Annotated in this window: 61 protein-coding genes, 2 pseudogenes and 1 other annotated feature (2 of these 64 running past the window's edge); of the genes and pseudogenes, 17 read left to right on the top strand and 46 right to left on the bottom strand. The window is 42.9% G+C overall.

Features of this window, described 5'->3' with window-relative positions; translation table 11 throughout:
* On the bottom strand, positions 1-542 hold the 5' portion of the coding sequence (locus NXZ84_RS00930; protein WP_258838430.1) for an NYN domain-containing protein. It extends 274 nt beyond the left edge of the window; the window shows 542 of its 816 coding nt (coding positions 1-542); its start codon is at positions 540-542; its stop codon lies beyond the left edge, outside the window.
* Positions 543-734: 192 nt separating this feature from the next.
* Between NXZ84_RS00930 and cax the strand changes: the two genes are divergently transcribed.
* A complete protein-coding gene (gene cax / locus NXZ84_RS00925; RefSeq protein ID WP_258838429.1) occupies positions 735-1793 on the top strand; it encodes a calcium/proton exchanger in 1059 nt (352 codons plus the stop codon).
* Positions 1794-1802: 9 nt separating this feature from the next.
* Here the strand turns inward: cax and NXZ84_RS00920 are convergent, their stop codons facing one another.
* The 3 genes from NXZ84_RS00920 to glsA all read right to left on the bottom strand — a co-directional run bounded on the left by NXZ84_RS00920 (position 1803) and on the right by glsA (position 4225).
* Entirely contained in the window at positions 1803-2582 is a 780-nt protein-coding gene (locus NXZ84_RS00920) for a sulfotransferase domain-containing protein (RefSeq protein ID WP_258838428.1), read from the bottom strand.
* Between the two features lie 275 nt (positions 2583-2857).
* A complete protein-coding gene (locus tag NXZ84_RS00915) occupies positions 2858-3163 on the bottom strand; it encodes an Fpa/YlaN family protein (RefSeq protein WP_258838427.1) in 306 nt (101 codons plus the stop codon).
* Positions 3164-3295: 132 nt separating this feature from the next.
* Positions 3296-4225: a glutaminase A gene (gene glsA, locus NXZ84_RS00910; protein WP_258838426.1), complete on the bottom strand. Its 930-nt coding sequence runs from the start codon at positions 4223-4225 to the stop codon at positions 3296-3298.
* Positions 4226-4363: 138 nt separating this feature from the next.
* On the opposite strand from glsA, the gene NXZ84_RS00905 reads away from it, so the two are divergent.
* Positions 4364-4729, top strand: coding sequence for a hypothetical protein (locus tag NXZ84_RS00905; protein ID WP_258838425.1), 366 nt, complete (start codon positions 4364-4366; stop codon positions 4727-4729).
* A gap of 142 nt (positions 4730-4871) precedes the next feature.
* Positions 4872-6242, top strand: a complete 1371-nt coding sequence (locus NXZ84_RS00900; protein ID WP_258838424.1) for a sialidase family protein — start codon at positions 4872-4874, stop codon at positions 6240-6242.
* A 74-nt stretch (positions 6243-6316) separates the two neighbouring features.
* Here NXZ84_RS00900 and NXZ84_RS00895 read toward each other — a convergent pair whose 3' ends face one another.
* The 5 genes from NXZ84_RS00895 to NXZ84_RS00875 form a co-directional block, all read right to left on the bottom strand.
* Positions 6317-7864, bottom strand: a complete 1548-nt coding sequence (locus NXZ84_RS00895) for a rhomboid family intramembrane serine protease (RefSeq protein ID WP_258838423.1) — start codon at positions 7862-7864, stop codon at positions 6317-6319.
* A gap of 14 nt (positions 7865-7878) precedes the next feature.
* The gene (locus tag NXZ84_RS00890) at positions 7879-8352 is read right to left on the bottom strand and encodes a PaaI family thioesterase (RefSeq protein ID WP_258838422.1); all 474 of its coding nucleotides are present in this window, start codon (positions 8350-8352) and stop codon (positions 7879-7881) included.
* Between the two features lie 11 nt (positions 8353-8363).
* Positions 8364-9416 (bottom strand): M42 family metallopeptidase, encoded by a 1053-nt coding sequence (locus tag NXZ84_RS00885; RefSeq protein WP_258838421.1) that lies wholly within the window; start codon positions 9414-9416, stop codon positions 8364-8366.
* Positions 9417-9568: 152 nt separating this feature from the next.
* A complete protein-coding gene (locus NXZ84_RS00880) occupies positions 9569-9832 on the bottom strand; it encodes an AbrB/MazE/SpoVT family DNA-binding domain-containing protein (RefSeq protein WP_258838420.1) in 264 nt (87 codons plus the stop codon).
* Between the two features lie 129 nt (positions 9833-9961).
* Positions 9962-11080, bottom strand: a complete 1119-nt coding sequence (locus NXZ84_RS00875; RefSeq protein WP_258838419.1) for an aminopeptidase — start codon at positions 11078-11080, stop codon at positions 9962-9964.
* 132 nt (positions 11081-11212) lie between these two features.
* Here NXZ84_RS00875 and NXZ84_RS00870 point away from each other — a divergent pair, with 132 nt between their 5' ends.
* Positions 11213-11701 (top strand): GAF domain-containing protein, encoded by a 489-nt coding sequence (locus NXZ84_RS00870; RefSeq protein ID WP_258838418.1) that lies wholly within the window; start codon positions 11213-11215, stop codon positions 11699-11701.
* Positions 11702-11770: 69 nt separating this feature from the next.
* On the opposite strand, the gene NXZ84_RS00865 is transcribed toward NXZ84_RS00870, so the two are convergent.
* The 9 genes and pseudogenes from NXZ84_RS00865 to NXZ84_RS15160 form a co-directional block, all read right to left on the bottom strand.
* Complete coding sequence (locus NXZ84_RS00865; RefSeq protein WP_258838417.1) at positions 11771-12196, bottom strand: NUDIX domain-containing protein; 426 nt, start codon at positions 12194-12196, stop codon at positions 11771-11773.
* 7 nt (positions 12197-12203) lie between these two features.
* Complete coding sequence (locus NXZ84_RS00860; protein ID WP_258838416.1) at positions 12204-12794, bottom strand: PaaI family thioesterase; 591 nt, start codon at positions 12792-12794, stop codon at positions 12204-12206.
* 44 nt (positions 12795-12838) lie between these two features.
* On the bottom strand, positions 12839-13492 hold the full coding sequence (locus tag NXZ84_RS00855) for a class I SAM-dependent methyltransferase (RefSeq protein WP_258838415.1): 654 nt from the start codon (positions 13490-13492) through the stop codon (positions 12839-12841).
* A gap of 35 nt (positions 13493-13527) precedes the next feature.
* Entirely contained in the window at positions 13528-13908 is a 381-nt protein-coding gene (locus NXZ84_RS00850) for a hypothetical protein (RefSeq protein ID WP_258838414.1), read from the bottom strand.
* 140 nt (positions 13909-14048) lie between these two features.
* Positions 14049-14594 (bottom strand): hypothetical protein, encoded by a 546-nt coding sequence (locus NXZ84_RS00845; RefSeq protein ID WP_258838413.1) that lies wholly within the window; start codon positions 14592-14594, stop codon positions 14049-14051.
* Between the two features lie 87 nt (positions 14595-14681).
* Positions 14682-15533 carry a hypothetical protein gene (locus tag NXZ84_RS00840; RefSeq protein ID WP_258838412.1) on the bottom strand — a complete coding sequence of 284 codons (852 nt, stop codon included), beginning with the start codon at positions 15531-15533 and terminating at the stop codon, positions 14682-14684.
* A 16-nt stretch (positions 15534-15549) separates the two neighbouring features.
* Positions 15550-17298, bottom strand: a complete 1749-nt coding sequence (locus NXZ84_RS00835; RefSeq protein ID WP_258838411.1) for a DNRLRE domain-containing protein — start codon at positions 17296-17298, stop codon at positions 15550-15552.
* A gap of 468 nt (positions 17299-17766) precedes the next feature.
* Positions 17767-17922, bottom strand: a pseudogene (locus NXZ84_RS15165) (IS3 family transposase); the annotation flags it as partial.
* Positions 17923-18262: 340 nt separating this feature from the next.
* Positions 18263-18391: pseudogene (locus NXZ84_RS15160) on the bottom strand (IS3 family transposase); the annotation flags it as partial.
* A gap of 1255 nt (positions 18392-19646) precedes the next feature.
* On the opposite strand from NXZ84_RS15160, the gene NXZ84_RS00830 reads away from it, so the two are divergent.
* Entirely contained in the window at positions 19647-21158 is a 1512-nt protein-coding gene (locus tag NXZ84_RS00830; RefSeq protein ID WP_258838410.1) for an MDR family MFS transporter, read from the top strand.
* 17 nt (positions 21159-21175) lie between these two features.
* Here the strand turns inward: NXZ84_RS00830 and NXZ84_RS00825 are convergent, their stop codons facing one another.
* The 4 genes from NXZ84_RS00825 to NXZ84_RS00810 all read right to left on the bottom strand — a co-directional run bounded on the left by NXZ84_RS00825 (position 21176) and on the right by NXZ84_RS00810 (position 27510).
* On the bottom strand, positions 21176-23536 hold the full coding sequence (locus NXZ84_RS00825; RefSeq protein WP_258838409.1) for a sugar phosphate nucleotidyltransferase: 2361 nt from the start codon (positions 23534-23536) through the stop codon (positions 21176-21178).
* Positions 23537-23807: 271 nt separating this feature from the next.
* Complete coding sequence (locus NXZ84_RS00820) at positions 23808-25085, bottom strand: glycosyltransferase family 4 protein (RefSeq protein ID WP_258838408.1); 1278 nt, start codon at positions 25083-25085, stop codon at positions 23808-23810.
* An 85-nt stretch (positions 25086-25170) separates the two neighbouring features.
* Positions 25171-25875, bottom strand: a complete 705-nt coding sequence (locus NXZ84_RS00815; protein ID WP_258838407.1) for a hypothetical protein — start codon at positions 25873-25875, stop codon at positions 25171-25173.
* Positions 25876-26295: 420 nt separating this feature from the next.
* Entirely contained in the window at positions 26296-27510 is a 1215-nt protein-coding gene (locus NXZ84_RS00810; RefSeq protein ID WP_258838406.1) for a hypothetical protein, read from the bottom strand.
* A gap of 185 nt (positions 27511-27695) precedes the next feature.
* Here NXZ84_RS00810 and NXZ84_RS00805 point away from each other — a divergent pair, with 185 nt between their 5' ends.
* The 4 genes from NXZ84_RS00805 to NXZ84_RS00790 all read left to right on the top strand — a co-directional run bounded on the left by NXZ84_RS00805 (position 27696) and on the right by NXZ84_RS00790 (position 31529).
* Positions 27696-28274 carry a GNAT family N-acetyltransferase gene (locus NXZ84_RS00805; RefSeq protein WP_258838405.1) on the top strand — a complete coding sequence of 193 codons (579 nt, stop codon included), beginning with the start codon at positions 27696-27698 and terminating at the stop codon, positions 28272-28274.
* A 63-nt stretch (positions 28275-28337) separates the two neighbouring features.
* Positions 28338-29012: a tRNA (guanosine(46)-N7)-methyltransferase TrmB gene (trmB, locus tag NXZ84_RS00800; RefSeq protein WP_258838404.1), complete on the top strand. Its 675-nt coding sequence runs from the start codon at positions 28338-28340 to the stop codon at positions 29010-29012.
* 229 nt (positions 29013-29241) lie between these two features.
* Entirely contained in the window at positions 29242-29841 is a 600-nt protein-coding gene (gene rpsD, locus NXZ84_RS00795; RefSeq protein ID WP_258838403.1) for a 30S ribosomal protein S4, read from the top strand.
* 155 nt (positions 29842-29996) lie between these two features.
* Complete coding sequence (locus NXZ84_RS00790) at positions 29997-31529, top strand: aldehyde dehydrogenase family protein (protein ID WP_258838402.1); 1533 nt, start codon at positions 29997-29999, stop codon at positions 31527-31529.
* A 90-nt stretch (positions 31530-31619) separates the two neighbouring features.
* Here NXZ84_RS00790 and tyrS read toward each other — a convergent pair whose 3' ends face one another.
* A complete protein-coding gene (gene tyrS / locus NXZ84_RS00785; RefSeq protein ID WP_258838401.1) occupies positions 31620-32873 on the bottom strand; it encodes a tyrosine--tRNA ligase in 1254 nt (417 codons plus the stop codon).
* A 42-nt stretch (positions 32874-32915) separates the two neighbouring features.
* Positions 32916-33142: a binding site (T-box leader), on the bottom strand.
* Positions 33143-33544: 402 nt separating this feature from the next.
* On the opposite strand from tyrS, the gene NXZ84_RS00780 reads away from it, so the two are divergent.
* Positions 33545-35974 carry a transglycosylase domain-containing protein gene (locus tag NXZ84_RS00780; protein ID WP_258838400.1) on the top strand — a complete coding sequence of 810 codons (2430 nt, stop codon included), beginning with the start codon at positions 33545-33547 and terminating at the stop codon, positions 35972-35974.
* 79 nt (positions 35975-36053) lie between these two features.
* On the opposite strand, the gene acsA is transcribed toward NXZ84_RS00780, so the two are convergent.
* From acsA to NXZ84_RS00730, 10 genes are all read right to left on the bottom strand, one after another.
* On the bottom strand, positions 36054-37775 hold the full coding sequence (gene acsA, locus NXZ84_RS00775; protein ID WP_258838399.1) for an acetate--CoA ligase: 1722 nt from the start codon (positions 37773-37775) through the stop codon (positions 36054-36056).
* 111 nt (positions 37776-37886) lie between these two features.
* The gene (locus NXZ84_RS00770) at positions 37887-38582 is read right to left on the bottom strand and encodes a 5'-methylthioadenosine/adenosylhomocysteine nucleosidase (protein ID WP_258838398.1); all 696 of its coding nucleotides are present in this window, start codon (positions 38580-38582) and stop codon (positions 37887-37889) included.
* A 21-nt stretch (positions 38583-38603) separates the two neighbouring features.
* Positions 38604-39626, bottom strand: coding sequence for a catabolite control protein A (gene ccpA / locus NXZ84_RS00765; RefSeq protein ID WP_258838397.1), 1023 nt, complete (start codon positions 39624-39626; stop codon positions 38604-38606).
* 36 nt (positions 39627-39662) lie between these two features.
* Positions 39663-40709 (bottom strand): hypothetical protein, encoded by a 1047-nt coding sequence (locus NXZ84_RS00760; RefSeq protein ID WP_258838396.1) that lies wholly within the window; start codon positions 40707-40709, stop codon positions 39663-39665.
* Between the two features lie 149 nt (positions 40710-40858).
* On the bottom strand, positions 40859-41914 hold the full coding sequence (locus NXZ84_RS00755; protein WP_258838395.1) for a bifunctional 3-deoxy-7-phosphoheptulonate synthase/chorismate mutase: 1056 nt from the start codon (positions 41912-41914) through the stop codon (positions 40859-40861).
* Positions 41915-41958: 44 nt separating this feature from the next.
* The gene (locus NXZ84_RS00750) at positions 41959-42750 is read right to left on the bottom strand and encodes an anti-sigma factor family protein (protein ID WP_258838394.1); all 792 of its coding nucleotides are present in this window, start codon (positions 42748-42750) and stop codon (positions 41959-41961) included.
* A gap of 12 nt (positions 42751-42762) precedes the next feature.
* A complete protein-coding gene (locus NXZ84_RS00745; RefSeq protein WP_258838393.1) occupies positions 42763-43311 on the bottom strand; it encodes an RNA polymerase sigma factor in 549 nt (182 codons plus the stop codon).
* A gap of 36 nt (positions 43312-43347) precedes the next feature.
* Positions 43348-43710, bottom strand: a complete 363-nt coding sequence (gene ytxJ / locus NXZ84_RS00740) for a bacillithiol system redox-active protein YtxJ (protein ID WP_258838392.1) — start codon at positions 43708-43710, stop codon at positions 43348-43350.
* Positions 43711-43789: 79 nt separating this feature from the next.
* A complete protein-coding gene (locus tag NXZ84_RS00735; protein ID WP_258838391.1) occupies positions 43790-44194 on the bottom strand; it encodes a YtxH domain-containing protein in 405 nt (134 codons plus the stop codon).
* Positions 44184-44726, bottom strand: a complete 543-nt coding sequence (locus NXZ84_RS00730; protein WP_258838390.1) for a DUF948 domain-containing protein — start codon at positions 44724-44726, stop codon at positions 44184-44186. Before NXZ84_RS00730 ends, NXZ84_RS00735 begins: the two co-directional genes overlap by 11 nt.
* 330 nt (positions 44727-45056) lie before the next feature.
* Between NXZ84_RS00730 and NXZ84_RS00725 the strand changes: the two genes are divergently transcribed.
* Positions 45057-46115, top strand: coding sequence for an isocitrate/isopropylmalate family dehydrogenase (locus NXZ84_RS00725; RefSeq protein WP_258840296.1), 1059 nt, complete (start codon positions 45057-45059; stop codon positions 46113-46115).
* A gap of 56 nt (positions 46116-46171) precedes the next feature.
* On the opposite strand, the gene NXZ84_RS00720 is transcribed toward NXZ84_RS00725, so the two are convergent.
* Positions 46172-46675 carry a GNAT family N-acetyltransferase gene (locus NXZ84_RS00720; protein ID WP_258838389.1) on the bottom strand — a complete coding sequence of 168 codons (504 nt, stop codon included), beginning with the start codon at positions 46673-46675 and terminating at the stop codon, positions 46172-46174.
* A 125-nt stretch (positions 46676-46800) separates the two neighbouring features.
* Between NXZ84_RS00720 and NXZ84_RS00715 the strand changes: the two genes are divergently transcribed.
* Positions 46801-47124: a cytochrome C oxidase subunit IV family protein gene (locus NXZ84_RS00715; protein WP_258838388.1), complete on the top strand. Its 324-nt coding sequence runs from the start codon at positions 46801-46803 to the stop codon at positions 47122-47124.
* A gap of 49 nt (positions 47125-47173) precedes the next feature.
* Here NXZ84_RS00715 and NXZ84_RS00710 read toward each other — a convergent pair whose 3' ends face one another.
* Complete coding sequence (locus NXZ84_RS00710; protein ID WP_258838387.1) at positions 47174-47443, bottom strand: hypothetical protein; 270 nt, start codon at positions 47441-47443, stop codon at positions 47174-47176.
* 183 nt (positions 47444-47626) lie between these two features.
* Between NXZ84_RS00710 and NXZ84_RS15070 the strand changes: the two genes are divergently transcribed.
* Positions 47627-47797 (top strand): hypothetical protein, encoded by a 171-nt coding sequence (locus tag NXZ84_RS15070; RefSeq protein ID WP_309495431.1) that lies wholly within the window; start codon positions 47627-47629, stop codon positions 47795-47797.
* A gap of 33 nt (positions 47798-47830) precedes the next feature.
* Here the strand turns inward: NXZ84_RS15070 and NXZ84_RS00705 are convergent, their stop codons facing one another.
* From NXZ84_RS00705 to mtnN, 4 genes are all read right to left on the bottom strand, one after another.
* Positions 47831-49252 (bottom strand): dihydrolipoyl dehydrogenase family protein, encoded by a 1422-nt coding sequence (locus tag NXZ84_RS00705; protein ID WP_258838386.1) that lies wholly within the window; start codon positions 49250-49252, stop codon positions 47831-47833.
* Between the two features lie 100 nt (positions 49253-49352).
* Positions 49353-49754: an SANT/Myb-like DNA-binding domain-containing protein gene (locus tag NXZ84_RS00700; protein ID WP_258838385.1), complete on the bottom strand. Its 402-nt coding sequence runs from the start codon at positions 49752-49754 to the stop codon at positions 49353-49355.
* Positions 49755-49799: 45 nt separating this feature from the next.
* Positions 49800-50387 carry a hypothetical protein gene (locus tag NXZ84_RS00695; RefSeq protein WP_258838384.1) on the bottom strand — a complete coding sequence of 196 codons (588 nt, stop codon included), beginning with the start codon at positions 50385-50387 and terminating at the stop codon, positions 49800-49802.
* Positions 50388-50492: 105 nt separating this feature from the next.
* Positions 50493-51203, bottom strand: a complete 711-nt coding sequence (mtnN, locus tag NXZ84_RS00690) for a 5'-methylthioadenosine/S-adenosylhomocysteine nucleosidase (protein ID WP_258838383.1) — start codon at positions 51201-51203, stop codon at positions 50493-50495.
* A gap of 236 nt (positions 51204-51439) precedes the next feature.
* Here mtnN and NXZ84_RS00685 point away from each other — a divergent pair, with 236 nt between their 5' ends.
* Positions 51440-51841, top strand: a complete 402-nt coding sequence (locus tag NXZ84_RS00685; protein WP_258838382.1) for a hypothetical protein — start codon at positions 51440-51442, stop codon at positions 51839-51841.
* 80 nt (positions 51842-51921) lie between these two features.
* On the opposite strand, the gene moaA is transcribed toward NXZ84_RS00685, so the two are convergent.
* From moaA to NXZ84_RS00650, 7 genes are all read right to left on the bottom strand, one after another.
* Complete coding sequence (gene moaA / locus NXZ84_RS00680; protein ID WP_258838381.1) at positions 51922-52914, bottom strand: GTP 3',8-cyclase MoaA; 993 nt, start codon at positions 52912-52914, stop codon at positions 51922-51924.
* A gap of 35 nt (positions 52915-52949) precedes the next feature.
* Positions 52950-53201 carry a MoaD/ThiS family protein gene (locus NXZ84_RS00675; RefSeq protein WP_258838380.1) on the bottom strand — a complete coding sequence of 84 codons (252 nt, stop codon included), beginning with the start codon at positions 53199-53201 and terminating at the stop codon, positions 52950-52952.
* Positions 53202-53633, bottom strand: coding sequence for a molybdenum cofactor biosynthesis protein MoaE (locus NXZ84_RS00670; RefSeq protein WP_258838379.1), 432 nt, complete (start codon positions 53631-53633; stop codon positions 53202-53204).
* On the bottom strand, positions 53624-54157 hold the full coding sequence (gene moaC, locus NXZ84_RS00665) for a cyclic pyranopterin monophosphate synthase MoaC (protein ID WP_258838378.1): 534 nt from the start codon (positions 54155-54157) through the stop codon (positions 53624-53626). Before moaC ends, NXZ84_RS00670 begins: the two co-directional genes overlap by 10 nt.
* A 29-nt stretch (positions 54158-54186) precedes the next feature.
* Complete coding sequence (locus NXZ84_RS00660; protein ID WP_258838377.1) at positions 54187-54696, bottom strand: MogA/MoaB family molybdenum cofactor biosynthesis protein; 510 nt, start codon at positions 54694-54696, stop codon at positions 54187-54189.
* Positions 54697-54932: 236 nt separating this feature from the next.
* The gene (locus NXZ84_RS00655; protein WP_258838376.1) at positions 54933-56297 is read right to left on the bottom strand and encodes an FAD-binding oxidoreductase; all 1365 of its coding nucleotides are present in this window, start codon (positions 56295-56297) and stop codon (positions 54933-54935) included.
* Positions 56298-56456: 159 nt separating this feature from the next.
* Positions 56457-56840: a DUF309 domain-containing protein gene (locus NXZ84_RS00650; protein ID WP_258838375.1), complete on the bottom strand. Its 384-nt coding sequence runs from the start codon at positions 56838-56840 to the stop codon at positions 56457-56459.
* 182 nt (positions 56841-57022) lie between these two features.
* Here NXZ84_RS00650 and NXZ84_RS00645 point away from each other — a divergent pair, with 182 nt between their 5' ends.
* The 3 genes in view from NXZ84_RS00645 to NXZ84_RS00635 are tightly spaced (each overlapping or abutting the next) and all read left to right on the top strand, a layout consistent with a single transcriptional unit that may run on beyond the window.
* Entirely contained in the window at positions 57023-57310 is a 288-nt protein-coding gene (locus NXZ84_RS00645; protein ID WP_258838374.1) for a hypothetical protein, read from the top strand.
* Entirely contained in the window at positions 57303-57593 is a 291-nt protein-coding gene (locus tag NXZ84_RS00640) for a hypothetical protein (RefSeq protein ID WP_258838373.1), read from the top strand. The genes NXZ84_RS00645 and NXZ84_RS00640 overlap by 8 nt, the downstream gene beginning before the upstream one ends.
* Positions 57590-57671, top strand: partial view of a family 1 encapsulin nanocompartment shell protein gene (locus NXZ84_RS00635; RefSeq protein WP_258838372.1) — the 5' end (the start) only. The gene runs 755 nt beyond the window's last position; the window shows 82 of its 837 coding nt (coding positions 1-82); it begins with the start codon at positions 57590-57592; its stop codon lies beyond the right edge, outside the window. Before NXZ84_RS00640 ends, NXZ84_RS00635 begins: the two co-directional genes overlap by 4 nt.

Genomic DNA, 57671 nt, shown 5'->3' with positions numbered 1-57671 from the left:
ACTAGGCGATCCAGTTGTGAGAGGTTCTGGAATTGAGGAATATTTAAGAATTCGAACAGGTTATGTGCTTCATCACAGAATTCAGGTAGTTGAGCTGACTTGGATAAACTCTCATCATAGAGACAAAATAGCTCTACTCTCTTTCCTGCAGACCACAATCGATCCAGTAAAGGAACCATGTCTTGATCCGCACTTACAATAACGAAGGTAGACACCTCTGGAATTTTAAATAAAACCTCCATCGCATCTAGGCAAAGTTGTATATCGGAGGCATTCTTTCGTTCTTCTCCCCCACGACCATTACCGTACACTTGATGAACATGAACACGCTTGCGTTGCAAACTCATCATCGATATGTCTAATTGCTCAAAGTCTGCGTAAGCCTCAATCATACGGACTGATTCTTTACCATAATAATCCTGCAATCGTAAGAACAAATTATGTTGATTTTCAGGGTGATCGGGATCCATATGATATTTCTTGAGACCATAATATATATTCTCTAAATCGATAAACACCGCGATATGCTTATAAGATTCCATTCTTCTATCCTCCTTGTTTTTAAATTTGTGTCTGAAATGTCAGTGTATCTTCCATTCTACAACAATAGGTGAGAATCCTCTTTTTCACTGCCTTCGCGCCCCCTTTTGCCGTTGACATCTGTTATTAATCCGTTGTCTAATATTATTGCCAGAAACGGAAGTATAATAAGTGGTAAGGAGTGAATGATTTTGATGAAAAAGTTGTTTTATCCTATTTTGATTATACTTACAGCGGTTAGTGCCGCTTTTCATTTCTTTGCAGTTGCAGAATCTCTTCAATTTATCATGTCTAGCCTCGCTCTTCTCGGGTGGGCAGCCTTAATGGGAAAGGCAACTGAATCCGTCGCTCACCACTCTGGTGAACGATTAGGTGGCTTCCTCAATGCCACCTTTGGCAATGCTGCCGAGCTAATTATTGCCATCTTCTTGGTAAAAGAAGGGCTGTTCGATATGGTGAAAGCAAGTATCACTGGCTCAATTATTGGTAATCTGCTCCTCGTACTGGGACTTAGCATCTTCTTTGGTGGGCTCAAGTTTAAAATTCAACGCTTTAATCCCATGCTAGCAGGACATAATGCATCTTTAATGCTGATGTCTGTCATAGCTCTCTTCATCCCAGCGGCGTTCCTATCTGGTCTAGCCCATGAAGAGATACAATTCCTCAGCTTTATTATTTCTGGGTTACTGATCCTCTGTTATTTCTTATGGCTCCTCTTTTCCATGGTGACACATCGCGAAGAATTAGGTGATGCCATCGACGGAGTCGCTAATCCAGAACAGACGGAAACCATACCATGGTCAAAGCGCTTCTCCATCTTTTTACTCGTACTCTCTACTGTCTTTGTTGCTCTCCAAAGTGAGTGGTTAGTCGGAAGTATAGAGGGCGTTGCAGAAGCACTCGGATGGTCTGAGCTCTTTATCGGTGCTTTTTTAATTGCTATTATCGGTAATGCCGCTGAGCATAGCGCTGCTATTTTCCTAGCGATGAAAAATCGCATGGGGGCTGCCGTAGAGATCGCCATCGGAAGTAGTTTACAAGTAGCACTCTTTGTTGCGCCCGTACTCGTTTTTGTCAGTCTCTTCATGGGTGAACCGATGAACTTAGTATTTACACAATATGAGGTGATCGCCATTGCTGTCGCTGCATTTATCGCCAAGTCAATCTCACGTGACGGCTCCACCAACTGGTTCGAAGGCGTCTTATTGCTCATTGTGTACATGATTATCGGCACAGCATTTTTCGTACTCTAAGATACGTCATCACCAACGATGATCTTGTTCGTACCCTAACTTTATAAGCAGGTTTTGTTTGTCGATTTGTTTAAACGCTTGTCTGTGTTTACGATTAAATTTTTGCCTCCATTCACCGATTCTCCCTGAACGAAAAGTGTAAGAGGTGTTTGGATCGATATGATCGGCCATTCTCAAAACCATGTCATCCATCGATTGAATACCAAGATTTTGTATATCTGGCCATAGATAATTTGTAATCCGATGTAACGCTTGTGATCTTGTTCGTTTATTTCGCATCAAGTCTTCATACGTTATGTTACAAACATACGGACATAATCGCCACCGATATCGATTTGTGATTTGAGCAATGATATTTGGGTGTGATCTAATTCCAAACCGTTTTTGTTGGCCAATGGAGGTGAAGTTCACTCCCTTAATAACGGCAAGTAATTGATGATTAAATGACGGCAATTGCCGTAGGTAAGGATAAAGGCGATGTTCATGATGCTTATTTAATATAAAGTAGGTAAATGAGACGGCTACATCACGCGGATCCCGACTGATAAACACCGTTTTAATCTTGTGTCTTCGTAACGCTCGATGGTATGAACGACTATATGCAGCATGGCTCCAACCTATCTCCCCTGCTGACAATAACCGTAGATCAGCTACACTATCGACTGGTTCATTGCGATAGCGCATCTGAGGAATGCCTCTTATAATCTGTGTAAGTAAGTTCGTCCCACTTTTCGGAACTGATAACACGACGATTTTTGGTAGTGATCGATTTCCATGTATGACACCCATACCTCACCCTCCTCGTAAAACGATGATCCCACATAATGAAATGCCGTTTTTATCCTACATATAGCTGAATTTAATTAGTTAATATAAGCTCGAATAATTAAAAAATTCATTAAAAAGTTGCTGGCATGAAATTGCCTTCTGCTCTTAATAGGATATTCTCCTACCATGCAGAAGGCTACACCAAAACAACCCCATTTCAAAACTTATATCTGTTCATCTTTTTCAGGGCCATCCAACGACAAAAAAGACTCCAAAGCGGGAGTCGGAGTCTGTATCTAACCATTTATATTAGCTTCTTGGTCTTTCGGAAACATCAAAGAAAAGAGCTGAGCCAGCTTCTTTTCGAGATCATTCATAATCTCTCGTCCTTGTTCCCTCGTAATTAACCCCGCCCGAACAGCGAAGTCAATCTCCCGAGATAATCCAAACATTTGTGTATCCAATACTTCCTCATACAAAGGACATTTTGGTAATGTTAAATTGTCCAATTGAACTGCGATCAATTGTTCAATCTTTTGTGCATCTTCATAAAGCAAATGCAAGGCATTCGCATTAGCATCCGCTTGTATAGGAGTTGACATTCAAATCCCCCCATCCAACAGCTCTCTCTGTTGGTCAAAAACCTACTGTTAGCTTTTTTGCCCTATGTACGAGCATTTGCTTTTAAGTTTAACACGATTACCCCCTATTTGCAAAAGAGGAGCGTGGACTGGTTAAAAGATACTTAGATTCCATTCCATTGAGAGGTCGCGTAAGATCCGCAATCCAGCCACACTGTTACCCCGTTCATTAAGCGCTGGACCAATAATGCCTATCCCCATCCGAAAAGGAATGGCCGCCACAATTGAGCCCGATACCCCACTTTTTGCAGGGATACCCACACGAATAGCAAATTCACCTGACTGGTCATACATCCCACAAGTAACCATAAACGTCTTTACAATCCGCGCTACTGATTCCGGAATTACTTGCTTACCGTCCACATTACGTCCATTTTGTGCGAGGCACAATCCAATGCGAGCCAAATCCTCACATCGAACAGAGATAGAGCTTTGTTGAAAATACAATTCCAGCGTCTCTTCCACACGTTGAATCATATGATATTCCTTCAGAATATATGCTAATGCACGGTTGCGATCCGCTGTTTCCCGTTCGGACTCGTACACGGACCAGTCAATATGAACCTCGGGGTTTCCCGACATTTCCTTTATCACATGAATAATACGCTGAATTCGCTCATCCAAAGTATTTCCTCGCACTAATGAACAAACCACCATTGCGCCCGCATTAATCATCGGATTTAAAGGCTTACGCAACTTTTCTCCTGCCGTCAATTCCATCTTATAGAGCGAATCAAATGGATCCCCTGTAGGCTCCATCCCCACTTGATGAAAAATCGCTTCTTCACCGCGATCCATCAAAGCGACGATCAAGGTAATCACCTTGGCAATACTTTGCAAGGTAAAATAACCTGGGCATTCACCTGCTCCATACGTCCTTCCCTCGGTAGTAACAGCTGTTATTGCTAAAGCATCCGGATTTTGCCTTGCTAGTTCCGGAATATATTGAGCTGGTTTTCCCTCTTTCGTCGCTGATCGATGTCGTGTGATCAATCGGTGTAAATATCGCTCCATCTCTTCCATGTTCTATTCCTCCTTCTCCTACAATAAAGCTTCTTTATTTTGCGCCAAAGTGGATTCATGTATAATGAGGGAAGATGTCATTACGCGCCGCTAGGGCTCTTCTATCGCATCTATTCTACTTAATAGGAGTTTTTCGCTATGCATGATGTAATCTTACTCTGTGGAAAAGTAACATACCCCCTCACACTTGATCCAAGTGTGTGGATTTTTGATGAACGCAAACGACCATTGAGCGATTGGATCCCTGACGAAAAAGGGGAAGGAATGGCTTTGCAACCCTTCCTTGCCCATGCGGAGCCCTCCCCCGATTGCTCTCAAGTAGTATGCCATCGTGAAAGTGGAGAGCCCATCACTGTGACGTTAGATGAAATGTACGGTGCGGTCCTCTGCTTTACTCGAGACGGGAAACCGATTCGCCCTCATGGACCTGCAATCTTGTATCTAATGTCAGGAACATATGCAGCACAACCTATCGACGCCGTTACAAAGATGCAATTTATCTAACAGGTACAAAATAAAAAAGCGAGTCCTTTTTTAGGATTCGCTTTTTTATTTTCCCCCTCTATCATCTTATAACCCATTCCAGCAAAAGTACAAACCATTCTATGTTCACTTTCATACATGTAAAAGAGAAAGGATGATATGTATGAAAGCATCCCACAGGGTGAAAAAGCTCTTACCCCCTCGCACACGTCGCCCTTATAAGCGACACGCAGTACGAGAAAAAAAGAATCAAGCCAAATATAAGAGTATTCAAGTTACCCCTTCGCGCTTTCCCCAAAATGAACCCTCGATCGCAAAGCTGAGCAAAAATATCGTCTTAGCCACTGCAAATGATTATCGCACTGGACTCGGGTTCTCTGTAATTGGATTATATCGTTCCACTGATGGAGGGAACACATGGAGCAATCGTTTATTAATTCCTCCAAGTGATCTGATTGCAAGTGGAGATGGATATGTCGACTATGATAACAACAAAGTAATCGTCAGTGGAATCGCTTTCACACCCATTGGCGCGCAAGCTTCTGTCATCACTTATCTTTCTACAGACAAAGGGCGCACCTTCTCGCCTGTTAATATCATCAATCGGGGCGTTTTTTTAAACGCATTCGATAAGCCTTACCTTACTATCGATCGCGTCCCTACGAGTCCCTTCATCGGACGTGCCTACATTAGCTATACCGAAATAAATAATCAGGAAAATAATACATCAATCCTGCTACAACATTCCGATGATGGAAAGACATGGTCTGACCCAATTGTATTAGAACAAGCTGGAATCTTAACCGGATCCAGTATCGCTATCGGACTCAGAGGAGAAGTATATGTAGGTTGGACTCAATATTCAGGGGAGCCATCCTTTCAGTTAGCGGTCTCTGCTGATGGGGGACAAACGTTTGGCCAGCCGCGAATCGTCTCCACGATTACACCTGTACCGAGCCCCTTACCTGTCACCACCTGGGGTTTTCGTGCCACCACATTTTCATACCTTGCAGTCGATCAATCCCAACAGAACAATAGAGGGCGCATATACGCGGTTTGGATGGATAGCAGAGTGGAAGGAAATGCTCATATCCTGTTATCCTTCTCAGATGATAACGGGGCAACGTGGTCCGAGCCGAGTAGAGTAGATAATAGTAACAATGACACACAAAATTTTTTCCCCGCCGTTGTCACCTCCCCCAGTACGGGCAACGTGAAGATCGTCTACTACACCAACCGCATATCAACCCAGTTAATCGATGTCTTCAAAGCCATCTCCAAAGATGGAGGCCTCACCTTCCGCAACGAAAGGGTAAGTCTTCAATCCTTTGATCCTAATGCCGATACCTTCTTTGGCAATCCTAGTGAATTCATCGGTGACTACATCGATATTGACTTTAACCAAGGTAGCATCGCCACATGGATGTCCATTCCAGAAAATAGTCAAGATATCTTTGTAAATATACGAAAAGAATCAACAAAAAGAAAGGAGAGCTGGAAAAAGAAACAAAGGCGCAAGCGAGGACGAAAGTAAGGGCCACTTTTTCATCACCTATACATCAAAAAAAGACGCCCTTCCCACACTGGAAAGAGCGTTTTTCTTAGCCTTTATGACAACAGTCCAACCTGCCATACCTTACGCCGCTCCATCATGTTAAGCATCTCTTGGAGCTTTTTATCTTGGGGTGCCAACTGGATGGCTTGTTGAAGCATCGCGACCGCTTGTTCCTGATCCCCTTCGTCGATATAGATTTGCGCTAAGTGAAAATAAGCTTCTGGAAGAGGGGGATCTAATTGCACCGCTCGCATAAATAAAAACTTGGCTTGGCTTTCATTATTTTTTTGCAGATGAATTGTACCTAAATAGTAATAGGGTAGTGATTGTTCCGTTCCCCGGGCAATCAAGTTTCGAAAGAGAACCTCTGCCTCACCGTACTCCCCTTCATCTAAAAATTGCTCTCCTTGGTAAATAAGATACGTTTCACTTTCTTTTCCTTCACCATAACCAATGAAAGCAACAACCATCATCCCTGCTAGCAGGACGAGGGCACCGGCTGTCTTCCACTGAAACTGATTCCTATAGGAAGGCTTGCCAAGGAGAAAGGCGCACACATAGCCACTAAGGAGTCCTCCAATATGACCTGCATTGTCCACCCCTCGCTCAAAAAAGCCCGCCACCAGGAACAAACTAAAAACAACCACGACACTTAGGCCGAGTACCCGCCGATAACGGCGATGTTGATGGCGAACAAGAAATAATAGTGCACCAAACAGACCAAATATCGCTCCTGATGACCCAGCTGATAATGTTGGGGTAAATGCAAAACTAGCTATTCCTCCACCGATACCTGCAAAAAGATATATGAGTGCAAATCGTTTCGTACCGAGGAGACGTTCTGTCAATATACCCAAAAAGAGGAGGGCAATCGAGTTGGTGATAATATGAAGCCAATCCAGGTGCAAAAAGTTCATACTTATTATTCGCCACCACTGACCATCTATCACCAGTGGGTTATATTTTGCTCCCCACTGGATTAGCGTCTCCCCCTCTCCCTTCGTACCCGTAAACCAGATGAGCAAGAAAACAAGTAAATTAATAAAAAAGATGGTTAACGTCGCTATCGGATGTCGATACGGCAATGGCACCTTTCTCGCCTTCACTTGTTTTTCTTTCTGACGCATAATGCGCTCTTTGATTTCAAGCGCATCCTCACACGGTGCAGATAACACCTCTGACAAATCATTTACTTGGAGGTGACAGGGAAAAAGTTGTGCTAATTGTACACTGAAACAAGTAGCCTCACGATCCAACTGTATCAATTTACATACAAAATCATTCTTACACGCTTCTACTTCTTGTTCCCACAAATTCCGATCTGGGGCTTCTTGAAAAAAATAAATATTTAACCCTATCATCTTTTTGTCAGCCACTTGTTTAGATGCACGCTTAAACCAACGGTTACATATTTTCAAATCTTTCTTCCAGCCATCATCTCCCTTTGTTACAGGGATTAGACGAGCATATACAACTTCATGGGAAAACTCACGAATAAGATGAATCGCTCGTGCGTCTTTCATCTGCAATATAGTAAAGTGATGTTTTCGAATCAAATGGTTCACGATCTGCCAGGACTCTTGTCCCACATCACGGTTCATACCCACGTTCCCCTTCAGTCTAAGACATAAAATGTACCCATCGCCGTCACAATGAGACGAGCTTGATCATCGCGAATTTCCGCTGTAGCGGAAATTAACTTTTTACCCTTGTTTTTAATCCAAGCACGACAGATTAATTCTTCTCCCCATCCCGGCTTGAGAAAATTAACCTTCATCTCTACTGTTACCGCCCCTTTATTCTCCGGTAAACTCTTATTTACCAGTGATCCCATGGTGGAATCTACTAGCGTAGCACTAATACCACCATGGACCATCCCTGCACGATTAACCATAAATGGGGTAATAGGCAAACGAAATTGGTAAACACCCTCTTCTACAAACTCTCCTTCTAATCCCATAAAGCCAGAGATATATGCACTATTGCGTTCACGCTTTTGCATTATCGCTTGTAAAGCCAGCTGAAGAACCTCTTTCTCCTCTTCATTCCCAGCCTCAATCACTTCAGCCAACTGCTCAAGAAGCGTCAACAAGATCCCCCCTACGATAATATTGGAGATTGTACATATGCCATTAACAACTGATAAGTATTTACTAGTGCCTCCCTGTGTGTGCGTTCATAAGCATGGGAAGCATCCACACCTGGGCCAATAAGTGCATGCTTGATGTCATAGCCTGCAGCAACCGCCGCACTCGCATCTGAACCATAAAAGGGGTACAGGTCCACCTTATAATATAAGTCTTCTTGTTGCGCTAACCGTACTAGATGCTGACGCAATTCAGCGTGATAAGGTCCACTTGAATCCTTAGCGCAGATGGAAACACAAAACTCATCTGTTGTCTGCCCATCACCAATTACTCCCATGTCGATCGCTAGATATTCCTTAACACGGGCTGAAATATTTGAGTTTGCTCCAAATCCTACTTCCTCAAACGTACTAAAAAACACTTGGGTCGTATGGGGAAGTTTCTTTCCTTCTTCTGTATGCTGAATGATCCATTCTAGCAACAGGGCTGCACTCGCTTTATCATCCATATGTCGACCCTTGATGAAACCAGTTTCACAAGCCTCAAACAGTGGAGAGAACGAGACAAAATCCCCCACTTGTATCCCTAGTTCTTCTACATCTTCCGCTTTTTTTACTTTCGCATCAAGACGCAGCTCCATATTTTCAGCTATTCTTTTTTGTGTCCGTGCCTCTTCTCCGTATGCATGAACCGATGTTTTTGAAGCCAATATTGTTCCGCTTACCGCTTTACCTCTATCTGTATGCACGGTACAGTAGGTTCCATCAACGGAGTGCCAGGAATAGCCGCCAATATTGGAAAGTGCCAGCCGTCCATTCGTTTTTACTTCCTTCACCATCGCACCTAACGTATCTACGTGAGCAGTAACAAACCGCCACTGCTCCTGGTCTTCACCCGGAATCGTGACGAGCAATCCCCCTTTATTGGTTTGCTCCATCTTCAAAGCATACGGCTGTAATCGCTTCTTGATATAAGCGATCACTCCCGCCGTCATTCCGGTAGGACTAGGGGTTTCTATTAACTCTTGCAGAGTTGTTATCACTTTCTCCTGTAAACTTCTCTTCATCGTTGTCTCCCTCCTTGTTTTACATCACCTCCTCATTATACCAATACAACTTCTGTCTACACAAAGAAAAGAAGCCATAGATGCTATAGCTTCCGCTGATCCTTTGATCTCATTAAAGAAGGTGGCTCTTCCTCAACCAGCAAGAGTATGGTTTACGCCCACGATCGACCTGAAGATGAAGAAGATAAATCGCTTAAACAAGAACGACAAACATTTTTCCCCTTGTACAGCTGTACATGTTCCACTTCCCCACAAAATAGACAAGAGGGACTGTACTTTTTTAGTACAATGTTGGAGCCATCTACATAAATCTCAATTGGATCGCGGACATCAATATCCATGGTACGTCGAAGCTCAACTGGCAACACTATACGCCCTAATTCATCTACTTTTCTCACAATACCTGTTGCTTTCATCCTACTTGGCCTCCTCTCAGTGTTGATAACAACCTCAGCTCTTACATTCTTTCGGCATAGAGGGGATCATTTCCTTTATTTGTGACACAAAAAGCACAGGTTGAATCACAACCTGTGCTTTTTGTGTCTTTAGCCACGTAGATTTTCTGGATTGAGCGGTTCAAGATCTGCCACCACAAATCGTCCATCCTTGCGAACCAACTCACCATCAAAGTAAATTTCACCACCGCCATAGTCGGGGCGCTGGATGCAGACAATATCCCAATGCACCGCAGAACGATTGCCATTATCACAATCTTCATACGCTGATCCGGGGGTAAAGTGAAAACTGCCGTTAATCTTTTCATCAAACAAGGTGTCTTTCATCGGATGATGAATATCAGGGTTTACGCCCAAGCTAAACTCCCCAATATAACGGGCACCTTCATCAGTATCCAGAATCTGGTTGATCCGTTCTGTATCATTCGCCGTTGCGTCCACGATTTTACCATTGCGGAACTCAAGGCGTATATTTTCAAACAGGGTACCTTGGTATACACTTGGAGTATTATAGGTGACGACACCATTGACCGAGTCGCGTACCGGAGCGGAGTAAACTTCACCATCAGGAATATTTTTCTCTCCTGCGCATTTAATAGCTGGCATTCCTTTGAGGGAGAATGTTAGATCTGTTCCCGGTCCGACAATCCGCACTTCATCCGTCTTTTCTAGCCTTTCTTTAAGCGGGTTCATCATCTTATCCATCCGCTTGTAGTCAACCGTACATACCTTGTAATAAAAGTCCTCAAATGCCTCTGTACTCATATTGGCCAGTTGCGCCATCGAGTAGTTCGGATAACGTAGTACTACCCAACGAGTATTGTTCACCCTTTCTTGAGAATGAAGAGGCTTGTTAAAGTATTCCAGAAAGAGCCGGATTTTCTCTTCTGGCACATCAGATAACTCATTAATATTATTGTTTCCACGAATTCCGATATAGCAGTCCATTTGCTTCATCTGGTGCAGTTCGATTTCCGCCCGCATTTTTATGTGCTCTTCCGTTGTGCCAAGCAGTTGAGCACGTAGCAATTCATGGTCAAATGTCTGATAAAAAGGGTACCCACCTGCGGCATACACTTCAGCAATCAGCGCCCGCGCTAAATCTTGAGAAGGCCCTTGTGCATCAATCAGCACTTTATCTCCTTTTTTTACTTCAACAGAATGTTGAACCAAGGTTTGTGCTAGTTTAGTTACTCGTGGATCACGCATATGTATCCTCCTTTTTTTACTCTACAGGTTGCAAAGCATCTACTTTATTGTATCATGAACAGAAAGAGTCATGTAAACCTCCTTCCTACTCGTAGTTTCAACAAATTCTTTCATATAAAAGGACGGATTGCCATGCACACCTTAACTTCCATAGACAGATCCCGTGCGGAGCGGTATGAGCACTTATTACAACAAGCAGAAGCCCTGTTCACAGGCGAACGCGATTGGCTTGCTACCTTTGCCAATGCCGCTTCCCTCCTCTACTTTTCCCTAGAAGAAATTAACTGGGCTGGTTTTTATCTTTATAAGGACGAAGAGTTAGTGTTAGGCCCATTCATGGGCAAGCCCGCTTGTATTCGCATCCCCCTTACCAAAGGGGTGTGTGGTGCCGCTGCCCGTACACAGCAAACCCAGGTTGTACAAGATGTCTCCACATTCTCCGACCACATCGCCTGCGATGCCGACACGAAAGCAGAGATCGTGATTCCACTTATCAAAGATGGAACACTGCTTGGAGTTCTAGATATCGACAGCCCTCTTCAAAACAGATTTGATGAGCTTGACCAGCGATACTTAGAACAATTTGCAAAGCTTATCATTGATCACATCGAGTGGAAATAACTAAGCAAATAAAAGACGGAATCCTTAGCGGGAATCCGTCTTTTACGATGCATGCTTTTTTCATTCGTACTATGTAAGGGCTGCTTCCCGGTAAAGTGCATACGCTCGCTTCACTTCATCTTTCATCCATTCTGGCAAACCAGATTGATCCAACTTACTCATCTCAATCCACTCAAACCGGTCATGCTCCTCACTAAGACGAACATCGCCCTTCGGCTCATAGCAAGAAAATTTGATAACTACCAGGTGTTTATCTTCTTTTACTTCATCATAAATATAAGCCGGCCCTGCTACACGGACAGTAAGCCCTGTCTCCTCTTTCACTTCACGTGCTAACCCATCCATCAGAAGCTCCGAAGGTTCCAGTCCTCCACCAGGAAAGTCCCATCCATGGTGCTCACTCGACCTACGCTCAGCTAACGAGCGCGTCAGTACTAATACTTTCTCCTGCTCAAATATTATCGCCTTGGCTGCAATTTTATAATCCTTATGCATAGCATTATCAACCCATTCGGTAAAAGGTGCCTGAAGCAGAAGCGATGAGGCGATCTCGCTCATCGACCACTTTCGTCTCCACTACAATAATCGTATTTCCTTTTTTGATAATGTTGGTATAAGCCGTGATAAGTCCGTCAATTCCTGGACTCAAAAAACGAATATTTAAATCCAGTGTTACCAGGCGTCGATCAATCCCGATCTCTTGAAAGACGGTCGAACCCATGGCAGTATCGATAAATGTGCTTGTAATCCCGCCGTGCAGGATGTGATAGCGATTCTTTAATTCATCCGTCACTTGCATCTGGTGAACATACGCTTGCTTCGTTTCATCGAAGTCAAGAGAGCGAAAATGCATCACCTCTTCAATGTATGCCAACGGACTTTCCCGTGTTCGCTTCATTGCTTGCACCAGTTTGTGTATCGTCTCTGTTTCTTCTGCAGTTAAATCTTGTAATTCGCTACGTAAATCTTCTAAGGTCATGACATTTTCGTCCCATCTTTTCTTAATCCATGCTTCTTCTACATGGTTATCATAGCGAACTGGAGAAGGAAGCGCAACTTTTTCACTCTTTGCGACCCACCTTGTCGGTAGCACAAAAAGGGGGCGTCATCCATGCGCCCCCTCCTCTTTGATTCCTCTTAATTTTTACTGGCAATCATCAACCAGACATAGCGATTTAATGCCTTAAACTGAACGCGTAGCCCGGCGCGCTCAAACGACTGCTCTAGACGTGGCAGCACAGGATAATATTCGCGCTCTAGATCGTCTGCCAGGTCATTAAAGCCGTTTGCACGCGCCTCTGCCACCATCTCCAGGTAGTGCGCTTCATCACGAAAAGCTGTATCTGCAAATACAATTTTTGCATTCGGTTTTAAACGCTCAGCCATCTGACGGATAGAGTCATCTTTTTCTTCATCCGTCAAATGATGAAAAGCATACGTACTTACAATTCCGTCCAATGGAGTGGTATCCGGCAGATCTAAGAAATGACCCGCGCGCAAATCCATCGCAGGCACTTTTTGTGCCGCTAGCTTTTGCATCTGAGTAGATGGCTCTACCCCTATAACTTGAAAACCTTTATTAAGGATCACTTGTGACAGATTGCCTGTTCCTACGCCAATCTCCATCACCGTTCCGCCTCGAGGAGCCTCAAGCGAATCGACTACCGTCTCTAAGATCGTGGCATACCCAGCGAATACTTCTTCATACTGTGGATTACCTCCACTGATCTCCTGATCATATTTTTCCGCCCAGTCTTCAAAAATATCATTAAATCGAGGTTGCCCCGACATCATAACCATCCTCCGCTCCAAAAATCCGACAATACCTATCGGTATTTCATTAGTTTATCATATCCATACGAAGGAGGGAATAGGTACGTTGCCCAAGTTAGAATGAATAAGGGTGGAAGCAAACTCACTTTATGCCCACCCCAGATGGATTTTGTATAAGCAACCTCTAATCCACATTTTTGCATATTTTTCTGACTCGTTCTTCCAAAGACAGCTTGTCCCTCTATGAGATCACATCCTGCATGCAGAGCATCTAGCATACGTTTTTCCGTCAGAGCAAGGTGACACCCCCAGCCCCTGTATTGAGGTAGAGTAGCCGCTACGGCCAAGGTACCTATCCTCTCCTCTGTATAAAGATCAGCAACAGACGCCGGTTCATCATCCACACTCGCTACACCAGGGATCTTGATGCTCAAACTGTTGAGAACTGAGATAATCCAGTCAACTATGAATTCGAATTCAGTTATAACAAACGATTGTGTACACAGAGACACCTTAAAAATTGTTTGGTTTACTGTTTACAATCTATCGGCTTTACAATCTATCGGTTTTTAAACTAAAACCATACATTATTAACTTCAGTTATAATATTATCATCATCATCGTATACTTTAATAATAACATTCCACTCATCATGCACTTCTACTTGATTTTCAAAAAAATCTTTTTCGGGATACCCTACAAACACATTGTTCTCTAGAATGTCATCAATCTCATACACTTTACTGGGATTTAACTTATTTTCAAATATCACCACCACTCTATCAGCTTCTCTATCTCTCGAAACTCCCCATACCACATTCCCTACTTTATCATCATTAAATATTCTCAAGAAAACAGAGTCAGATCCGATATTTTGAAGTCTAAATCCATTTTCCCCTTCATTTGAATACTTATATAGCTTATTTTCTTCCACGAACTTGTTAAATACATACAAATTTTCTCCATTCAAAAAAACCACAATATTCTTCACTTCATCCACTTTCATTATCTTAATCGGATAATCCCATTCACTTTGTATAGCATCGTGCAATGACGAATATGGATATGAGCAACACCCCAGAAAAACTAAGAGAGAAACAACAAATATTTTAATACGCAATCTCTATCACCCTTAAATCCTAGAGGGAAGACTAGGATCTCCCCTTTAGGATATCATATAAATCTTACCCATTTATAATTAAAAGAATTAAGGGGTTACATTGAATAAAATAGGGAACGAAGCTGTATCATTACTAAAACCACTAAATGAAATTGATCCAACCCCTAGATTAGCTTCAACGCCAAACCCAGATTTATCGTGGACATATCCTACCGTTGCTTGACTCGGCGTCTCTTTGGTTTGCTTTTTCTTAGTTTGCATTATCAATACCGTATATGTTGCATTTGCCATCCCAGATAACACATCCACATTCCAAACGGCTCCTTTAGTTGAATCAATATTGCCAGGTCTACCACCACATTTATCAACTTCAGACCAACTATCCAAAACGAAATTCTTATCTATGTGGTGACTGCAATCCATAAAACCATTTGTTTCTACATCCAACTGGAATTGACCATCAAAAGCCAGTGCCTGTTTATCAGTCCAATTAAAGAAGGTTGTTTTCAACCATTTAGTAACACCGTGTAATTCATATCTAGCGTACCCATTCTTAGATTCCAATTTTACTACTGTCCCCCACATTTGCATCTCTTTTTCTGGTATTGTTCCTAAAATCGAAATAGGTAAATTGCTTCCATCAATTCCACTTACTAATTCACCTTTGTTATTGCGATATAAACTCTTTGACTCAGATGCTACATATATCCCACCTTGCTCAACGGTTCTAACTTTTATGGATTTAGGCATCAAAAATAATTCGTCTTCCGGGAAATTAAGTTTTTCTATCAATATTGAATCTAACTTTGATTCTGTGTACTCACTAGCATTAGGGTCACCAATTCTAGATTTTCCGGGTGTAGCCATACTACCACCAGATAATATTGTCGAGAAAATAATAATAGTAACAATCGAGAGTAATCCCAATTTCTTTAGCAAATATATTCACTCCCTTTTAGTATGAACTAGTCTTTGCTGAACCAATCTTTTTTCCATCGTAATCATAGAAAGCTGCTTCCGCGTAGGATGTATAATCTTGATCGTTTATCTGGAAAGTCCATAACGTAGAGAAAGTAGGATTTGCCATTGCTTCAAGGTATTCACCATCATTTCTAACTACCTTAACTATCAATGTACCCGCATCAGTATTGTTAACTGGAACTACTCTCCCCCAAGCAGTTTTACATTTAGGGCTATAACGTAATTGAAGCTCACCCATCTTTTTATTTGTATCATCGTTGTATATATTTGATCTATTAGCAATAATCGCATCTTTAGTGCAACCTTTATTCAATGGATCAGTTCCACTGAGTTTTTCTTCTTCAGGTATCACTTTATATTCGATCTCAAGTTTAGGTCTTTTGGTTTCATCAATAACATAATCACTCGAGCGATAAGATTTACGATTATTACTTTCATTATGATGACGTAGGCTTATTCCGTTATTTTCTACATCGCCTTTTATCCAATTTTTTACTATATCTGTCATGTCCCAAGAGTATTCACCAGGACCACTTACATACGAGGAAGCTGTTCTATTACCTACAGAAGGCTGATTATTCCACGTTAACGTACCACTATACCAACTAGACGTAACAGGGAACAAATCAACTTGCTCCATCTCTTCAGTTTTATATTGATTTAAACTGAGTCGAGCTCTATTTACAATTGTTCCATCTGGGAACTTCGGTAGTTCAAACTCAATAAAAGTACGAGTCACTCCATAATCATCAATGTTACCAGTAATTAAGTAGGAAAATGGTTGGTAGTTAGTATCTTTATTCTTGTTTCCGATAAAAGTATCGTAAGTAGTTGATATATCTTGTAGTTCTACTGTAGGGTCTATTCTTATAGGAAATTTTCTTTCGGGGTCACTTAACCATTTTGCATCTGCAACAAGATCTAAATAAGTATTCCCACCATCAGTGCGGAGCTCCATATTTATATCATAAGAAGCAGAGTCATTTGAATCCACCATTAGTGGTTTTGGAAGAACAATTATATCTTTACTGTGTTTATCCTTAATTTTGATCGATCCATCTTCCCCCTCTAAAGGTGTGGCACTTTGAAGATCTAATTTCATAGAATATATATTCTTTCCATTATATTCATGTAAAACCCATTCTTCTTTTAAACCTGTATTACTAACATGGTACACCAAATCAGTATTTGGATATATATTTGGGTAGGTAACCTTATTTCTATCTAGTTCAGCAAAAACTTTCTTTCCATCTACGAGTTGAAAATCAATCTCTACGTCTTTATATCCGAAACTAACAATACTTTGCACATCAGTACTTTCCGCGAAATTCACCTGAAACTGATTAGCCTTGTTCTTGAAAGCCGTCTTGATTGAGTCAGAATTTTTGTTTTTAAATGATTTATTCAATTTATTGTTTGATTTAGTCTTTACTCTTTTTAAGTTATTGTCTATCTCTATCCATTTACCATTCTTCTTGAAATGTACTGGCTCAATATATTGTTCTAATACGTATGACTTACCATCAGGTTTAAGGAAAGTCTTAGAATTTGCTGATCGTAACTCTTTTACCTCCTTGTAGTCTTTCTCTCTATCCACATGGTTGCTCACTTCAACTCTATTTACATTTTCAGCATATGATTCTCCAATCGATTGAGTGATAATAGGTGTGAAAATCAGAGCAAACATGAGTATAAAAAATAATAATATTTTCCATTTCTTCATAATTAAAACTCCCCTAATAAAATGATATGGATCAAAAAAAAGGATCTAGAAGAAAAAATGATCAATAAAATGTAGTCGCAATTATATATACTATCATTAATATTTATATATAACAATAGATATATAGAATTATTCTATTATAAAATAGAATGTAATACAGTATATTGGACATAAAAACCAACTAAGATAAACTAAGTTCAATCACTGAAGAATGGCGAACCGGTCATGACGAAAAGAAAGCGACGTACGTTACTCATAATTTCAGATAGCAAATGTTGCAACTGCACAGATATAGAAAGGCGTGAAAAATTACATCGATATGAGCTGACAGCATCCGTCTATGACAAGTGGAGCAAGACAAAATCAGAGTAGTGATTCAATCAAAGAAAAGGATAGCCGAACTACTGAGATCCTGCTAAGAAAAAAATCAACGTCTAATTGAAGTAATCTCTGTCAAGTAGACAGGAATTAAAAATCCTTACGCAACACTCTGATCCTTATCAGTAAGTTGTTTAATTTCTTTTGAAAACGTTCCTGGTTATAAAAGTGAATGTATTGGTGAACAGCATGCCTCACTTCGTCAGCAGTACGAAAACGATGAAGGTGAAAGCATTCAGATTTAAAGTGACTAAAAAACTCTCAATTCAACCTTCTCTCGACATACTAGCTCGAATATTGTACTTTTTCTAGAAAATAGTTGTATTGACGAGAGGTATATTGAAATTCTTGATCGCTATGTAATAGAACGTCACTAATCTCTCGTTTCTCTCTTGCTATTAATGGTATTGATAAGAAAAAATCTCGTTGTTGTATGAATCCTAACGGTAGATAAATAAAGCTTTTGTCCATTGAATATTAGATAGTTGAAGCGGTTACACAATTTCTCATTTGGCTTTGAAGCCAAAATCTCACGATCTAAATGATTTTTAGAGATGAAATAGGCTTCTCTTTTTCCATAACAGGGTCATTTCTTGCAAATAACTGCTTCCATGCCCACCTCTCTCATCAAGCGTTGCACCCATTTATGATTGAGCTTGTGTAGATACGTCCGTTGTAACCAAGCCTTGACTCTCCTGTATCCATATATCCCATTGGATTTTCGTGTGACATTCCTTCATCCTCACCTTTAATTGTTCATCCTCTAACTGCTTATTTGAAAGTGAAACCTTTCTTATTCACCACTGATAATAACCACTCGGGAATCTTTCCGCAATGTCCCACCACAACCTCAGTTTATAGGTCTTCGACATTTCTTTTATGACGAAATATTTTGTGCGATAATAGGGGACTTCTTTCTGTCACTTTTTAAGGGCTTTTTTAGCATTTCGTTCTCCGCCCGCAGTCGTTGAATTTCTGTCTCTGGATCTTCGGATCATTTTCTTGGTCTTCATTTGCCATTTCCTTTTGTTTTGCCCCGCAGTTCTTCTAATCCTACTATCCCTTCTTCCTTAAATGGCTTTACCAATAATCGAAAGGTTTTTGTATCGATTCCTTACCTTTCAGCGCTTGTTCAATAGCCCATTTTTCTCTTAAAATACATCTCAACTGAGTCCCTTTTATAGCTTACTTCGTACGTCCTATTTTTTCTCCCCATAGAAAGGTCCCCTCCATAGTTAACAGATTAAAATGGTTTCTTTTCTCTATCCACTATAAGGGGATCATATCAAGCCACGCTGACCATGGGACACAGGTAAAGTTGACCCGAATTAACCATCTCAAATCCCCGGTATTAGCAATATGCAACCTCCTACAAAATACCAGGTTCGTCTCACTATGAGAAAAGTGAGCCATCACTATCAAGAGAGTTAAAAGTAGTTATAAGCGATTTAACTTATGTGCGTGATCAGCAAAAGCGGCAGCATATTTTTGTTTTTGTCGATCTCTTCAATCCTGAGATCAATGGGTATACTACAGGATCTAAGAAGAATACTCAGCTAATACACTTCCATTCAGTAAGACCTATCGAAAATTGAAATATTTTATACTGACCGAAGGAATGAGCTTAGAGATAAGCGGCGACGAAACTCTTGAAGCCTTTAAGATTCGGCGAGTCCCTTATGGCAATTGCAATAACGGAAGCAATAATCAAGCTGATCAAGACAGAATTTACAACTGCCCAATTAAATTGGTTAATAATATTCGAATCCACAGTACTTTCTATTATTTAACACCAGTAGAGTGCAAACCGATCTTCTTAAAAAATCTGTCTAGTTTACTGTTGACAATCCATCATCACTTTAACTAAGCTGCCCTTCCTATAGTAATATTGCCCTCCCCCCTTCGCAAATCGTAAGAGATAGGGTAGGATGGAAATATTACGTTTTAGATGTAGAGAAGGAGAATGGGAGATGGAGCAGAAGAGAAGAACAATCATTACCACTGCCTTGATGTTGGCGATGTTTATCTCAGCGATTGAAGTGACGATTGTAAATGCGGCGATGCCGACAGTTGTGGGGCAATTAGGGGGAATTTCTCTTTATAGTTGGGTCTTTTCTGCTTATATGCTTGCCAATACAACGACTGTTCCTATCTATGGAAAGTTGGCTGACCTATATGGGCGTAAGCCTGTGTTTATTATTGCCATTCTCCTATTTATTACTGGTTCCGCTTTGTGTGGGTTGGCACAGTCCATGTCACAACTGGTCTTCTTTCGTGCTTTACAAGGGTTAGGGGCAGGAGGAGTGCTACCCATTGCCATTACGATTATTGGTGATATTTTTCCCTTTGAAGTAAGAGCGAAGATCCAGGGATGGTTCTCCTCTGTGTGGGGCTTAGCAGCGATTATGGGACCTTTCCTTGGAGGATGGACAGTCCAGCACTTTTCATGGCGCTGGCTCTTTTGGTTTAACCTCCCTCTTGGCTTAATCATTATTGCGATTATCGCTCTGTATCTGCCTCGAAAAGAAGAGCGTTCTTTTGAGCGAATCGATTATACTGGAGCGACGCTATTATCCTTCACCGCCATTACCTTTCTTTTTACCACCCTCGTACTGGGAGAAAAGGGATTCTTCTATTTACCCGCATGGGGCTTACTAATATTGGCTCTCATCTTACTAGTAATGTTTATCTTGTGGGAGCGAAGAGTAGAGCATCCATTCCTGCCCATCACTCTCTTTAAGAACCGGATGATCGCTTCTAGCAACTTAAGTGCTTTTTTAACCGGGATGGGAATGTTCGGTGCTATTTCATTCGTTCCTCTTTTTGTTCAAGGTGTGCTTGGGAAATCTCCCACGCTAGCAGGTCTTGCAATCACCCCACAAGTTGTTGGGTGGAGTGTTGCCTCCGTCATTTGTGGTCGCTGGGTACTACGGTCAGGGTATCGTCCCCCTATTATCCTCGGTGTACTAATGGTAACGGGTGCTGCTGTGCTGATCTTACAGATGAATGCACACACTGCTTATCCTTGGGTACTGGTCGCTATGCTGATCCTCGGCTTTGGACTTGGTTTGTCGATGACAGCATATATTATTGCGGTTCAAAATGCCGTTCAAACAAATGAACGAGGCGCTGCCACCTCTTCACAAATGTTTTCGCGCTCGATGGGGGGAACGATTGGGGTTTCCATCCTGGGAGCTGTAATGACGTTCCGTATGAAAGAAGAGATCGAACAATATATTTACTCACATCAAAATGAATTAAGCCAAGAAACGATCGGACAATTAAGGCAGGCGGAGGGAATAACGACCCCTGAAGGGCTGGCGGCTCTTCCACAAACAGTGGCTGATCTTGCTCCTTCCTTTTTGGCACAAGCACTCGATACAACCTTTCTTACAGCCAGCTTTTTTACGCTACTCGCTCTTATCGTTGCCTTCTGGCTCGTCCCCAAAGGGAGTGCGCAATCTTTTGCTGTTAAAGAGTAACAAAAGAAAAGGAAGCGCTAATCAAGCGTTTCCTTTTTCATGCATCGCTTCACCTGTTCTATATAAGTGGCATACAAGTGCTGGGCATCAGACTCGCTCTTGCCATGGACGATAAGACACATCTGATGATGGTACCCATCGGGATATATGAGCACCCAGCCTCCCTCTTCATACACTTTCATCCCATCACGCAGCTGCTTCTTTTTCCCCTTCGCTTGAGCGATCAGCTCCGTCATCCCGTGCGCCAACAATGGACGGGGAACAGGGTGTGCTCCCCTTACCATATGGTAAGAGGGAAGACTACTCACAATTTCTTTCCACCTCATTCCTAAACGTCCTACATAATCGGCTACGATCACGAGTGCGCTTAATGCATCATAAACAGGATGAAACGAGTACTGACTCGCCTCTAACACGGCACGTGGCATAAGCGAAGTCCATTCCAAAGGAAGTGCATGCACACGAGCGACCTCTTCTAATGCTGTCGGTGCACTCCACGGTAAGCTAGTCGCTTTTTGTTTAGTGGAGAGTGCTGCTACATAAAGAAAAAATAATTGCTCTTGCGTCAATGGGTGCCCGTGCCCATCGTATAAGGTTAAACACTCTCCTCCCTCATCAGTGGAAAAAAGAAGAGATTCTTCCCCTTTATCTCCTATCTGTACCCGCTGGGGCGTATTTGCCGCTTGCCGTACTATAGCAACCCACCTACAGCAAAGAGAGGTGAAAAAATCTTGTGCCAGCCGTCCCTCCCGTCTTAAAGGCGCAAAGTTACTTTCTATAATAAATTGTTGTCGATAGTTTTCCACCACTTTAGAGTGAAAACGTACTCTACCTACTTGGCTGGGGGACCATTCGTCTTCCCCTAATTGGTATGCCCACTCCATCTTCCTCTCTCTCTCTTGCGCGAGAGGCAATCCTTGATTGTCTATAAATTGTAGCACCATCTCTCCGGCACCGATAACCAGATGAACTCCTCCACTACCCCTCACATTTTGGACAGCAAAACGCGCTAATGGAAAAGTGAGCTCACCGCAATCTACTACATTTACACCCTCACTACATAAACCTACGGTCAAGGTTTGCTTTAGTAGTTGTGCTAACGGATGTGTACATGAAGAAATCACCACTTCGCCTGCTTTGGATACGACAGAAGTAAACGCCCGAGCTAATCGAAACATGAGCGCGGGTGTAGTATTAGGGAGAGGGATTCGTACTTTATTTTTATAGAAGAGAGTATGCCTTCCCCAAGCCTCATCCTGATTTTCTATTTGCCCCTGTAGGGTCAAGTTTGCATTGGCTATGATTCTCTTTCCGTTACCCATACAAACCCGAGAGCCTATGCGAACACGGTCTCCTATAACGCAACCTTGTTCAATGGTACACTCCTGACCCACATATACCTGACGACCCAGCATAGCCTTTTCTATACGAGACTCTTTTTCCACATGAGTATGGCCCCATAAAATACTTTCTTTAATCTTTGTATTAGGCGCAAGATGGACTTCAGAACCAAGCACTGTGCCTGCACCTACTGTTGCGCCTGCTGCGATCACACTATTTGCTCCTATATAGACTGGAGGAATAAGGGTTGCAGACGGATCAATTTTTGCACCTTGCTCGATAAATATCCCTGGTACTGACACAGATTCATCACCGTCAAGTTTTAACCGCACTTGTCGCTCCATCATATCTACTTGAGCTTGATGATATGCTTGGAAGGAGCCGACATCGCACCAATACCCTGTCGTTAGAAATCCATAAAGCGGTAAGCGACGCTCTAACATAACCGGAAAAATATCTTTTTCAAAGTATGCTTCTCCATCCTCTAATAACTGCTGCAGAAGGCGTGCTTCAATAATATATATCCCGGTATTCACCCTATTACTTAATACTTGCGACCAACCTGGCTTTTCAATAAAACGCTCAACTCGCCCTTCGTGATCACACATTACAACACCAAAAGGCAATGGATTTTTAACACAACTAAGTAAAATCGTTGCTCTTGATTGCTTCTCCTCATGAAATGCGATCGCCTCAGTCAGGTTGATATCCGTTAACGCATCACCACTGATCACAAGCACCGTTTCATCCAAACATGTGCAACAATTCTTTACTCCTCCTGCTGTACCTAGCGGATGCTCTTCCTCTACATACGTAAGAGAGACTCCCCACTTAGAACCATCTTGAAAATATTTTTTAATCTGTTCTGCCAGATAAGATACCGCTACCACAATATCGGTAATACCGTGCTGTTTGAGTAGCACTAAAATGTACTCCATACAGGGACGATTAAGTAACGGCACCATCGGCTTAGGGAGATGAGAGGTTAGTGGTCGTAACCGCATGCCCCGCCCCCCTGCTAAAATAACCGCTTTCAACTATACTCCCTCCTTTGTTCCACCGATTTCCATGACCCTACTATCCTCAGTAAGGAAGAAAAATGTACATATGCTAAGGAAATCATGCCCCTTCTCCTAGTACTGGTACAACCATAGAGAGACTCCTAGCTTGCGTAAATAGAAGCCAACTCCCTGCTCTCCTGACCCCTACATGAAGGACCGTACAAAAGAGAGTGATCCAGCGAGCAGGAATACTTTCTCTAATTCCATTACCATGAGACGTCATCCAACACTCTCTTCTCCTTATCCCCTATCGCACTAGGCTACCGCCCCCCTTTTTTTCTGAAATCACTTGTTCATATACTGCCAAGGTCTCTTTTGCAATCTGTACCCAATTATAGCGGTGTGACAGCTCTTGATACCCGTTTAACGCCATTTGTTTCATCTCACGCGGGTGGCGCAGTGCCCAAATGATACTTTCCTGCAATAGATCAATACGATTGTACGGAACCAACACTCCATTTTGTCGATCAGTAATCACTTCTTTTAACCCTCCTGAATCGGAGACAATCACAGGTGTTTGGTGTGCGAGCGCTTCTAACGCTACAATGCCAAACGGCTCGAACTTGCTAGGGAAGACACAGAGGTCAGCGATACGGTAAATTTGATCGCGAAGTTCATCTTTAATAAAGCCGAGAAATTCTACTTTTTCCTGTAAACCCAGGCGATCACGCAAAGCGTGTAGTTCTTTGTCGTAATAACCCTCCCCTGCAATCAGCAATTTCACATTGGGCTCTTGCTCGATTACGGCGGGTAGAGCTTGCAATAGTAAATGAATTCCTTTCTCAATCACTAATCTACCTACAAAGAAAATAAGTTTCTCTTCCGGTTTGGAATATGACGCGCGTAATTGTTTCAATTCTTCTGCTGTTACGTGTCCTTCCTCGGGTAAAGGGACTCCGTTAGGGATGACCGTTACCTTTTTATCGGGGGAAATGTGCAATATTTCATTTAATTCATGCGAAATTGCTTGACTAACCGCAATAAAGTGGTCACCAATTTGCACCATCTTCAACTCACTCTGATGTCCTGCATCATGTTCTGGAACTCCTGCCGCACGGTTTCGTAATGCTTGAACCTGATGGAAGGTGGTCACCATCGGAAAGGAGTAGCGTTCACGTAAGCTTTCCCCCGCATAATTAACCAACCAATCATGAGTGTGCATGACATCAAAGCGAAGACCCTCTTCCACCAGCCTATCTACTTCCTCCACCATGTCCAAATTTAAATGAAAAATCCAATCGTACATATTACCTGCATGGTTTGCAAATAAGCTGGAGAGTCGGTGCACATGAACACCATTTCTTAACTCGTACGAGGGCGCATTTTCTGCCATACTTGTCACCACATGCACCTCAACCTGATGATGCACCAATCCCTCTGCTAAGCCACAAACAGCTGTCGCCAATCCCCCCACAACCCGCGGTGGATATTCCCAACTAAGTATAAGTAAACGGAGCGGTTGTTTCTGTGAGAGTAGCTCTGTCTGTTGCGTGTCATCCGCTTGATCCGATTGTCTCTCTTCCACTCTTGCCTCACACCCTTCTTCACTGAATTCCCCACTTAATAAATGTTTCGTACTCGCATATGCGAGTACGAAAAACTAAATTTAACTAACGACCGTACGAAGTAACTCCAAAAACAAGATTACCTGAAGCACTGTAACCTGAAACAGTTAGCGGCGCATAGGACTCACACACTAGGTTAGTTGGGAAGCTATAAGTGACTATGCTAACCGGATACGCAGATGGTGCAAACGGAAGAGCATAATTAGATACAACGAAATAACTGGATGCGGAATACGGAGAAACACTATAGGATGTTGGAACTGGACCAGGACCTGCACCAAATCTTTCATAAACAGTCGGAAACGGTTCAGGACCTGCAAATCCCGGTAAAGGACCTCTACTGAGTCTATTATAAAAAGTAGGAATAGGAGGAACATGAGCTGCTCTCACTTGCTCTTCACGTTCTACTCTGTCCTCTCTTTTTGACACGGTTACCCGCTCCGAATGTGCTAGTGGAAAAAAGTGCCCGTTTTGAAAGAGGCCAAATTGTGCTTTATACTGCCCGGGAGCTACATTGCGAATCGTGCAAGAATCCACCTCCCCCTTAACAAACGCATCTCGATAATCTGCCACTTTCACTTCTTCACTTTCATACAGGCGGAATAATCGTACACCTCTAAGTGCTTTTGACACCGCTTCCCCAAAATATGAATCGACCATCTTTTGCTTCGATTGTGAAACATGCCAATGTGCACGTACAGTTTGATCATCTGTTACTGTAAGATATACTTTATTGGGCTCTGTAGGCATACCTTAACCTCCATTCATCTGAATTTTTGTAATTATATAGCTAACGTCATTAAACCGGAACCCCGAGTCTGGCAAGGACCTGTTTCGCATTCGAACGTCGAAATGGAACATTGATCGTTCGAACTTTACCACCACGCTGCACTTGAACTTGAAGCCACATCACCTGGCCACGAAATCTACATGAGAGTAAATCCCTTACATTGTGTCTATAATTGCGGTTCATCTTGCCACTCCCTTCTATTTTAAATATTGCATAAAATGGTTTCATGCAATAATTATCTTATGAATATGAAGAATATCCTGTATATGCGCTTTCATCAAAGAAAGAAAAACAAGCTGATAAACTCGCTTTTTTATCATAGTTTACTAGTTTACACAAAAAAACTGGTAGCTACATAGCACCAGTTTTGCCTAGTCTGTTCAATTCTTTTGCTTAAATTCCATCTTATCCGTATCCCAATACCATTCATATGTCTTCACAACATCACCCTTACCATTCAGGCGATCAATCACCAGTTGCTCTACCGGACCTGAATCTTCTGTGCGTATTAACGAAACGTAATAAGAGGTCTCCCAGTCATAAGTAGGCTCTACTTCGTTCTCCTCACTACCAATCCTATTCCGTTTCCCTTTAAACAACACTTTCCCTTCAGCACCGAGTAGAATCACTTCTCTGACTTCACCCTGATATGCGATCATTTTCGTCTCCTGTCCTTGTTCCAATTCCTCCGCCACTGCAATAAGAGAGGAATAATGCTTACTTTCAGCTCGTAAGGGGCCGCGGTAAATCACCTTTCCCTTCCTTTGCATCTGTAAGTCTATCTGCTCCTGCAACTTTTTTTCCGAGTGCACTGTACGCACGGTTTTTAAATCGAATGTATAGGTATGAAGCTTAATACCACCCGTCTCACTCCACAAAGGCACCAATATTGTCCATTTTTCCTTCTGTGCCGTATAGGATGTGAGCAGTGCTTCTTCACCAACTACGGCTTCTCCTCCAACTGACCATTCATGTAATTTGCGCCGCTCGTCACTGCTCACTTCATCCATCCAGAGAGCAAAATATCTCTCGTCCCTCTCCACTGTCAACTCTTCTCCCCCACCTGGAGCCGTCACAAGGGGAATAGATTGATTCATTTTGATCCACTGGGGTTGTACTGGAACTTTAATTCGAAATCCCATATCGATCATCTGCTGCGCCGCTTCAATCTGCTCCTGATGCCCCTCTTCATACTGAAGTGAAGTATAAGAAGGAATATATATGGAAGCAATAACTTTATTCAATCCTGTATGATGGATATCCAACCGATAAGCTTCTTCTTCTTTTGCATGTACGATGGAAGCCAAATATACTCCATCGTAGCTATAACCTAGTAGATACGGCTTCTTGTCCGCATAGGCAAGAAACCCTTCACGACTGACCAACTCGACGAGTTGTGGAACCGTCTGTTCCTGGTAAGGAGAAAATACTTTAACCTTCTCGCTCTCTTCTTCACTCGCTTTTTTTACCTCTTTAGATGGATCATCTTTCGCTAGTGCTTGGCACCCCATTAGTGTTAAGACAAAGCATACTCCTAACACGAGGCTCTTCCATAGGCGCAATCTGGTCACCTCATAACCGTCTCTTTCTTCCATTTTAACGAAATCATTGTTTTATATCTACCTGGTTCTCCCACATTTTATACCGAGTTGGTTTCTGCTATTTTCGACTAAAGAGAGCGGATTCATCAAACAATACAAAAAGATATTTACACCACTTCATTCGTTATCGCACGAATAAGGAGTAGATGACAATTCATACCGTTCCCATCAACACTCATATGCAGTTAATTCAATGGACTCCTGATCATGCTTCAGACTTATTCAGACTGATTGAGACCAATCGCACCCACCTTTCTCCATGGTTGCCCTGGATAAAAAACACAAATTCACTTCATGATATCCAATCATATATTCAACGTTCACTTATTGCAGCGAGCAAACAGGAGTTTCATTTTGGTATTTGGTTGGATCAGCAATTGATCGGTTCCGTCACAATAGAACGACTTCACGCCATCCACCGCGTCGCCGAGATCGGATATTGGGTTGCTAAAGAGATGTCCGGTAAAGGCTATATGGAACTAGCTGTACGACGGCTCATCGCTTATCTGTTTCAAGATCTGAAGCTTAACCGCTTAGAGATTCGCTGTACTCCAGCCAATCAACGGAGTCAGCGCATTCCACAAAAGGTCGGGTTCTGTTACGAAGGTCGACTGTGTGAAGCGATCTATATGAACGGCCGTTTTCACGATTTACTCATCTACGGATTAACCTACACCCGATGGGACGAACTCGAACGTCTTCCTAAACAGGATAACACTGATCCCGCTGCTACTCTATCTCTTCCTCCCTTAATGTAGCACAGAAGTCTACATGTATCTTCTTCGCTTTAATGATACAATAGGACAAAAAAGGGGAGCACCATGCGTCTACGAAGAAATCCGAAAGCAAAGGAAATCCTAAACGAACACCCACTCGTAATAAATGAACCACAAATATATAAAGGCAAGTGGTCTTCTTCTCTCTTCCCGCAAAATGCGCCTCTCCATGTAGAACTGGGCACGGGAAAAGGGCAGTTTCTTGCTCAAGCTAGTCAAACTCATCCGCATATCAACTGGCTCGGAATCGAACGGATCGAAGAACCGCTCGTACAAGCCATTAAAAAAGCGACTGAAGGGGAAGAAACTCCGACTAATCTCCACTTTATTTGGATGGACATCAATCATTTAAACGATGTGTTTGCAGAACAGGAAGTAGCACAATTTTATCTCCATTTTAGCGATCCCTGGCCAAAATCTAGACATGCGCGACGTCGCTTATCCCACCGTCATTTCCTTGAGGTGTACGCCCGACTCCTCCATCCGACGGGTCGACTTTCATTAAAGACAGATAACCGCGATCTTTACTTCTTCACCTTAGAAGAACTGGAGGTGAGCGGCTACCATATCGTTGAAAAGTATGAAGATCTACATCACAGTAGTGCTGCAAACGACAATATAACTACCGAGTATGAGGAGAAGTTCTCCTCACAGGGAATGCCAATCTACCGTGTGATTGCCGCACCCCCCTCTCACACAGAATCTCTTACATCACCTTGACATCGCGCCCTTTTTGCGACATAATTATTGTTTGTAGGCTCAACTAATTGAGGATAGCAACAAACGATAGGTGATGGAATCACCCTCACTAGCCCGCCCTCGCTCTTTTTAAGAGCAGGTACAACGTATTTCGCCGCTATCCGGAGTACGCCCTGTAATTTTCGCGCGCTAGCACTGACCGGATCCTGTCATTTGTGCAAACTGCAAATGATGAGAGGAGCAAGAAAATATGGCACGTTATACTGGACCGCGTTGGAAAATCAGCCGACGCCTCGGAATCTCCCTATCGGGAACAGGTAAAGAAATGAAGCGCCCTTACGCACCGGGACAGCATGGTCCCAACCAGCGCCGTAAGCTGAGCGAATATGGGCTTCAATTACAAGAAAAACAAAAGCTGCGTTTCATGTACGGATTGAACGAAAAGCAATTCCGTAAGTTATTTGATCGCGCTGGTAAGATGAAAGGTGTTCATGGTGAGAACTTCATGGTTCTGCTTGAATCCCGTCTAGACAACTTAGTCTACCGCATGGGCTTGGCACGTACCCGCCCACAAGCACGCCAAATCGTTGTTCATGGTCATATCACCGTAAATGGCCAAAAAGTAGACCGTCCAGCGTTCCAAGTAAAGCCTGGCGATGTGATTGGTTTGCGTGAAAAAAGCCAAAATCTGCAAGTAGCGAAAGAAGCTGTTGAGGAGCGTTCATTCCTACCAGAATACCTCCAATTCGATGCGAACAAGCTAGAAGGCACCTTCAGCCGTCTACCTGAGCGTTCTGAACTACCTGCTGAAATCAACGAGCGTATGATCGTAGAATACTACTCTCGTTAATGATAAAAAACCATCCCTAGGGATGGTTTTTTCTATGCCTATTGCTCTCCTTCTCCTAGCTGATTTATTTTTTAGGCGAGGGCACATTCATCACTTTATAGGTTTTCTCTATGATACAATGGGGAAAACAAGCGGAATAGAGGAGGTACATGCTTATGGGGACCATTCAAATGAGTAATCCTGCAACAGGTGAAGTAATTGGACAATTACACGAAAAGACAGAGGTTGAAGTTCACGAAGCGATGCGTCACGCACGCAATGCTTTCCCCGCTTGGCGACAAACACCTCTTACCGAGCGTATCGAGTACATTAAGCAGCTACGGATCTATCTGGTACAACACGCTGAAGAGATCGCTGATAAAATTGTAGCTGATACAGGAAAAACACGTGTAGAGGCGCTGATGACTGAAGTATATGCAAGTGTAGAATTCCTTAAATACTATGAGAAAGAAGCGCCCTCTATCTTAAAAACAAGGAAGGTACGCACCCCCCTTGCACTTTTTGGGCATCGTTCAGAAGTACAATACCGCCCGATGGGGGCAGTCGCTGTCATCTCTCCATGGAATTATCCCTTACAACTCTCACTCGTCCCAGTCGTCTCCGCTTTACTCGCTGGAAACACCGTACTGTTAAAACCATCTGAAGTTACTCCACTAACCGGCGTACTCATGGAGGAAGCATTAGCCTCAAGCGGGTTGCCAAGACATGTTGTGCAAGTAATCCACGGTGGAAAAAGCGTAGGACAACACTTAATCGAATCGCTTCCAGATAAAATCTTTTTTACTGGCAGTGTCGCCACCGGCAAAAAAATTATGGCACATGCCGCCGAACATCTCATTCCCGTCTCCATGGAATTAGGCGGAAAAGATCCCATGATTGTCTTTGCTGACGCTGATCTCAACCGTGCGATCAACGGAGCTCTCTGGGGCGGACTAACCAATGCAGGTCAAACGTGCATCAGTGTAGAGCGACTTTATGTCCAGTTCGAAATTTATGGTGCAGTTGCCACGCGCTTGCGCGAACAAGCAGAAGAACTTCAATTCTACAATGGACATGAAGGCGATATCGGCTCCATGACCGATCCTCGGCAAGTAGAGATTGTAGAAGAACAGATTCGCGATGCTGTCGAGAAAGGGGCAACCATTCTATGTGGGGGCAAACGAACAGAACCGGGTTCACTCTACTTTGAACCAACCGTCATCGTCGATGTAGATGATACGATGAAAATTGCCACCGAGGAAACATTTGGTCCCGTTATCGTTATGATGCCCTTCCATACAGAGGAACAAGCGATTCAACTTGCCAATCATTCTACTTATGGACTTAGTGCCAGTGTATGGACAAAAGACTTAAATAAAGCTCACCGCATCTCCAATCAATTAGAATGTGGTAGTGTTGGTATCAATAATGTAATCGTTCCATTTGCCAATCCACACATGCCGTTTGGTGGGGTGAAACATAGCGGTATCGGTCGTTATCACGGACCTGAAGGGTTGTATGCCTTCTGTCATACTACCTCTGTAATGGTGAACAAAGGAACAAAAAAACGCGAACTTCACTGGTATCCCTATACCAAAGAAGCCGAAAACGCCATCCGTTCCCTCATCCGTTCTATGTATGGGGATCGCTTCCGTTTATCAAAGACAGAACTAAAAAATATATGGAAACAATTCCGCCGGCAAGAGTAGTCTATTCGTACCCTCCACCTATAAAAACAGCCCGTCCTTTAGAATTTACACAGGTCGGGCTGTTTCATGATCATAAACACAGGCGAATACCTACTTCATTATCACACGCGCAAACTTCCGCTTTCCTACTTGTACAACCATCTGATCCACCACTTCAACTTGGGCATTATCATCTACTACTTTCTCCTGCTGAATCTTTACTGCTCCTTGTTTTATCATGCGACGCGCATCTCCATTGGAAGCTACTAAGCCTAAGTTGGAAAGGAGTTGCACAACCCATATCTTCCCATGAACCAATTGCCCTGCGGTGACGACTACTTCATCAATTTGATCCGGCAACGCACCTTTTTGGAAAATAGTTTTAAAGCGATTTTCTGCCCCTTGCGCCGCTTCTGCTCCGTGGTACATGCGAACTAAGGCACGAGCGAGTCCCATCTTAGCATCACGAGGGTGAACGGAACCGTCTTTTAACCCAGCACGTAAACGATCTACCTCTGTCAACGGCAAATCGGTCGTCAGCTCATAATACTTCACCATCAGCTCATCCGGAATAGACATTGCCTTCCCATATATCTCCTCTGGTGCTTCTGCTATTCCGATATAGTTACCTAAGCTTTTACTCATCTTCTTCTCGCCATCCAGCCCTTCTAGCAACGGCAACGTCATTATTACTTGTTGCGCTTGTCCATACTCTTTCTGCAATTGCCGCCCCATCAAAAGATTGAAAGTTTGATCCGTCCCTCCAAGCTCAACATCGCTGCAGAGTGCAACAGAATCATATCCTTGCATCAATGGATAGAAGAACTCATGGATACTGATCGCTTGTCCTGACTTATACCGTTTCGAGAAATCGTCACGCTCCAACATCCGGGCTACCGTGGTGCTGGCTGATAGGGTAACGACATCGCTAAAAGTAAGTGGAGACAGCCAGGAGCTATTAAAGTGAATCTCTGTCTTCTTCTTATCAAGGATTTTAAAAAGTTGTTCCGTATACGTTTTCGCATTATTAGCAACTTCTTCTTCTGTCAGTTGCTTGCGTGTTTCCGACTTCCCGGTCGGATCCCCAACACGTCCAGTAAAATCACCGATGACAAGTTGAACAACATGCCCTAGCTCTTGAAACTGGCGAAGTTTATTTAGAACGACAGTATGCCCAATATGCAGATCGGGTGCTGTCGGATCCAGTCCCAACTTTGCTTTTAGCGGTTCGCCTGTCTCCAAGGAGCGCTGAATCTTCGTTTTCAGCTCCTCCACAGGGATAATTTCAGCTGTACCCCTCTGTAAAATATTTAATTGACGATTAATCTCCTGCTCCATCTCTGGACGTACTACCTTCTCACTCATCGTGCTCCACCTCATCTCAAATATATAAAAATAGCCCCTCCTAGAAAGGACGAGGCTACCCGCGATACCACCTTTATTAAAAACAGGGTGATCCTGTTTTTCACTCATCGGATAACGGGATTGGCTCCCGTTCATACAGTGCAACCAGTGCAATATATGAATTGCTCCCAGGTGTAATTCGATCGCTATCGCCTTACTGGTTCGCACCACCCACCAGCTCTCTTAAAAAGACTAAGATAACGTCTACTTCGCCTGTTCCTCGCAAAAATTTGTTCCTTTTAGTGGTGAAACATACGCCAAGTTTCCCCCCATATATGATATAATATTACCTCAGATAGCCATTATAGATCAAGCTAAAAGAGAAACTTAGCAACACTGATGAAAAGATTGGGCGCCTGTGCATATACATTTACACAGACAGACTCTTCTCACCCCTTTCAGCTTGAAAGAATGTTCATCATTCGTTTCCATATATCAAACCAATATTGCATATGTATTGTAAACAAAAAAGAGATCGATGCTATGTACTTTAATTTCATCTTGTCATCGAATTGTGATCTGAACTAACCCATGTAAGAATCATAACGCCTAGATACCGATCCATCCGAGGGGGTAGCATACCCGCTCATTCCGTCCTGCCCATTTTTTATATATAAGGAGGCTAGCGCTTGATGAAGACAAAACCTGATCCATCTATTCCTGACCAAAAGAAGCGCCCTCTAGCGCGGATTTTACGAGGAACACTCCTAACACTTTTTATCTTTTTCGTTATTACCGCCACACTCTCACTAGCTACTGTAGGTGCGGCAATCGGAACTGTTGCGGCATTAGTCAAAGATGAACCCATCCGGGATAAAAACGAATTAACCGATAATTTAACCAACCTCTCCGAACATAGCATCGTCTACTTTGGTGGAAAAGAGGGCGAGGAACTAGGTGCACTGCGGTCCAATGAACTACGTCAAGTCGTTAATCTCGATGATGTAAATAAAGACCTCATTGAGGCACTGATAGCGACTGAAGATCGCACCTTCTGGGAACATGAAGGGATTTCTCCTCGTGGATTCACCCGCGCACTCAAATCACAAGCAGAAGAGTATTTATTCGACAAGGAGGGGGCAAGCGGTGGCAGTACACTCACGCAGCAACTAGTGAAAAACCAAGTCTTACAGGATCGTGGGAAAGACCTGGATCGCAAAGCCAAAGAACTTTTTCTCGCCCTCCGTGTGGAGCGCCTGTTTAGCAAAGAAGAAATTTTAACCGCTTATCTAAACAGTCTCTTCTTTGGAAAAGGGTACGATAACCGGCAAATGTACGGTGTACATGCCGCTGCCGAGGGACTTTTTAAGAAAAACATTAAAGACCTCAACCTTGCCCAGTCTGCCTACCTAGCAGGCATGGCGCAGCGTCCCAATGCCTACAACCCCTACAGCAGTAATGGGAACACTTCATTTGGAAAAGACCGGATGAAAGAAGTTCTCTATAATATGCTGGAAACAAAGAAGATTACTAAGAAAGAGTACGAAGATGCTCTTGCTTTCGATATTGAGGGTTCATTTAGCAAAAGAAGTGGAAACTCTTATACAAAATACCCCCATATAATGGAGGAAGCGTATAAACAAGCATATGAAGTGCTACTGGAGTTAGATGATGTCAAATTAGAAGAACTCTCCGATAAAGAAAGAGAGAAAGTGAGTAGTGAATACCATCGGAAATTAGAAACTGGCGGATATCGGATTTACACAACAATCGATAAAAAATTGTATGATGCGATGAACAAATCAGCCAAAGAGTTTAAAGGATATGGGAACGATGAAAGGCAAGTAGGCGCTGTACTCATGGATAACCACACGGGGGCTGTACTTTCCTTTGTTGGTGGGCGTGACTTTAATAAAAGCCAACAAAACTTTGCACTTAATGTTCCCAAACAACCTGGCTCTACTATCAAACCTCTCCTCGACTACGGTCCGGCTATGGAAGAAGGAATCATCTCTCCTAATTCCATTATTATCGATGAAGAAACACGCTACTCTAATGGACAAAAAGCACCTAGCAACGCTGGTCGAGGTTACATAGGTGCAAAAACTGCTAGATACCATTTAACGTATTCCTACAATACTCCTGCTGTAAAGTTAATTAAGTCCTTAGGAGTTAACAGAGCACTAAGTTATCTCGATAAAATGAACTTCCCCTACGTCACCCTAGCCACTGATCCTGTTACTGGCACACAAGTTACTGATAAAGTTGAACCTATCGCAATTGGTGGCTTTACTTATGGCTTTACTGTAGAACGCATGACAGCTGGTTATGCCATGCTCGCTAACGAAGGGAAATTTAATGAACCGCATCTTATCGCTAAAATTACCGATAACGATGGAAATATTGTATACAAACACGAATCTGAAAATGTAGAGGTACTCTCTAGTCAAGTCGCATATTGGACAACTGACATGCTTCAAGACGTTGTGAATAGAGGAACTGCTACTGCAATTAATAAACAAGGCTACCCATACTTAGCAGGAAAAACGGGAACCACCAACAATGATGTTGATGCTTGGTTCATCGGTTACACCCCCGATGTGTCACTCGGCTTATGGATGGGATACGAAAGAAATCGAAGTCAAGCAGGTCAATCCTATATCTCAAAAGCAATTTGGAACGAATTATGGAAAACAGTAGTGAAGACCAACCCTGACATCTCTACTAAAGCAAACTTTACTCCACAGCCACCTATGCCTAATGTCCATTACGAATCCAAACCAAAACCAAAAGAAGAGAAAGACGACGATAACAACGGTGGCGGTAACAACGGTGGTGGCAATAACGGCGGTGGTGGTGGTAATGACGGTGGCGGCGGTGATGACGGCGGCAATAACGGTGGTGGTGGCGGTAATGACGGTGGCGGCGGTAACGGCGGTAACGACGGAGGTGGTGACGGTGGCGGCGGTGACGGCGATAACGGCGGCGGCGGTAATCGTCCGCCTGAGCCCCCACCAGATGAAGAAGAAACCTCTTCAGACCAAAGCAATCAGACTACAGATGCCCCATCCGACGATGAAATTATTGAAACAGAATCGATTGCTCGATTCCACTCCACATAAATGTAGATATAAAAGAAGTAGGTTTTTCTCACACAAAAGGTGCGTGCACACTGCTCACGCACCTTTTATCTTTTCCCTCTTAATCTTCCATCGTCGATAAGTCACCTGTAGGTAAGTCAAGCTCCCATGCCTTCAACACACGTCGCATAATCTTACCACTACGCGTCTTTGGCAGTTTATCGATTACTTCAATCTCACGTGGAGCAGCATGAGCGGAAAGCCGCTCCTTTACGAATGTACGAATCTCCTCTTTTAACTCCTCAGACTCCTCTACACCATCTTGAAGCGATATAAAAGCCTTAATGATTTGACCTCGTACAGGATCGGGTTTTCCGATCACTCCCGCCTCCATCACGGAAGGATGCTCCACTAACTTACTTTCCACTTCAAACGGACCTACACGCTCACCCGCCGTATTAATCACATCATCTAAGCGCCCTTGAAACCAGAAATATCCTTCATCATCGCAATAGGCAGAGTCACCGGAGATATACCAGCCTGGAATACGGAAGTACTCTTCGTATTTTGCAGAGTTCCCCCATATCTTACGCATCATCGCTGGCCATGGAGTACGAATTGCCAGATTACCGAGCTCATACGTAGGCAATTCATTTCCCTCATCATCAATGATCGCCGCAGTTATACCCGGAAAAGGTTTCCCCATCGAACCTGGTTTAATCTCCATTTGCGGATAATTTGAAATTAAGATCCCACCTGTTTCTGTCATCCACCAATTATCATGAATGCGCCGCCCATACACCTTTAATCCCCACCGTATCACTTCCGGGTTAAGCGGTTCCCCTACACTTAACACATGGCGCAAGGAAGATAAGCGATACTTGTGAGCCGCTTCTTTCCCTGCCCCCATCAACATCCGAAATGCAGTAGGTGCACTATACCATACTGTCACCTGTAATTTTTCAATCGTCTCATACCAATCATCCGGACTAAAGCGACCTCCTCGGATCACATTCGTTACACCATTTAGCCAAGGAGCGAAGATACCATAAGATGTGCCCGTCACCCAACCTGGATCAGCAGTACACCAGTATACATCACCTTCCTTAAAATCAAGAACCCACTTCCCCGTCTGATAATGTTGTATCATCGCATTATGGACATGATATACCCCTTTGGGCTTCCCTGTTGAACCGGATGTGTAATGAAGCAGCATGCCATCCTCACGACCTACCCATTCGATCTCTAACTGTGGTGAAATCGCTCTCATTTCCTCCAGTAAATCAATCAGTCCCTCATTGATATCGCTTCCACTTTCAGTCACGACAAAAATATGTTGCAAACTAGGGAGATCATCCACTGGTACTCGTGGGAGAAGAGCTGGCGTTGTCACCAACGCTACCGCTTCACTATCACGCAAGCGATCTGCAACTGCTTCCTCCATAAAAGCTTCAAACAAAGGACCCACAATCGCACCCAGCTTCAATGCACCCAAGAAACTAAAATAAAGCTCGGGAGTGCGTGGCATAAAGATAAAGAGGCGATCTCCCTTCTTAATACCATGTCGACGAAATACAGAACCTGCACGATCCGACTGCTCCTTCATCTGTGAAAATGTGTAGGTTTCATCACGCTTATCATCTAAATAACGAAGCGCAATTTGTCCCCCCCGCCCTTCATCGACGTGTCGATCAATCGCTTCATAAGCAGCATTTACCCGACCTGTCTCATACCAAGAAAACTCTCGTTCAACCTCATCCCAAGAAAATGAATCATACGTTTTTTCATAATCGGATAATTGGTTCTTTCTCGTCACCACTTCAATCTGTTCGCTACTATGCATTCTGATCCGCCCCTTTCTCCATTTCCCTACAGTTAGTATAACATAAGTTCAGACAACCACATTTATTCAGTCTTTTTCCCGCAAAAGCGGGTGCTAAAACCCGCCACCGCATTATCCCTGCCATTTCTCCAACATCCGATGTACCATCACACACGAACGATGAGAAGCTAACTCCGTAAATTTTTCAAAGTTTACTGTCGCCGAGTGGTCTGCTTTATCCGAAATGGAGCGAATGACGACGAAAGGCACTCCATTGGCGTGACAAACATGAGCGACCGCCGCCCCTTCCATCTCCACACATACCCCTTCTAGTTGACTCCAGAGCTGAAGCACTGTTTTAGTGCTAGAGATGAACTGATCACCAGAAAGAACTTTCCCTTCTACTGTTTTTCCTTCTGCAATCGACTCCCCTGCCTCACGTGCTAACCTTACCCACATAGGATCTGCTTTAAAGACAGACACCTCCTGGAAAGGAATTTGCCCTCGCTCTAATCCCAATGCAGTTACATCCATATCATGATACTGACACTGTGTTGAGATTACACAATCACCAATTTCCAAATTGGGATCGAGTGCACCCGCCACCCCAGTAAAAATAATCGCATGAACGTCATAACGATCGATTAACACCTGTGTACAAATGGCAGCGTTTACTTTTCCTACTCCGCTTTTACACAATACAATCGACTTTCCGGCAAAGATTCCCTCATAAAAACAAACTCCTGCAACTTCACTCTGCTTTTCCATCTTCATGTCTGCTTGGAAGCGAGAGATCTCCTCATCCATTGCACCAATGATTCCAATCATATCAGGCGGCCCCCATCTCTTCTATTTTGTCAGTGTTGATTCACGCATTTCCAAGCGATGTGGCAATATCACTTGTTTTTCGATAACCTCTTCATCATTCATAAATTTAGTTAGAAGTCTCATCGCTACCGCACCAATATCGTACATAGGAACTGCTACCGTACTTAATCTGGGCCGAACCTGAGAGGATAAAGGGGTATTATTAAAACCAATCACAGATACATCCTCTGGCACCTTGCCCCCGCGATCCTGCACAGCGTGAATCGCTCCCACCGCCATCTCATCATTAGCGACAAAAGCCGCTGATAACTCGGGGTGGGCATCGAGCAAACTATTCATCGCTTCCCAGCCAGAGGCATAATCGTACTGCCCTATACGAACCAATGATTCCACAAAAGGAAGTTGGCTCTGAGCAAGCGCTTCGCGATAACCTTGGTACCGTGGCATCCCGCTTGTCGATTCCGTCAAAGGACCTCCAATAATTGCGACCTGCTCATGCCCTTCTGCTAGCAACAATTCTGTTGCCTCTTGAGCAGCTATACGATGATCAATATTGACCGATGGCCATCCATTCTTCTCATCCTGTGTCGCAGCTAATACGATTGGTACCTGCGATCCAGTAAAGATATCACGGTGATCGTCTGTCACTTCGCTTCCCATAAACAAAAGTCCATCCACTTGCTTTTCCAGTAGCGCCTCAATTAACTGTAACTCCTTATCTTTCTTTAAGTCAGAGTTACATAATATGATATTGTAATGATACATATTGGCAATATCTTCAATCCCTCTTGTGATTTCCGAGAAAAAAGAGCGCGATATATCGGGAATCACTACTCCAACTGTGGTAGTACGCTTACTTGCGAGTCCACGTGCTACAGCATTGGGACGATAACCTAAAGTACGGATCGTCTCCAACACTTTCTTCCTCGTTGTCGGTTTCACATTGGGATTACCATTGACCACACGGGAAACCGTCGCCATCGAAACATTCGCCTCACGAGCTACATCATAAATCGTAATGGTTTCTTTTTTTCTTCCTGTCATCATCCATACACCTTTTTCCGTAAGCTTGATTTTCCTTTAGGATGAGGCAATCAGCGTTTTTAATGTATCGTTTGTAATACTGATCCACGATTCTTTACTACCACGGTTAATACAAATCACTGGATTACGCTCCAACTGCTCAGCAAACAGAGACTTACATGACTTGAGGCGAGGGAAGACCTCCTGTTGACCCCCAGCTTGTCGCCACTCGGCAATTCGTTCATGCGCCAAACCAGAATTAGTAAATATATCTAACGTCGGCTGACTCTCTCCAGGAGCGAGATCCACACAAGTACCATTGCGATCGACAACAACCCATATCCAATCTAACCTCTTGAGCATCTGCCCAATTTCCCATGCATTAGCCGTTCCCTGTCCAGCCCGAATGGATCGCTCTAACAATGCATACACATTTTCTTTTTCATTTCCACATAAACCATCTACATGCTTTGCTAACAAACCAATCTGTTCAGGAAATCCATATTGAAGGATAGGACCTTCTCCTCCCAAGGCCCAGCAACGACTCCGTATTCCTTCCCAGCTATGTAACTGCGGTTCTCCACCCGACTTTTCACACACCGCTTGCGCATCCGACTTGCTAAAGTATACAGGTATAGACTGTTTTCCATTGTCCAAATCAATAAAGAGTAAGCGTTCCCTCTGTGAGGGGATCCATGCCCCTTGCTGCAGCTTCATACTCACCAAGGCATATTCACAGAGGAGCAGGTGCATCAAGGAGCGGTCTGTAATCAGACGTGATGGCTTGCCTGGATTGAGGGCAAAACCATCGTAACCACTGCGGAATGCCTCTTTCATATACTCTAACGTGTCTTTACTCTGCAAATAAACTTGTGGTTGTGCTTGTAACCAGTCTTGTGCAATATGTTCGTCTGAAAATAAAACGGAACGTTTACTACCTGGTTCCTTCCCCCGTGCCACTACAGGCCGTACTTCTGTTCCCAATGCTGTAGGCCGATGATAAGCTACATATACTTGTGGCATGTATTGAGCCAAGTGTGGAAATAATTCGCGTGGTGTCCATTCCCCATTATTTGCTTTTTCTAATGACATTAAGAGATTCACTTTCGCTCTCTCCCCCCATTTTAACTCACTTAGATTGGGTAAATCATCCTGATCTTCGACAAAATCGTAACATTATCTACACAAAGGCAAAAAGACCGCATGTGCGGCCCTGCAAATCTCACTTCCATCCCTGACCATTGTCCATAGGGCTAGAGAAGTTCAGATATAAAGTGTTCAAAGGTAGGAATATCGATTTGTTGATTTGCATCAGATAATGCGACGGAAGGATCAGGGTGCACCTCTACCATTATACCATCTGCCCCTGCCGCTAATGCTGCTCTCGCAACGGGAAGCAATATATCACGTCGACCAGTTGAATGCGTAATATCAACAATTACAGGAAGGTGACTTTCCTGCTTCAAAATGGGTACAGCAGAAATATCCAGGGTATTGCGTGTCCATTTTTCGTATGTGCGAATCCCACGTTCACATAAAATCACTTGTTCATTTCCGCGTGACACAATATATTCCGCAGCAAACAGTAACTCCTCAATCGTGGCCGCCATCCCTCTTTTCAAAAAGACAGGAGTATTTACTTTTCCCGCTTCCTTAAGCAGATCAAAGTTTTGCATATTGCGCGCACCAATTTGAATCATATCAACGTATTTGGTCGCCATCTCAATATCACCTGGATTTACAATCTCGCTTACGACATTCAATTTAAACTCATCGGCCACTTCGCGTAAGATTCGCAGACCTTCTTCTCCTAACCCCTGGAAGTCATATGGAGAAGTACGAGGTTTGAAAGCGCCTCCCCGTAAAAAGCTTACTCCCTGCTGCGCAAGACTCGCAGCAACCTGACGAACTTGTTCTTTTGATTCAACTGAACACGGTCCCGCAATCACTTGCTTATTAGGTTCTCCGATGGTATTATTACCTACCGTGACAACCGTATCATGAGATTTGCGCTTACGGCTTACCAACAACGCTTTCTTTTCCTCTTCCCCTTGAAGATTGAGAGAAGCTTTAAAAATCTCCTTAAACAAATGACGAACACTTCCATCTTCAAATGGGCCTTCATTGTGGCGGACGAGATCATCGAGCATCTTGCGTTCACGAACAGGATCGTATTTCATCACTCCTTGCCGTGTCTTCATCTCCCCAATCTCTTTTACAATCTTAGCTCGTTCGTTCATCAAAGCTAAAAGTTCTAGATTAATTCGATCCAATTCTTTTCTCAAACTATTTAACTGGTGTTCACTCACGACCATTCGCCCCTAACCACTTTGTAGTTGTACCATGACTCACCTTACGGATGAACAGGCTTCACATCCATCAATTTATGAAACCAATGCAATACTTCCTTATTATCTTCAGGAAAGCGAAAAGTTTTCCACTCCGGTTGTTCACCTGTCGTCACAATGACGGAAGTGGGATAAGTTAACCTCTCCAGCTTTTCTTTTTCATCATCAATCTCCATCCCGACAAGACCAAGAAGTGCTAGCAGTGTCGTTCGATCCGGGATACGAACAAACACCACCCGCTTCACATTATTCTGCCAAGCTGCCTGTTCCTCTATAACTAGAGGAACAGCACTAGGGTACACCCAAGCAACTTCTGACATTTGTCCACTATCCCGTGACGTGAGCGATTGCACCACGCGAATAGAATCTACAGCTGGGATATGCAATTCTTCAGATTGTTTAGCGAGCACCATCACTTGGTCTTGACCGGTTTCTGGCATCTTCACAACGCCTGACTGCGATGTCTGTGCAGTTGATAAAGTGACAGACGTCGCATTTTGATCCGCAGATGGCTGTATACTAGATTCCATATAGGGAGGGAAAAAGTATACAACCATCATCATGGAAGCACAGACAACTGCCCATTTGGGAAATCCATTAAAAGATGCACGTTCCTTATGCTGTCTATCGATTCGAATCTCTTCCAAAGTGTGTACGAGCTCAATCATCTCCTGCAGGTCTTGTTTGCATTCAGCACATTCATCTACATGAGCTTTTAATTTTTTATACTCTTGCTTTGATATTTCCTGATCCACATATCGCTGAATCAAAGGTTCGATCTCCCTGCAAGACATCATTGGCTCAACTCCTTACTTTTTGGAGAGTCGATCTTTCAGCATTTTCCGTGCGCGGAATAATTGAGTCTTTACAGTTCCCTCAGGTATATCTAAAGCCTCACTAATTTCAGTGTACGATAACCCATGAAAATGACGTAAATCAATCACCCGTTGATAGATATCGGGTAGCTCAGCTATTTCCTCATTTACCTGCTCCAACAAGAGTCGTTGCTCTACCTGCTCCTCTACTGATAATTCTTCTACTGAGGTAGAGGGTTCGGTATAAACAAACGCATCCTCCATCGCTACTAGTTTTAAACTCTTCTTCCGCTTCTGGTCACGAAAACGGTTTGTCATCATGGTTCGAAGCCATGCTTTTAACGATTTTTCATATACATACTTATTTGATTTTCGATGTGCCTGCCACATCGTCTCTTGTGTCAAATCTTTTGCATCCTCAGTATTACCGGTTAACCGATAGGCTATATGATAAAGGTAACGGTAATGATGAAGCAATCGTTCCAAGAAATCATCTGTTCCCATCGATTTGTCTGGTGTGGCTCCGGTTTCTTTAGTCCCCATAAGAACCTCCTGTAAGCGAGTTCTCTTTTTCTCTCGCTACCCTTTCATTCTCTCCTGCTCCTGTAATACCGTCCACAAGCGATCTACTGTAATCGCTCCATGTGAAGCTGACCAAAGTACCTCGCTCTCCCGTATCAAAAAAATCTGGGGAGATTGATGTTGGATGCCTGTGTAAACTTCAATTTCATTAGAGATATCACGATCCTCAATCACCTTAACCACTCCTGTAGCAAAGGAAGAGGCCTCATCACTCTGACATACTTCCTGTAGAGCCGTATAAGCACGATGACTGATCGGACATGCTGTACTATGCTTGAAAATCAAAATATCTTTATCATTAGATAATCGCAAAAACTGATGCCACTCGTCAATGGTTTTTATTTCATTTAATTGTACCATGTTCCTACCTCCTCTTTTCAAAAAAACAGAGCACCCTCCGGTGCCCTCGTCATCTAAATCTTCTTTCAAGACGGAGAAATCAAGTTCTCCCTCTGATTTGCTCCGCTTTTTTCAAGCTTTCTTCGGCGAGAGTATCTTGTGCTTCTTCCAACGCTTCTTTCGCCTGGTCGATTTCCTCATCTGCAGCAGAAGCTATTTCCAATGTTTTATTGGACATCGTATTGCGGATCTGTCCCCAACCCTCTTGCAATTTCTCCCGTGCTTCGCCCAGTTTCTTAGCGAGCTCATCTTTTTGCTCGATTACACTCTCTTTTACTTCAATACTTTTTCCCTTCGCTTCTTCATAGCCTAATCCAAGCTCTTGGCGAACTTCTCTCCCTGACTTGGGCGTAAGGAGAACAGCTGCTGAAGCACCGATTAATCCACCGATCAAAGCACCTATGATAAAATCTTTTCCATTAATAGAATTGTTTTTATCTTCCATCATAATCTCTCCTTTTAATTTTTTTAGTCTGCTCAGGATGACGAAAGCGATTGATTAAATCGACACCTACACCCATATAAGCGGCTACTTTCCCCAAGCGCCTACTCTGATCTCTCACATCTGCTGTCACAGTGGTAGAAAGCTCATTCACCTTTTTTCCAGCATCAGAGAGGGCACGCACGAGAATTTCCACTTGGTTGTTAACCAACTTACTCTTTTCTTTTGTATCTTCAGCAACCGTGGTTGCCGCTTCCTGGACTGTCTTCCCCGCTTGAGAGAGTGAATTAACCAAAGCATCTAACTTTTTGCTTTTCTCTTGTACATCATTGATGAGAACGCGGGTTTCGCGTAAAGTGAGTGTAGACTCAGACAACACATCTTCTACTTTTTCTTCCGCTTGGGTGAGAACAGATTGCACGGACTCCAATGATTCATTCAGTCGATTCAGGGATCGAATGATAAAAGCCACTAGGATGCTAAAAGCAACTGCAATAACCGCAACACTCACTCCGACTAGTGATATATCTTCCATAGTGTCCTGTCCCCTTTCATGTAAATGTATTTACCCTTTTTCCAAGGTGATAAACCTGTCAAACCTTAAATTAAGAAAAATATTTCTTAAAACGTCCAGCTCTTTCCTATCATACAAGCTTCCCGCATTCAATTCAATATTTTTCCGTATCATATCCCTTCTACACCCAGTCTATATTAATGATGTTTGAATTTTTTGCGCCTAGTCGCAAGCACCTTCTATGGTTATAATAGGATAGGTAGCTGTACTGATTACGGTCATCCCCACGCGAACGGGGTTTTATTTTGAAAGGAGAGAATGACATTGTCAGAAACAAAAACAGTAGTCGTCATGAACGGAGATCAAACAGGACAGGAATTATTAGATGAAGCTTTGCGCCTGTTAGCCCCCGAAGTGATCGGCTTCGATATTCAGTTTGAAACGTTCGATCTTAGCTTACAAAACCGTCGTACCACCAATAATAAGGTTGTGTACGAAGCTGCCGAAGCGATGAAAAAACATGGTTATGGTTTAAAAGCCGCAACCATCACACCAGAAGAAAAAGGGGACATCGGTAGTCCCAACGCGATTCTCCGCCGCGAAATTGATGGCAAAGTCATCGTTCGTACCGGGCGCCGTATTCCTGGTGTCCGTCCAGTAGCTGGAACCTTTGCCCCTATCTCCGTTATTCGCATGGCGGTAGGCGACGCTTACGGTGCAAAAGAGTGGCGTGATGGCGAAGGTATGGATGAAGTATCTTACCGCACCGAAGTGATCGACCGTAAAACTTGCCGTGCGGTTGCTGAATACTCCTTTCGCCATGCGCAAAAAATCAAAGGTAAAGTGTTTGGTGGCCCTAAGTTTACGGTTAGTCCTATCTACGAAGGTATGTTAAAAGAAGAGATGGATGAAGCGAGCAAGCGTTATCCCGATGTAGCCTACGATCCACAGCTGATCGATGCTACTTATGCACTCCTGCTCAACGCGGCAGAGGAACCACTCGTTATTCCTGCACTCAACCGTGATGGCGATTGCTTAAGCGACCTTGTATTGCAGCTCTTTGGTTCCATCGCAGGGGCTGAGTCCATCTTGATGAGCTTTGATGAATCATTCAATCCACATGTGATCATGGCTGAAGCTCCACACGGAACCGCACCATCCCTGTTCGGAAAAAATATTGCCAATCCGATGGCGATGATTTTGGCCGCCGCATCTCTATTAACCCACATGGATCATCCGAAAGCATCAGCCGCTTCGCGCGCTATCTATGAAGCTACAATCGAAACCGTACGTGAAGGAACAACTACTTCCGATCTAGGTGGTAATGCCCTCACTACCGAATTTACCGATGAAGTAATTGATAAAATTAAAACCAAATTGGAAGTATGGAGCTCCATCCAAAGCTTCTAATATATAAGAGTGCCCCTTGTCCAACTGGACAAGGGGCACTTCATTTCTGTGTTTACCTACGCACTGGTTAATTGATATTGACTCAACCACGTCACAATTCCCAAAGACCGATCTTCTATCTCTTTTACAAATGTGAATCCACACGTCTCATAAAATCGACATGCACCCTCATTCTCTTTTTCTACCCATACCATTAACGGGAGCTGTTTCGTCTGTTGCGCCAATCCATAACGTACTAAAGCTTTACCTACACCTCGCTGCTGGTAAGAAGACAACACATAGATCCGTGTCAACTCGATTTCGGTGGCCGATGGAACAAACTGTGTATAGCCTATAACCCGTTCACCTGCGCATGCAACAAAGAAACCACGTGGTTCAAGTTGACAATCGCTTTCCCACGCTTTACGCAAAGCATCGGGATGATATGCTTTTTTCAAAAAGGTATTAATCGTATCTAAAGGTAAAATATCCTTATATGTAACTGGCCAAGTTGCTCGTGCCACCGCTTGCACTCCCATCAGGTCCCTTTCTTCCAATGGGCGGATTGATAGTTTGGTCACATGTTCACCTGCTTTTGGATTTTCGATATTGTATCATACCATTAACCGAAAGTGTAGAAATAAGAGAATATTTTATATATAATATAACTGATGAACTATCTTCAATCGCTCAAGGAGGTTGGATGATGGAAATTGAACCTAAACACGAGCCCACTCTAACACCAACTAGCCCACAACCCGGTGATGATCACGCCCGAAAACATATCATCTCCTTCATCAGCATGTTAATCTTAACCGGAATCTCCTTTTATCTAGTCGCTACAAACCTTCTTCCGCCCCAAACTGTGATTGTCGTGATTCTTATACTTGCCGGCATTCAAGTATTGTTGCAATTTTTCACCTTTATGCATCTCGATCAAAAAGGACACTTCTTCCCCTTGCTCTTTCTTTTTACTGGTATTATTGTCGCCGCAACAGTTATATTAGCTACCACCATATTTATGGGTTAAAATCGAGTGAAGCCGACTTCACCAGTAGGAAGTCGGCTTCACGCTTTTCTTATCTCGGCTTTCTGCGTCCCGATAAGATATCTTTTCCAATTTGAGGATTTGAGGCGACAGACTCTGCAAACTTCATCAGATCGTTTTTATTCACATCTGCTTGGGTTACGCGCATGAGATAATCAATAACAGCTGCCATTCCACCGCGATCAAGCGCCTCTTTGGCTCCCCCCATAATTTGCGCCATCTGCTGTTCCGTCAGTACCTGATGTCCCATCACGCCATTAATCATATCTGCCAAATCTTTCATGGACGGTCCTTTACTCATAGGTTCCCCTCCTGTTCCCCTGGTCTTCTTCCACACTATGTAAACACGTCCGCTTCGGCGTAGACATCTACCCGTTTTTCCGCCCAATTGCATTCAATTTGGGCATTTATAACAGGTTGGAAAGTCATCCTTCCCCAATATTGAATAGGATAAGAAGAAACCAGCAAAAACAGGAGGAATACTATGTCCTATCCAATCGACTATGGAACCTACTGCAGCTACGGAGGGTATGGCTATGGTGGATGTGGGTATAACAATTACGGTTACGACCGTCCCACAATCTCCCCCTGGAGAAAGCTACTTCTTTTCTTATTAGTTATCCCTACAATCTTTTGGTTTGTATTTAGCTGGTGAGAGCCAGCTTTTTTTTGTGATCCTATATCCCAATTACCGGAACCATTGGACAAACTTCTGAGTCACTTTTGGAATCCAGCCAGCAAACAATTTTTCTCGCCAATACATATCTGCTACTCGCCCAACTGCCGCCGCCCGTGTCGGATATGGATACACCACCTGTGCTAAATCTCCGATCTTATGCCCGTATTGCTTTGCAAAAACCACTTCTTGCATCACCTCACCCACACTAACTCCCACAGCGTGCGCTCCGAGAATACGCCCCCGGCGATCGGTCAAGATTTTTATCATACCATCTGTATCTCGATCGGCTACATAGCGATCTACATCATCTAACTCCACTTTGTAGACACGATAATCCTGATTCTCATCCTTCAACTCCTCTTCGGTCTTCCCTAGATGAAACAATTCAGGATCTGTATAAGTAACCCACGGTAAGCCTTCATAACTTACTTTCTGCCGCAATCCAAATACAGCATTAGAAACCACCGTCTTCCCTTCTAAACTGGCTGCGTGAGTGAACGGATAGCGACCGTTAACATCTCCTACCGCATAAATATGACGCTGACTCGTTTGTAAGCGCTCGTTCACTTCAATCGCTCCACGCTGATTTACTTGAATCCCAGCCTTTTCACACCGCAGTGCCTCCGTATTGGGTTTACGACCAGCGGCCACTAGGATCTCCTCCACCATCCACTCTTTCCTCTCACCCTGCAGTTCGACTACTACCTTCTTCCCCCGTTTTGTTTGTTCAACCTGCTTCACACTTGCTCCCGTGTGAAGTTCCATCTCTTTCTTTAACTTACGCTCTAGATAAGGAACCACCTCATGATCTTCGTTGCGCAAAAACAGATCATCCGCTTCCAACACCACTACTTTTGTCCCAAAGCGAGCGAGTGATTGCGCTAATTCCAGCCCGATCGGGCCTGCACCGATCACAGCTAGTGAGGAAGGCTTTTGCTCCAGTGAAAAAAGTGTCTCATTAGTGATATAACCGGCTTCTGCTAATCCAGGGATGGGAGGAAGTACTGGACTGGAGCCTGTGGCTACTACAATCCGTTTGCCGTGTAAAACCTCCCCCATCCCTATCTTCACTTCGTTCTTACCCACAAAAGAGGCTTTGTCCTGATACACGTCGATCCCCAACTGCGTAAATCGTTCTGGATCATCATGCTTTTGAATCGTCGCGATCGCATCGTCTAGTCGCTGTTGTGCCGTAGTAAAATCAACCTTTCCTTCAACCTGAAGCCCAAACTGCTTTGCTTTTTGAGTTGTATGTACAATTTTCGCCGACTGGATCAAGGACTTGCTAGGAACACATCCACTCCACAAACAGTCTCCCCCGAGCGGCCCTTCGCTAATTAACGCTGTCGACATCCCAAAGGAAGCGGCTCCTGCAGCCACTACAAGTCCCCCTGCTCCTCCACCAATCACAATCAATTGATACTTTTTCATCTTGCGAAGACCTCCTCTTTTTTGCATTATATCATGCCCTACTTTAAGCGATCGTGCTTACATAAGTAAAACCCCCCTCTCTCTTAAAGAGTAGGGGGGATTATATTGATTGTAACCGTACACTAGGATTTTGCGGTTCAATTAACTTTAACAGAAGGTTGTATTCCTCGATCAACATCATCTCAAAGAACTTCATCTCTTTTCGTAACTTCTTACTCTCATCCGCTAATTGCTGCATTTGCTCGTGATTATTTTCAATTAATTTTTCTAATCGTTCAATCCTGGATTGCCAATGTTGGATTTCCGAACGAACATCTTGCTCTGAATTCGAGGAGACGGTGCTCGTTAAGTATTTCCATCTTTTATAACATGCATTGGCACTTCTCCCTAATCTTTCGCTAATTTTGTCAAAGATTTTGGTTCGATCCAACCCAGATCTCCGACCAACCTGTACAAATTGTAGGAGAAGCCGGTCTTCTTCATTGCTCCATGGACGAGCCACAAACGGCACCTCTTTCTCTGTCTTTATCCCTTCTATACTGTTATGTTATGATTGTGCATCCGTTTCTGTATCGACGCTTGTCTTTGACTCATCAGGTTTCGATGAAAAATAGTCCGATGCATCCTTATCTGCATACGACTCCTTCTCTGGCTTCAGCCCACTGGCAGATTCCAAAAGCTGCAGGATGCCTGCATATCGTTCTTTCACTTGATTGTACAACTCGATCGCTTCACAGTGTTCCTTCAGCTGTTGATTTTCAGTTGCAAGTTGCCTCAGCCTTTCCTCCTTCTCCTTCACTTTATTCTCCAACTTCTGCACCCGATATTGCATATCTTCACGCTTTTCCTCCACTTGATACAAGTCTTTCATAATACTTTTTAAGGAATGGGAAGAGGCGACACGTTTCTTCTTCAACTCATTCATAATGCTATCTTTTTTCGCCTTTTTGAAGTCACGCATCACGAGTTGACGAACAACCGCGTTCCAACGGAAGGCACACGCTCCCGCTGTCCTTCCCAGCTCCTTACTCAAAAAAGCAAAGGCGTCTAACTGTGTTTTCCCATCCCGAATGTAGTCTAATACTGTATCCGCCAATAACTGATCTTCTTCTTTCGTCCACATACGACCTTTCATGTTGAATCTCTCCTTCAAACCGACTTAATCCTAATCTATTACTGGAGATCAGCAAAAGTGCATCAATAAATTTACAACAAAAAATAAATAGAGATTTGACTTAAATTAAAGCCCATACTTCTTCTTAATAGCTGATAACAGCTCAAGAATAACCATCTGTGAATGGTTTCTTGCTTCGCGAACCACCTCTCTGGAGGCAGGCTCATTTTGATCTGCGGTATCCGTCACTCCACGTACTGATAAATAAGGGGTGGATGAGAGCAATGTGGTAAGTCCCACACTTGCAGAGGAAGTTTCTACTAATTGACCTCCAAAAACCAGACGTAATCTTTCTTTAAGTTTCCTGCGAGTAATAAATTGATCTCCAGTTAAAATTTTACCAGTAGCAATCCGAAGAGACGGAACCGTTTGTGCCCCCTGTACGGCAAGTTTTACTAACTTTTTATTCGTTTTATACACAGACACCCGAAGGGACGGATATTGACTCAACGGAACATCAATCTCGGTGTAGTTCACATCATGAAATTGCGAACCTGTAGCGATGACAACATCTCCTGAATTCAAATTCGGATTAAGTGCACCGCCACCCCCTGAAGATAAAACAATATTGGAACTAAATGAATGGATCAAACTTTGAATACCCAGGGCAGTATTTACTTTACCAACACCCGAACTACAAGCAATCACTTCAAAACCTTGTATTAACCCTTTGACACATTGAATTTGAGAAGAAATACGAACCTCCCTCTTCACACTCATTTCTTCAACTATCAGATTTAAATCCTCTAATCCCGCCGCTTGAATTCCGATAATCACACATGTTCACCCTTTTATAAATATTATTAAATATTATATATGTATGATAGTAGCATTAGAGTGGTATGAGCTATCGATCCTATGTATGCATATTTTTTATCATTTGCATGTAGGGTGTTTGATTCAAGATTTGCATGATCTTGTCTGAAAGGATACTAGTCCAATCCAAAATTAAAAGAGATGAATATGATAGAGAGTAGAGAGAAATAACATTGCTATAAGTGAGTTGATTTTATATGGATTTTATATTAACTGAAGAGATCACATTAAATACCGATCGCTTCATCCCTGGTTTTGGTGTAAGTAGATTAAGTTTGCTCTCATTTAAAATATTAGAATCTAGTGCGCCGTCTAATACTACGGGCTTTACAGTTCCTGTAGATTCTATTCAATCTGTATTTAATCGCACTATCGGAATACAATGGTTTAACCGTACCCTTTTACAAACAGGTGTCGTACCTAATGTTAGACTCTTCTTACCCCCTTTCCGCGTTAATTACGCTCCAAGTGTCGAAAACATTGCTCGTAACGTTTTTATCGCTTTTTCACCTGTCATTTCACAAATGTTCGGATCCAGACTTCTCTCGGTAACTGCAAGAGATCAATCTTTTTCTGCTACTTTTCCTGCCGATAAATAAGTGAGATTGCTATTAATCAAAACACACCATTTTTCCTCTACAACGGACTTCCTTTAACACCGTTGGAGAGGAACTATATCTCACCCTCCTATATAATTCATTTCTATTTTTTGTATTTCCGAACTATTTATTAATGCCCTTTCCTCAGAATAGCGATCATTACGGTGATTCCATATATCTTGTATCTTAGCTAAGATATCTTCATCACTTGCTTTTCCCCTTATAAATGGAGCTAAATTTAATCCATTATTGGCAAACAAACATGTATACAATTTTCCATCTGAAGATATTCTGGCTCGAGTACACGAACCACAAAACGTATCTGATATAGAAGAAATGATTCCAAATTCTTCAGTACTGCCCACGTATCGAAAGCGTTTTGCTACATCTCCAGAATAATCTTCTACTGATTCAAAGGGCATATCTGCTTCCTGAATTCGACGTAAGATATCAACTTTTGGAACTACTTTGTTTAGGTTCCAATTATTTTTATTCCCAACATCCATAAATTCAATAAAGCGGACAGTATGCCCAGTTCCTTTAAAATACCGAGCCATGGAAACAATTTCTTTATCATTCACACCTTTCATAACAACCATATTCACCTTTATTTTTAAATCTACTTTTGCCGCAGCTTCGATCCCTTTCAGAACATCACTTAATTCAAAATATTTAGAGTTCAATTTCTTGAATACTTCCTCTGATAATGTATCCAAGCTTACATTTACACGCATTAAGCCCGCTTCTTTTAAGTCCTCTGCATACTTACTTAATAAAACGCCATTTGTGGTTAGCGCGATATCCTCAATTCCCTCCACTTCACGAAGTTGGTGAATAAAAGGAATCAAACCCGTACGTAACAGCGGTTCTCCTCCTGTTAAGCGAATTTTTTTAACACCTAGTAAGACAAACAGCTTAACAAGACGAAGAAATTCATCAAATGAAAGCAGTTTATCAGTAGGCAAAAAATCTAAACAAGAGCCTTCTGGCATGCAGTACATACAACGGAAATTGCATCGGTCTATAACTGAAATACGTAAATCTGACAAAGGGCGTTGGAACATATCTTTCATGGCTATACATCTCCTCTTTTCTACATAACGTCCTATCAACCGCCACTAAAGGGAGGTATTAGTGCGATTTCTTCACTCCCAGTGATAAACGTTTTATCAGCAACACATATCTGATTTACAGCAATCATGCATGATGGAACAATCCGTTCACTCGAAGGATATTCTTCGATTACTTTTTCCTTTAGATCTTGCAATGTACAAGGGGTGTTTAATTCAACCTTAATCCAATCCCCTAACTCTTGACGTAACGCGCCAAAACAGAAGATAGAGATCCTTGCATTTCCCATCTATCCCTCTTCCTTTCCTATACCTACCCAGTAGGCTTTACTCTCTGTTATTTCTTTCTTCCAAATAGGAACCCGTTTCTTCAGCTGTTCGATCGCGTACTGACAGCCTTGAAAAGAAGCATCTCGATGGGCTGACGATACAGATATGACCACTGCAATATCGCTAATTTCTAATTTCCCCACCCGATGTACCATCGCTACTCTTTTACATAAATATTGACTAATTACTTCATCCCCTATTTGCTTCATGATTTTTGCTGCCATCTCCGTATATGCTTCATACTCCAGGTGAAGAGTGCGTTGACCATCCGTTATCTCTCTTACAATACCTGCAAATGAGCAAACCGCACCTGCATTTCTATCTTCAACCCAAGGGTAAATAGAAGCGAAGTGGATAGGTTGAGTCGTTATAGAAAAATTACTCAATTCCACTTTATTTCCTCCTTTTCTGATAACGATCCCTCCCTATCATCATTTGTTTCAATCTTAAAATCCCCACTCTTTCCCCCTTTCTTTTCTAATACATACGTCGGTCCAATCACCATCTCTTTATCAATCGCTTTGCACATATCGTAGATGGTCAAAGCAGCTACACTTGCAGCTGTCAATGCCTCCATTTCAACTCCCGTAACTCCCTGTGTTTTTACGGTTGAACGTATCCCTAACGTGTTCTCTTTCATATAAGAAAAGTGAATATCAACGCTGCTAATAAAAAGAGGGTGGCACATAGGGATTAGATCAGCTGTTCTTTTTGCAGCTAAAATTCCTGCTGTCTGTGCAACAGATAATACATCTCCTTTAGAAACATCTCCCTCTCTGATTCTAGCAAGTGTCCTCTCTTTCATCTGAACTCGACTTAACGCAATCGCAATACGTAAAGAAGATGGTTTGCTTGTTACATCTACCATTTTAGAGCGGTGTTGTTCATTGAAATGTGTCAAATCTGTTTCGTTCATTTCATCCCTCCTCATTAACTCATCCTTATTTATTGACGATGTAAATCCCACACAATATGTTTTAGCTCAGGCAAAATCAGCTTTTTCATAGCTAAATTTATGGCATTTCGTGATCCTGGTATAGAAAAAACTGCTTTTCTTCCAATTGTCCCAGCGAGTGCTCGACTCATCATCGCCCCACTTCCTATCTCCTCATAACTAATCATACGAAATAATTCACCAAAGCCGACGAGCTCCTTCTCCAATAATCCGGACACAGCTTCATATGTAACATCATATCTTGCTATTCCTGTCCCCCCTTTTGTTAGCACCACATCGATAGCTGGGTTCTCGCACCCACTCTGGATCGCTTCTTGAACCAAACGAATGTTTCCTTTTACAATTTCATAGCCAACAACAGAAAATTCCTCCTTTTCTAGTAACTCCATCAATAGTCGTCCATTTTCATCGGTTTCTCTATTGCGAGTATCTGAAACAACAATTACCTTACACCCCACCGATTGTGTAGATGAAAACGTTTTATGTTCATGCATACTCATGGTCCAATCCCCCAGAGAAACGTAATTTTTTGTCCATTATTTGCAACTACGCACACACATAAACAGTACGCAACACCAAGGAGTTTGTCTTGGAGCGATACAATGAAGAAGGAGTGATCCCTTTCTCTCTTTCATCGGTAAACACCGATTTTTTTAAAAAAGACACTCCTTCTACTCATAACAAATGAATCCTCAACGTCCTCTAGAGCACAACAAAGATCCTTAGTCTCATTCGGTTAACAATCCTGTACCGTTTGCGGTTGACCAAATAGATCAAGCGGATCAAATTTTTCATTAACTCTGCGTAATCGTTCCAATGTAGTAGGGTAGTACTGTTCATCTGGATCTTCTAACAACAGATCCACCCACCCAGAATAAGCTTCTTTTACTCTGGTCCGTTCGATGCTACGACGTAAATTATTCACCCACGCAATCCGCTCAGCCCGATTAGATACAGGTTGCTCCCAGCTATTTGAGATTTCTATTGCATATTTAGCATTTCGATGTCCATAGACACTTTCTGCAGTTGTTCGATCTCCCACTGCACCACCTAACGCATTGAGCATGAGAAAAGATCCCGATGGAGCTACCGTAAATTGTTCCACAATCGCCTCTATTTCACTGCTACTAAATACACGACTGATAAACACTCCTGTATTCTTAAAGAATAGTTGGTCTTTCATTGTCATCGTTTGATACCAAATATCTTGTGTGATAATTCGATCAAAAGCGTTTTGAATCGATGTTGGCGGTTCAATCTCTACAATATCTGGTTGCGTATCGAGTAGTGGTTGTAGAATCCTCCTCAGCTTCTCTTTAGAACCGACAAACATTCCGATTGCCCTTGCATCCGTATTTGTAATCGCAAACGATGACGTGAGATCACGGGTTACTTCAGATCCCCAAAATTGATAAACCCCTAGTACTTGCCCAAGTTTGTTAAAATTAGTTGATGAATTGAGGGTCCATTTTAAAAGGAAAGTACTTACATTCACCAACGGATGTAACCGATAATGTAAACGGGTAATAAACCCTGGTACATTTAATCCCCCACCTTGTGTTGCCCAAAATAGTTCTGGGTTGGTCGTCGCATTTGCATGCACCAGAACAGGAAGTTGATTCGCATTATTCGCAACAACCATATCGACTCCTGCTAGGCTATCAATGGTTAAGCCATATTTCCGTGTAAGATAAGAGAAACCGCCACATATATTTCCTGACATACTTGTAGCTAACGCCGATGGTGGGATAAATCGATCAAATTTAGCCAAAGCTTTGTTCACATCGCCCATAACCTCTCCAGCCTCTACTTGTGCTATTTTCCTAACCGAGTCGACTTTCACTCCTTTCATCAACACCTTTGAAATCATCAGCTGGCCATCTGCAGCATCAAAGCCTTCATAACTTCTTCCCCTCGATTTCACTCTGAGTCGCATCCTATTTTTGACCGCAAAGTCTACAGCCCTGATAGCTTCATCGTCATTTCTAGGCAAAATTTCTAGACTAGGGAATTTATCGAAGCGCGCGTTGAACATTTTCCGAACCTTATTATAGCCAATTCCATTCGGACCAATGACAATCATCCCATCTAATGAACTCATTATTCTCCCTCTTCCCTCAAATAATCATCATATTATATGTGGGGTAAATAAAAATATGATTAGCAGGGATTGATCTCAAGTCAAAATAACCTTAGGTAGAGATATGCCACCTCTCTTAAAAAAAGCCACTCGAAGGATCTAATCCTTCGAGTGGCTTAATTACAAATCAGTTGCGCGCGGCAACGAAGCAATTCCTAGATTCATTTTCTTTACCTCAGCTGGATCAATCATTCCTACCGAGTGTGGCAACCGCTCTAAACATAGCTGAAGCCAATCGATTACACCCTCTACATCAACCTCTTGATGAAATGGGCGATACGCCTCCAGGTAACCACACGCACTTGTTGCTAACTTGCGGGCACCACGCACTTTTCCTCGCTCTAGCTGATGACAAATCGCCGCAATCTGAATCAGCCCGTGATAAAAATCATTTGCCCGCTCTGTTTGCCATAATTCTTCTAGCACTTCGTGTGCTTCCCAATACTCTCCATCGTGATAGCACTGAAAAAAATCTATATATAATGAAGGATATCGTTTACTCATTAATTACACCTACCTCTTCTAACAGCCATTACTTTCATCATGATCCGCTGCTTATCTTACCACCTTTAGGGTAACTTATAACAGGAGAACACCTTTACAAACCAATGACCGTACCATAATATTAGCATAGAAACCCAGAACCATGACGGGCAGAGGGCAAAAATTCTAGGGGGATTACATTAATGGATGATCATCTTTTTCATGAACTTCATACCCTCTTCAAACGGACAAAATCTTCTATTGAAACCTTTGTCCATATGTTGGAGCCTGCTGTAGATAATGCGACAACAGAGAAAGAACGACTGTACTTCCACCATATTATTGAAGAAGAGGAAGAACGACTGAAGCGCTTGGAGGAGTTAATTCCTCAACTTGAGGAATTAACAGAACAACCCTCCCGAGTTGAGGGCTCGTCAAGCAAGTGGACTGTTGGAGACCTTCGTTCCAACAAAGGAGGTTCCCATGAATAACCATGAATTTTTACAAGTATTGCAAGCTATCCAGATCGAAAAATTTGGTCTGCACAACTTTGTTGAACACCTAGACCTCGCGATGTACGAGCTTCCCGATGATATCGAAAAACAACGCAAATTAAAAGAGCTACGACAAATATCGGGAGCAGATTACATGCGCTTAAAAGAGATTGTCATCGAATTAAATGAACGCTTTACCGGAAATGATACGGCAGAACCAGCGGGTTCATCCAAACAATGGACTGTTGGTACACTTTCTCGATTGGAGGATCGATCATGAGCCATTCAGATTCACCCCTATCCCATGAGACATCACATGAGTTACAACGCGTCGTCATAGAGACAGCACGCCGACAAT

This window comes from Mechercharimyces sp. CAU 1602 (assembly GCF_024753565.1).
In the GTDB taxonomy this organism is placed as follows: Bacteria; Bacillota; Bacilli; order Thermoactinomycetales; family JANTPT01; genus Mechercharimyces.
The sequence above is the reverse complement of the archived record's forward strand: the minus strand, read 5'-3'. Positions and strand labels throughout refer to the sequence as shown.

What these genes read in the sequence shown, in the direction of transcription:
- cax (WP_258838429.1), top strand. Translation starts at nt 735, where the DNA reads ATGAAAAAGTTGTTTTATCCTATTTTGATTATACTTACAGCGGTTAGT.
- NXZ84_RS00920 (WP_258838428.1), bottom strand. Translation starts at nt 2,582, where the DNA reads ATGGGTGTCATACATGGAAATCGATCACTACCAAAAATCGTCGTGTTA.
- NXZ84_RS00915 (WP_258838427.1), bottom strand. Translation starts at nt 3,163, where the DNA reads ATGTCAACTCCTATACAAGCGGATGCTAATGCGAATGCCTTGCATTTG.
- glsA (WP_258838426.1), bottom strand. Translation starts at nt 4,225, where the DNA reads ATGGAAGAGATGGAGCGATATTTACACCGATTGATCACACGACATCGA.
- NXZ84_RS00905 (WP_258838425.1), top strand. Translation starts at nt 4,364, where the DNA reads ATGCATGATGTAATCTTACTCTGTGGAAAAGTAACATACCCCCTCACA.
- NXZ84_RS00900 (WP_258838424.1), top strand. Translation starts at nt 4,872, where the DNA reads ATGAAAGCATCCCACAGGGTGAAAAAGCTCTTACCCCCTCGCACACGT.
- NXZ84_RS00895 (WP_258838423.1), bottom strand. Translation starts at nt 7,864, where the DNA reads ATGAACCGTGATGTGGGACAAGAGTCCTGGCAGATCGTGAACCATTTG.
- NXZ84_RS00885 (WP_258838421.1), bottom strand. Translation starts at nt 9,416, where the DNA reads ATGAAGAGAAGTTTACAGGAGAAAGTGATAACAACTCTGCAAGAGTTA.
- NXZ84_RS00880 (WP_258838420.1), bottom strand. Translation starts at nt 9,832, where the DNA reads ATGAAAGCAACAGGTATTGTGAGAAAAGTAGATGAATTAGGGCGTATA.
- NXZ84_RS00875 (WP_258838419.1), bottom strand. Translation starts at nt 11,080, where the DNA reads ATGCGTGATCCACGAGTAACTAAACTAGCACAAACCTTGGTTCAACAT.
- NXZ84_RS00870 (WP_258838418.1), top strand. Translation starts at nt 11,213, where the DNA reads ATGCACACCTTAACTTCCATAGACAGATCCCGTGCGGAGCGGTATGAG.
- NXZ84_RS00865 (WP_258838417.1), bottom strand. Translation starts at nt 12,196, where the DNA reads ATGCATAAGGATTATAAAATTGCAGCCAAGGCGATAATATTTGAGCAG.
- NXZ84_RS00855 (WP_258838415.1), bottom strand. Translation starts at nt 13,492, where the DNA reads ATGTCGGGGCAACCTCGATTTAATGATATTTTTGAAGACTGGGCGGAA.
- NXZ84_RS00835 (WP_258838411.1), bottom strand. Translation starts at nt 17,298, where the DNA reads ATGAAGAAATGGAAAATATTATTATTTTTTATACTCATGTTTGCTCTG.
- NXZ84_RS00830 (WP_258838410.1), top strand. Translation starts at nt 19,647, where the DNA reads ATGGAGCAGAAGAGAAGAACAATCATTACCACTGCCTTGATGTTGGCG.
- NXZ84_RS00815 (WP_258838407.1), bottom strand. Translation starts at nt 25,875, where the DNA reads ATGCCTACAGAGCCCAATAAAGTATATCTTACAGTAACAGATGATCAA.
- NXZ84_RS00810 (WP_258838406.1), bottom strand. Translation starts at nt 27,510, where the DNA reads ATGGAAGAAAGAGACGGTTATGAGGTGACCAGATTGCGCCTATGGAAG.
- NXZ84_RS00805 (WP_258838405.1), top strand. Translation starts at nt 27,696, where the DNA reads ATGCAGTTAATTCAATGGACTCCTGATCATGCTTCAGACTTATTCAGA.
- trmB (WP_258838404.1), top strand. Translation starts at nt 28,338, where the DNA reads ATGCGTCTACGAAGAAATCCGAAAGCAAAGGAAATCCTAAACGAACAC.
- rpsD (WP_258838403.1), top strand. Translation starts at nt 29,242, where the DNA reads ATGGCACGTTATACTGGACCGCGTTGGAAAATCAGCCGACGCCTCGGA.
- NXZ84_RS00790 (WP_258838402.1), top strand. Translation starts at nt 29,997, where the DNA reads ATGGGGACCATTCAAATGAGTAATCCTGCAACAGGTGAAGTAATTGGA.
- tyrS (WP_258838401.1), bottom strand. Translation starts at nt 32,873, where the DNA reads ATGAGTGAGAAGGTAGTACGTCCAGAGATGGAGCAGGAGATTAATCGT.
- NXZ84_RS00780 (WP_258838400.1), top strand. Translation starts at nt 33,545, where the DNA reads ATGAAGACAAAACCTGATCCATCTATTCCTGACCAAAAGAAGCGCCCT.
- acsA (WP_258838399.1), bottom strand. Translation starts at nt 37,775, where the DNA reads ATGCATAGTAGCGAACAGATTGAAGTGGTGACGAGAAAGAACCAATTA.
- NXZ84_RS00770 (WP_258838398.1), bottom strand. Translation starts at nt 38,582, where the DNA reads ATGATTGGAATCATTGGTGCAATGGATGAGGAGATCTCTCGCTTCCAA.
- ccpA (WP_258838397.1), bottom strand. Translation starts at nt 39,626, where the DNA reads ATGACAGGAAGAAAAAAAGAAACCATTACGATTTATGATGTAGCTCGT.
- NXZ84_RS00750 (WP_258838394.1), bottom strand. Translation starts at nt 42,750, where the DNA reads ATGATGTCTTGCAGGGAGATCGAACCTTTGATTCAGCGATATGTGGAT.
- NXZ84_RS00745 (WP_258838393.1), bottom strand. Translation starts at nt 43,311, where the DNA reads ATGGGGACTAAAGAAACCGGAGCCACACCAGACAAATCGATGGGAACA.
- ytxJ (WP_258838392.1), bottom strand. Translation starts at nt 43,710, where the DNA reads ATGGTACAATTAAATGAAATAAAAACCATTGACGAGTGGCATCAGTTT.
- NXZ84_RS00735 (WP_258838391.1), bottom strand. Translation starts at nt 44,194, where the DNA reads ATGGAAGATAAAAACAATTCTATTAATGGAAAAGATTTTATCATAGGT.
- NXZ84_RS00730 (WP_258838390.1), bottom strand. Translation starts at nt 44,726, where the DNA reads ATGGAAGATATATCACTAGTCGGAGTGAGTGTTGCGGTTATTGCAGTT.
- NXZ84_RS00725 (WP_258840296.1), top strand. Translation starts at nt 45,057, where the DNA reads ATGAACGGAGATCAAACAGGACAGGAATTATTAGATGAAGCTTTGCGC.
- NXZ84_RS00715 (WP_258838388.1), top strand. Translation starts at nt 46,801, where the DNA reads ATGGAAATTGAACCTAAACACGAGCCCACTCTAACACCAACTAGCCCA.
- NXZ84_RS00710 (WP_258838387.1), bottom strand. Translation starts at nt 47,443, where the DNA reads ATGAGTAAAGGACCGTCCATGAAAGATTTGGCAGATATGATTAATGGC.
- NXZ84_RS15070 (WP_309495431.1), top strand. Translation starts at nt 47,627, where the DNA reads ATGTCCTATCCAATCGACTATGGAACCTACTGCAGCTACGGAGGGTAT.
- NXZ84_RS00705 (WP_258838386.1), bottom strand. Translation starts at nt 49,252, where the DNA reads ATGAAAAAGTATCAATTGATTGTGATTGGTGGAGGAGCAGGGGGACTT.
- NXZ84_RS00695 (WP_258838384.1), bottom strand. Translation starts at nt 50,387, where the DNA reads ATGAAAGGTCGTATGTGGACGAAAGAAGAAGATCAGTTATTGGCGGAT.
- NXZ84_RS00685 (WP_258838382.1), top strand. Translation starts at nt 51,440, where the DNA reads ATGGATTTTATATTAACTGAAGAGATCACATTAAATACCGATCGCTTC.
- moaA (WP_258838381.1), bottom strand. Translation starts at nt 52,914, where the DNA reads ATGAAAGATATGTTCCAACGCCCTTTGTCAGATTTACGTATTTCAGTT.
- NXZ84_RS00675 (WP_258838380.1), bottom strand. Translation starts at nt 53,201, where the DNA reads ATGGGAAATGCAAGGATCTCTATCTTCTGTTTTGGCGCGTTACGTCAA.
- moaC (WP_258838378.1), bottom strand. Translation starts at nt 54,157, where the DNA reads ATGAACGAAACAGATTTGACACATTTCAATGAACAACACCGCTCTAAA.
- NXZ84_RS00660 (WP_258838377.1), bottom strand. Translation starts at nt 54,696, where the DNA reads ATGAGTATGCATGAACATAAAACGTTTTCATCTACACAATCGGTGGGG.
- NXZ84_RS00655 (WP_258838376.1), bottom strand. Translation starts at nt 56,297, where the DNA reads ATGAGTTCATTAGATGGGATGATTGTCATTGGTCCGAATGGAATTGGC.
- NXZ84_RS00650 (WP_258838375.1), bottom strand. Translation starts at nt 56,840, where the DNA reads ATGAGTAAACGATATCCTTCATTATATATAGATTTTTTTCAGTGCTAT.
- NXZ84_RS00645 (WP_258838374.1), top strand. Translation starts at nt 57,023, where the DNA reads ATGGATGATCATCTTTTTCATGAACTTCATACCCTCTTCAAACGGACA.
- NXZ84_RS00640 (WP_258838373.1), top strand. Translation starts at nt 57,303, where the DNA reads ATGAATAACCATGAATTTTTACAAGTATTGCAAGCTATCCAGATCGAA.